This is a genomic window from Butyrivibrio sp. XBB1001 (genome assembly GCF_000424505.1).
In the GTDB taxonomy this organism is placed as follows: Bacteria; Bacillota; Clostridia; order Lachnospirales; family Lachnospiraceae; genus Butyrivibrio.
Map to the genome: position 1 here is coordinate 1 of NZ_KE384201.1, position 45,420 is coordinate 45,420.

The following is a 45,420-nucleotide window of genomic DNA, read 5'->3' on the forward strand; positions in this document are numbered from 1 at the left end:
AACAGAAGAACACAAACGCAAATACATTAAGACAGGGAAATACAAAAAGAAAAGCTAGTGCGATTCATCCCACAACCGATTTCATCGGAAGGGGTTTTCTCGCACGATGTTTATAAATATCTTCTTTGGCAACATTTTATTGTTGTTTCTTTTAACCACCACTAATGTCACGCTCCAAACTTGTCATATGTTATTCTTATTCTTATTTCTCCATTTCCATGTGGAACAATGGCATCTTCTATATAAGCTAATTCCACACAGTCTTCCTTCATAAACAATCTAGTATTGTCGAAACTCGCATTTTCATATGCCCTGTCAAAAACATTATCTTCGTTTATATCCGAAGCAAATTGCAACTGCATTTCTGTGTTCTCAATGTAATAATCATGCGTTGCTTCAGCAATTAAGGCTTTGAAGTCAGATTCTGAGCTTCCATAAAATGCCTCTATTTCAACTTTCTTGCCGCTTTCCAAATCATAAACATACTGACGTTCATCCAGATACGGGTGCGGTGCAGCAAATACTGTTATCTCAGAAGAAACATCTATAGTAAGCAAATTATCTTTAATAATATCGTAGCCAAAAACTCTGGTATTATACTTTGTAGCAAACTCTTCATCATGTATACTACAGTCATCTTCTGAGTTACCGTATATATCCTCGGCAGAAACAGATACTAAATCCTGATAAATCAGGTTATTAATATCATCCGCATACTGACTACATGAATCTGATATAACTATATATTCCTCTTGAGTTTTTAATACTACATTTCCACACTTCTCGCATGAATACTCTTTTTCAGAAGTAATTACTTTTAGGTCTGATACCTCATCTTCGACCATTTCATTGTTATTTATAATGTCAGCTTCTTCATCAATATTCATACCATCTAAAGAAACAGTTATAGTTGAAACGTCACTTTCAGAATCCTTGCTATTTTCTACTGCAATATTTGTACATGCCGTAACCATTATTGTTATAGGAATAAGAATTCCCACAAAAAACTTTCTTCTCATGAAAATACCTATCAGTTATAATAAAATTTAATCTCACTTACTGTAGATCTGCTGTCAAAATTTGATACTATTTTTCCCCAATCAAACTCTTCTTTCTCACCAATTCCATATCCGGCTAAAATAGCATCGTGAACCTTTTTTCTTTTTTTTCAGTTTCCCATGTGAATTCTTTTTCACAGTTCATAAGTGACAAACAGTAAATTCTTCCTTCTCTAAAGAAAAGATCAACCAAATACAGCCGTCCATCGATCACCTGTGCACCATCCAAAGTGATAATCCTAATTTCATCCTGATTAGTATAAAACTCTGTATTCTTAAACTCGTCAAAAGTGTATTCTGGACGAATGACCAATTTATCTGAAATGGTCACATTTCCATTTTTCCAATTATCCATACTTATTTCTCATTCCCAACAAATATGCAAAAGTCATTCCCTAGATATATCAGTTCATTTCCATCTGCTTTTCTTTAGCTTGCTTCAAAAGCACTTCTAGTTCTTCTTTATCAAAATACCCCTGATTTTCGGGCACAGTCAGCAAAAGCACTGGATGTTTTCTGATGAAGTTTTTTGTATTTTCTAGTTCCTCATCTTCACTCAATGGCCACTCACCATTCTTACAGAAAAACAGTACATCATTTGCATCTTTCTCAGATTTTTTCAGTTTTTCAAAATTTTCCTCTGAAATATCATAATAAGCAATTTTTCCTGATAATCCTTCTGCCCAAGATACCTTTAATTGCCCATCTATTTCTAATACTGCAAAACCATTTCCTTGATATATTATATTTTTCATATTTAGTATAAATATGTACCTGATTATCAATCGTACTCACAAACAAATCCAAGCTTCCCAGCATACTCCGGTGACACATTTAATATCCTATCTGGAGCATCAAAGATATAAATCATTCCATCTTCTTCAAAAAACTTGGCAAGGCCTACTTCCTGTTCGCCGCCTTCAAAAGACCACTCATTTTTGGTGTAATCATATCCTGGAGAATGGTAATCCCAGAAGTCATACATGCTTGGCATTACTTCCTGATAGGAGCCATCCTTATTTATCCATCTGAAACTGCAGAAAGTATCTCCTACCCATTCACAGGATCTGTAGCCAACAAAGAACGCCTTATCCGTGTGTCCCTCTTCTTTAATAAGCTCAGATATAACTTTTGCCTCATCTGTGCAAGTCACTGTTGCCAGATATCCACCTTTCTCAAGGCATATCTTTTGAGCATCGTTCCAAGAGCAGTCCTGTACAATTAGTTCATACTTATGGTCTGCAGAATACCACTTTCCATTCTCCAAAAGGTACAAGAACTCATCATATAAATAATAGTTGTTCGGCTGCTTACCCTTATCTACATCGTAGTACTCGGCAACATGAGCATTAAACTCTTCTTCGGTCACAGTTTCATCGCCCCATTCGTAAGTCAATGTATATGGGTAGTTCTCATCTTCTCCCATCTTTTTGAAATCTTCCTCAGAAACATATCTTATACCTGAAGCAATTTCTGTGAACACGCCATTTTCCAGCTTTGTGATACTGATTGGGTAATAATCCATATGTCCTGTATCGGTATAAATCAGGCCACTCTTTTCAATGTACTGGGATCCTATTCTTGAAAGATACTGCTCTACAATCTTGCCATCATAGTAAGTAATAACCATCTGACCACTAGCTTCTATGCCAGTATCAACGAAAAGCTCCGGAATATCATCGTCGTCCAGATAGATCAGAGTATATGAAAGTTCACTCCCACCATCGGCAAAAGAAATATACTCCGCACCAGTTCTTAAATACTCTGCATATGCTTTGCTCCACTCAGGAATATTATCTGGAGTCAATTCATTTGAAGTCTCTTCTGTAACTTTCTCACTCGCCTCGGCGCTGGTATCATCTACCACTGAACTACTCTCTGTAGCAATAGTACTTACTCCCTCTACAGAAGCCAATTCTTCCGTCACTTCATTTGAAGGCTCCTCTGGCGCCTGTCCTGCGCAGGCAGATAGTATTATTGGACATAGCAAAAGTGCCATGCACTGCTTAATTCTTTTCACTAAACCCTCCTCATCATGAACAGCTGTCTTACATGGAATGCTGCCTTATTTCTTCCTCAATACGATTTTTAAGTTCGCCAAGAGCTTCCTCTTCAGAATCAAAAGAAATCTCTCCATAGACTACTCCTCGTTCGCCTGTCTGGTAAACTACCCACATCTTATTAGACTCGTCATAATAACAGCCGAAGATATAGCCTGCATGGGATGGGCCATCTTTATCTATGTTAATGCCATAATACATTTTTCTTTCCCACTGCTGGGAATTCATTTCGCTGATAAATTGGGCTCTCGATAGTTTTCTTTCCCCTCTGTCACCGAAATACAATCTAAACTCCTCGGGCACACTATCGCCAAAAGGCCTTCTTTCTCCGCCAACAACTCCGATCAACCTATAGCAAATATCCAGAAATTTATCTATCTGTATATTAAACATTCGAAATGGGTCTTTTGTCCCACCAAGAATTACCATTGGCCTTTGAACAAAACAATCTTCATATTCTGTAATAGGGTCCGCATACATAACTTCTTCAAAATATTTCTTGTCCAACAGTTTGTCATAGGTTTTATCTGATAATTTATCAAAAAACTCTTCGATTGAATCTGCAATCCTTGAGTACTTGAAATTCTTATACTGAATCAGAGTGACGTGATCATTATCTTCCCACACAACCACGTCTCCAAGATAAGAAATCAATAATGGTATCGCATTGGCCCCATTAAAATAGCTCTTCTCAACTAATTCTCTATAATCGTCAGGATTTATCACCTTAAGAAAGTCTTCATAAAAAGAGCCAAATCCATACTCTTTCCACATTGAAATAACAGAGTTTGGAACAACACTCTTGTACTTTAATAGCAAAGATTCTTCTGCAGAATATTCCTGCTTAAAATCATTTAGTAATGTTTTGTTTATTTCAGCCATACTCGAAAGTTCCTGTTACATTTTACTTATTTCACAATGTCCTATTTTTCCACGAAAATCTTATTTGTGATACATGTTTTTATAAAATCATCATAAGATGAATACAATTCGAATATTGCCAATTCCTTTGATTCCATTGCCCTTTCTGAACTCCAATAAATAATTGAAATATTATGATTTTTGTAGTTTAAGCATAAGTAATCATCATCTAAAAAAGCAAACGGAATAATATTGTAATCAAATAAATCTTTCTGCTCTTTGTACGCTTCCAACATTTCATCTGGCGAAAGGACTATAAAATTATTCATCTCGCCATCTACTATAATGTCCATTTTCCTATTTGTTTCAATGATTTTCTTTATTCCTTCTGGTATATTTACATTCAATAATTTTTCAATTGTATATTTCATATTAATTACCTTTAAACAATGGAAATTGACTCACTGTCAGTATTTACAACTAGTAATAATATAGCGCTTAAATTCAGAGTAGCTACCAAAACGGTTTTTGTCATACACATCCTGAGCTGCCTGGTCAAATCTATAGTCTTCAAAAAGATTTTCCTTCCCCAGCTGCAAAGCACATGCATAAACAATATCCCTTTTGTTAAACGGTCCTATTATGTAGTTAAATGTCATATAGCCAACCGGGTCTTTTTCATAAATAAAAAACGATTCATTCTTTTGAAAATATCCTCTTATACCTATTTTTGACCTATCACCCAAAATTCCAAAAGCGTACTCCTTATCATATTCATTCCCCATCCTGTCTCTAAGCAACTTTCCAATCATATATGTGCTATAATAATCGTTTTTGACATATCTGATCATGGCATCGGAAACTTGAATTTCCTTAACAAATCCATCTCTTCCATCTTGAATGAATCCCTTTGTTTCAAATGATGGATCCTGGGTGAAAATTCTAATAGTATCACCATCTTTCCCGACTATTGGAAAAGTTTGTCCCATATAGTCACAGACTTCCTTTATGTTATAAAATTCACTCAGTTCTTCGATATCAACAACCTTTTTATAACATAGATACTTACCGAAACCATATTTCTCAAATCCATCTTCTTCAACAGGCTCTTTTGAATAAATCTCAACTAGCTTCTCGTCTTGAAAAGTAACTCTATCACTTTTAACAAAACAAGCCTCATATTTTTTTCCATTAAATACTGCATAAGTGCCAGTAATTACCTTTTTATCCTCTTCCGAATCAAAAAACTTCTCCATGCTTTACTACCATTCGTCTTACAATTTTGCTTTTCTCTTCTGTACTATAAGTTCTGCTTCTTTCTCAGATATTTCCTCGTAGTCACAATCTCCACCTATAAATTTCCTTAGAAGGCTTGATTTTTCAACCCAATTTCCTGCCTCATCAAGAAGATACACATACGCAGATTCTCTTTTTGCAACAGCATCACAATCATCAAATTTGTAGTATTTATACATTGTCTTCGCCATCCTATAGGTTAATGCTTTGTGCTAATCTCAACTTCATAATCTTCCCAAAATATCTGTTTGATTCGTGCAATCCAATTATCTAACTGTGGATTATCATTCTTTAATATTTCATATTTCTCATCAATTAGATTTGAAAATTTTGTATTTATTTCTTCTATGTTCAAATCTATTTTTGCTTCACCTTTCTGCTCTTTTTTATTCATGTACGAAATGATACGCTCAAGCCTCTCTAAAGATGGAAACCCATTTACTACTTCCATCAATTTATAAATGGCTTCCTTAAAGGCCACAGCTACTTGAGGATCATTATCTTCATCATATTTTTCATAAATGGCATCTATCACAAAATCAAAATGATGCCCTGCTCCAGGAAACGCCTCAATTCCATAGGTGTCCATTCCAGCAATAACAGCAGGGTAAATCATATGATTTCCGTTCAGATATGCTCTATGTGCCATATTAACTTTCGCTTTGGCTGCTGCCTTTAATATTTTAATATCCATCTACTACACCTATGAAATCCATATTAGATTCATGTGTTTTTTCACCATCATATTCGTACCTATACAATAGAATAATGCTGTTATACATTTTAATATCTCTGTCCTTCAGCATTTCTTTGAAAGCAGGTATAATTTCTTCATCTGCAGAAAAGCCTTCCAATAGTTCTTCAACATTGTCCGCCCCTTCATCAATCCAATCTGTTTCTATTGCATCCATGTCATATTTCTTTATCTCAAAAGTTTCCTGGAATTTAGATGGTATCTGATTACCATCCTCATCATATGCAACATTTATAAAAGCATTGAATTCAGCAGCGCTCTCAAAACTTCCTAGCCATAATGATACTTTATGTTCCCTAATCATCAAAAATCACATCCCATTTGAAGTTATTCCGTCTTTATACTCTGTGTGTTAAGATTAGCGTGATCAGTTCTTCCCTGGATAACTCGGCTTTCTGCGTTACGGGTTCAGAACAAACTACACCATCCTTCTTACTATATTCATATTCAACGCTAAAACTGCTGCAATCAGACAATTGTATGATTTTGTAACTTTCATCTCTCCCATTAGTTTCCCAACCGTTACCACTGACAGCACCAAAAGTCCCAATACAAGCCTCGCCATCCTCAATCCTATAAGGTCTTGATGAGGGGAATCCATCTCCTACTTCCCAAATATCATTATTTTCAACAAGGCAATCTTTGTATCCTACGTAAAATTTCACATTATAAACATCTGATATCTCTGTATCATCAATGTTTACTGTCTTTTGGAAAACATCACCTTTTTCCTCAAAAGTATAATCAACAAGCTGACCCTTTCTTGCCAAAACTATGGTTTTTCCACGAAAATGCTGATACCAATATAAGTTGTTATTAATTACTGCGTACATATCTTTTCCTTTTCTCAGTTTCTCCCTTTTTATAAACGGCATATGATTTGGGCCATACTGGAACTCATTTATAGCTTATAATTTCATATCTACATAGTAATTATCATCACTAATTAGTTTTAATAAGAAATCGCTTAAATTTTCAGCTATCTCAACATCATAGTAATATATTTTCCCATTATTATCCGGGCCGATTCCAATAGAAATATACGCGCTCTCATTAGCTTCAAAGAAAATAAGCTTGTCTTTTTCATATATTTCATATATATCCACATCAGGAATATACTCAAAATCACCTTCTTTAGCTCTGAAATCTCTTACAGAAACTGGATCCATAATACGATTGATATTACCTTTTTTTGAACTCAAAAAGCCATAACCAATCTTAGACCAAAATACCTTCAGTTCCCTTGGAAATGATAAATTCATTTCATTTTCACTCGCTATAATTTCATCTTCTGTAACATCGTAAAAGACATTGTCTTTTATTAATACAAAATCGTATTCCATATTTATTCTCAAATATTCTTTACTCTGTGTAGTTTTATAAGCCCAACAAATTCTTCTTTTCTAGATTTTCCTCGTAAGAAGCCTGCCTGTTGGGAGGCTTTGTTGGGATGTCTATACTTGTCTTCCAATTGCAAGATCAGCTTCTCTTTGAAGTTTTATCGTAACAGGACCCATATATTTCTTTGCAGTTTCTAAAATATTTTTTTCATTTCCTAATAGTTCTAACGCTGTTATTGAAAAAACATTATTTAAATAATCATCAGAATTAATACATACATCTTCAAAATAATCAAATATTTCTTTAAGTTTTTTCTCGTCATTATTTTTTTTCAAAAGATCAATGACTTCTGGCATAATTATTTCTTCAATAACAATTGTATCCAAGCGTTCTTCATACTCAGATATGTGTTTTGCTAGCCCTTCCCTAGTTTTAGGAAAAAAACTTATCATTTTCTCTAAAAAATTTTCTATTGTCACTTCTTTTCTCATCTATTTAAATAATCCTATCGCATATTCCAAATCGTCTCTAATGGCTTCTGCTATATCTAAATCATTTAGTCCTAGATTACCAGAATCTATAATCTTGGTTTTTATCGCTGTAATATACTTTTTACATAACTCTCGACAATTAAACAGCATTATATCTACTAAGCTTTACCAATCTGACAAATTCTTCTTTACTTACCGCGCATCTTTGCGTGATTTGCTTATCAAAAATCTCTCCTTCTCTTTTTTCATAGATATAATCTACAAAAAAGGCTGAACAGTCAGATAAACTTATTATTTTATAGCTATCTTCTCTTCCAAGCGATTTCCAGCCACCTTCATCGCAACTTCCGAAGACATTTAGGCATATCTCGTCTTTATCTATACTGTAAGGCCTATCTGATCGATTATCCTCATATATATACCATTCTTTGGTATCCTTAATATAAGAATCCGTATATTCAACATAATATTTTAGTCTGTAAACATCTGTAATTGTGCTATCACTCAAGGTTACATTCTTTTTAAAGGAACCATGCTTGGACGGTTCGAAGCCATCACATGCCTTATTATAATCAAATGTAAGTAGATACACTTCTCCTCTAAACTCTTCATATCTGTAAATTTCACCATCCACTAATGCAAACATTTTGATACCCCTTTTCTTCTAATCGTCAATATCTTAGAAGAAGAATAATTAGTACTACGAATCCCCAAATGTGTCATGTTTATTCCAATGGAATCTGCTAACTTTTTTACATCTTTATACCATTCATGTTTTCATTTTTTCCTTTAAAGAATTTCTTTGACTTTTTAATTCAGTCTGTGAAGCTGGCATATAGTTAATGATTTCCTCGTTCAATGCTGTCCCATCAAGATTCATAGCATGTCCGCAGTCATTACACTCAAGCACTATTTTCCCTTTGGGATTATTTATCTTTATATAACGCATATCTCCATTATTCCGAGATTAGACTTTATAAAATCACTTCCTCTTGAACCATACTCCCATATTTATCTATCTCTGCCTGCCATCCTCTTAGCATAGCATCAGTAAGCTTGTCCCCATGCCCATTGGCAATCAGTCTTGCTTTTCTCTCTTCAATAGTACTAACATGACCAATTTTCTGACTTTTACACTTACCAATAAAAGATTCAAAATCATTCGCCATCATTATATTTTTTTCTGAATCATGGTATTTAAAATAGATTGTCCCATCAGCAAGTTTTATACAGATATAGTCTCCCAAACTATTTTCTGCTATAGCTAACATGCCTTGCTCCAAAATTTCTTGAAAAAAATCTTCTTCTAAATTTTTATCAAAATCCCAATGATCTTCACATATCTTGTAACCAAAAAAACCTCTGACATCAGTTCTCCCTTTACCATTCCATTTCGTGTCAGGTGTTTCTCCACCATTATATTTTATTAAAAAAATCTTGTATGCCTCCGGTAGCTCATGCCCTATTATATTCACAAATTCATTAACATTAACTTCAACATTTTCTTTATTAAACTTAGATATAAGCATCTAATGCAGTCCCTCCGCCATCTGCCAAAACATCTAAACCATGTCTTATCCCGATCAAGAATCAATAATTTCCATCACTATCCCAGGCTAATTCAAACTTAAATCCAGATAATCCACTTTCCATCACTTTTCTTCTAAACTCACCCTTTGTTAATCTCTTTCAGATAATCCGCTATCTCGGTGCGCCCGTACTGCCTAGCATATTCGTACGCATCACAACTATCCAAATCACCAATTGCATATGAAACCTTTGTATCAATACCTTTCTCTACTAGAAATATGACAATATCATAATGACCATTATATATAGCTGCAAACAATGGATTTCTGTCAAAATCACTTACATCTAATTGAGCTCCGTTATCATACAACAATTCACAAATATCCATATAACCTTTAAACGCAGCTATTGTCATAGCTGAACTGTCTCTAATCCCGCCTTTTATATTTACATCCATACCGTTTTCCAGTAAAAACTTTACGACATCATACATTCCAGAAGATGTAGCCATATGTAAAAATGTTCCTAACGGAGTCACTGTATTTATAACCCCCTCATTATCATGAATCAATTTTCTTATAGCCTCTAAATCATTTTCTTTTATAGCTTGTCTCATAGTTTTAATTAACTCTTTATCCATCTTTTCTACCTTTTTATCATTCTCTCTTACTTGCTATCTAGCCTAAATCATTGATGTTTTACTATATATTAAGTTTTTCTAATTCAATATTCAGGTGAATAAATGTATCTTCTGACACCATTTCTATAGGCTCAGGAAAATATATTTGACCCGCTAATTCATATGCATAGCGACTTGAAATAGCAATTGAATCTATCGCACAATTAAATGCGGCAACCCTTTTTTCACTTTCCTCCTGCTCCTGCAAAATAACTAGACCATAATCATCGTTATCCAGTAGATCATACAATTTCTCAGCACAATCTACACATATCGTTTCGCCTTCAAACTGCAATAATTTTTTTACTAATTCTATACCTCTCAAAATAACTTCTTTTTCTTGCCCAACAAAAAGTTCTTTTATTTTTGTCAATACTTCTAATTGTCTCTTCACCTGCTCTTTTGTTATATCCATAGCTAAAATACTTCTCTCTTATTAAAAAACCTTAAACTTCCCACTAGGATATCTTCCTTTCCATCCACATGGAATATGACCTGACTCATGTCAAAGTGTAATAAATAAATCTTTTTTCATTTGCCCTTTTTCTATAGTATCTAAACAAGATAATATTCTATTCTGAATCAATGAAATCTCCTCCTCCGTAATAAACGAAGTTTCAACTGCACTTTCCGCCAATACTAATAAGCTTTCCTCTCTTATACCTTCCAATGCTTGTGGTAAATATCTTGTTTTTTCCTTTTTATACTCCATCCACGCTATGTAAGATACTATATCAACAAGCAAACACCATAATTTAGCTAAATATATCATTAACACCTGCTTTAGCAATAATCGCTATATTATTCTGTTCAGCAAATTCCTTAATATCCATTCTTCTTCCTAAAATCCAGGATTAATCCAGATTGTTTTCTATCTCATTTAAAACCCGTTTCTTAACTTCTCCCAATGCCTCTTCTTCTGTATCAAAGGCTTTTTCAAATCCGCACATTCCCCTATCAAGCATTTCATAAGCTATCCACTTACCTGTTGCTCTGTCGCAGAAACATCCAAGCACATACTCTGCTCCAGTTTTTTCCTGACTACTTATATCAATGCTATAATGCATCTTATAATTCCACTGTTCAGTTTCCATCTCCTGAATAAACTGTGCTCTGGATATTTTAAGAGTACTTGGATCAATATAGTAACTTTTGTAATCCTCAGAAAGAGGAAATTGCAGCTCCTTTTGTTCCTTTCCTACCACTCCAAGTAATTCCTGAATCACATCAAATAGCCTTGGAATCTTCACCTGGAATAAACTCTCTTCTTTTTTTCCCCCAGAAAAATAACTGAGTGGCATGGAAATAAGGCATTTTTCATAAGCAATGCTGCGACCGCCCGATATGAACTCATGGTAAATATCCATATCAAATATCTTGTCGTATCGGTGGCACAGAAGATCATCACACAAGTTTTCAAAAGAATCCGCTAACTTCTCTGTTCGAAAGTCCTTAAACAGAATCAGGTTGAAAAAGGAATTCCCTTCCCAAACAATCGCATCCCCAAAACATGTGATAAAAACTGGAATTGCTTTTTCCCCATTAACGTACATTCTGGCTATCTGCTCTTTATACTCATCCGGATCGACCATCTTAAGATAGCCCTCATAAAATACGCCAAAACCGTACGTTTTCCACAGATCTAATATCTGCGTTGGCAATCTGCCCCCATATTTCTCTATAAGTGATGCTCCTGCTTCAGTATGGAATTCATAATCGTTGAATAATTCTCTTATTGCGTCCGTCATTATTGCAATACCTTTTCCCTCATCACATATCACTTTTAGGTTTTTTTGCTTTTCTATCTTTCATAATAGTTTCAGCTTCTTCGGGTGTTATTTCTACATAATCACAATCACCACCAATAAACTTCCCAATCAATGACATATCTACTACCCATTCATTATTCCTATTAACATACTCTATAGAAACACCGTTTCTTCGCATCATGCCATTACCAACTCTAAATTTGTAGTACTGATACTCATTGTCCCCGTTTTTAATCAAATCGGAATAATTCCTTTGTAGCACATCACTGACTAGTTGATTCTTCTCATCATCCGTAAGTCGATTCCACTTCTCATGGCTAATCTCTTGAACTTCCTCATCAGTGAATTCTTCTTGCTCAGCCATAACATCTTCAAAATCTGTAGAATTACAATTTGTGCAATGTCTTTTTACGTTGTTAAACACAACCTTCTGATTATCTATCTCGTCACATGTTATTCCAAACGTTTCTTTTAAAATCTGATTGCACTTATTATCTGATACATATTTTCCTTCTTTTCTAAAACTAAGAGAAATTCGCTTTGAAAACTCTTCATAAGTTTTATCTGTAATCAGATTCACAAATGCATACTTATCGTTTCCTAGATATATAAGTTTTTTTCCGTATTCATAATCTGATAGATATCTAAATTCGTTTACACATCCGCAAGTTTTACAACGAACATATTCTTTGCGTACTCTAATATTCATTAAATACTCCTTTTATCCTATAGGTGTCACTATCCTAGGAGAAACAATCTCATCAAAATTGTCAAAAATAACATAATTTTTTCCAGGGCCACGGTAAGATTTAAATATAATAGCATCATAGTGTTGCTCTCTAGCTAATTTACCTATCTCTTGGCATTTCTCTGTTGATGTAAGTCCTGATTTATAATTCCATTGTTCTGCCACCTTAGAATGTTTTCGCCTTCAATATTGGAAATAAAAATGTGTTCTTGTTCATCTAGCAACTTAGCAAGCTTATAAATCTGAATCTTCGTTAATGGCGCAGAAAATGCAATGTTTCCGGTCTTATATCTCCCAGTAGTTATATCTGTGTAAAGCTTTTTCATAAAAACAGACCATTCTGAGCACTCGTGATTATCTGCTTTTTCTGTAATATATGTATACCCATTTGCCAAATAAAAAATCATGAGAGCAGTAGCCAGTTCACAGAACCCATTTTCTAGTAAGGCCCTTGGTATTTCAAAACCATCATCCCAGTTGTAGTTGTATGCAAATATATGAAGAATATTAGGATTACGTTCTTTAGATATAGCACTCAATACATGTTCTTTATTTGATTCATAAAGTAATAATTTGACTGTAGTAATAATACTATCATCAATATTCATTATTTTATCCTCTCCATACTTCTAATCCATAGATCAATACTAGCCCCTTGACTCTCAAATATTCTTTACTCTGTGTTGTTTTATAAGCCCAACAAATTCTTCTTTACTTACCTCGCATCTTTGCGTGATCTGCTTATCAAGAATCTCTCCTTCTTTTTTTTCATAGACATAATCTACAAAAAAGGCTGAACAATCAGATAAACTAATTATTTTATAACTATCTTCTCTTCCAAGCGATTTCCAGCCACCTTCATCGCAACTTCCGAAGACATTTAGGCATATCTCGTCTTTATCTATGCTGTAAGGCCTATCTGATCGATTATCCTCCAATATATACCACATTTTTTCATCTCTGATATAAGCGTCTTCATAGCTTACTAAAAAATCTATATCATAGATATCAGTAAGCGAGCTGTCCTTAGACGTGATTTCTTTTACATAGCATCCATTGCTATTCAAGCTAAAGCTGTCATCCACCTTACTATTATCGAATGTAAAAAGTTTAGCATTTCCCATAAATTCATTGTATCTATACAACAGTTCATTCATTACAGCAAACATATTAGTTACCCTTTCATTCTCAAAAATTTAATGTAACTTCGAGTTTATTCTATCTGTCATCTTATTAATATCTAATTTAAAAGAATGACTATCATCTTTTTCTAGATTTTCCTCGTAAGAAATGATATTCTTCATTAGCGTTATTTCATACTCTGTATCTGCCTGCTCTACTGCTTCCAACAAGCATTTAGCGTAATTCACATCAATCTGGCAATTACGGTCATTACTATACAGATTATGAATCACCTCGAGTATTACAGGATAACAATGGCCAGCTCCATCAAACATCTCTACAAAGCCTTCTTCTCTACCCAGCAGAAGTTTTATAAAGTTACCCTTGTCTCCTTCTGAATATCTTTGATTTGCAGATTTTACTTTTACTTCTATCACTCCTATAAAGAACTCAATCTGTGAAGTTGCTTTCTGATAGTTTTCATATAGCTTTTCTATCACGTCATCACTAAGTAAATCGAAATCCAAACCTCCGCCAACATACTTACGAAGAATCTGTCTTGGATTTTCCTGTTTTACATGAGAGCGAAGAATCTCTATTCCATACTTATCTCTGGCGTAGCTTATCTTTCTTTCTAACCAGAGATCAAATCCCAAATCTTCTCTTTTGTATGCGTCATAATTATCTGTAATAAGGTTATTAAGTTTATCCAAAACCTCATCAAGGCCTATGCAAAAACTATTGGTGCCTTCTTTTTCTTTCTTAGCTTCATATATGATGACATTCATCAAAATACCTAAACCTTGCTTAGCTTTAGAAACCTGTAGCATCTTATTTAATGCCTCTTTAAATCTGATGTCCAGTTCCAAAGAACTGTCTTCTTTATGCAGCTCATGCATTGCATCTATAATCAAATTGTACATATGATTCCCACCTGGAAAGTGTTCTAGTTTCCAAGAATTAATACCACTTAACAATGCAATAAACACCATATCGTTTCCTCGTGCATAAGCATCTAACGCATCCTCCACATATGCCTTTGCGAACATCTTCGTAAATTCTATATCTGGCATAATTCCTCTCTATTCTCCTTATTACTACTCTATTATTAAAGTTGGTATATTACATATTCAGTTCCTTCTATGAGTGATTTGAATATAAGTACCAGTCACCGCGAACTAAAAAAGAGCCAGCCCTCCAGCATCAGTAGAAGGAAGCTCTTTAAGATTTTATTAATCTGTTTTCTCTACCACATTTATCCCAAGTGCTGATGCATCATTCCAGACCGTGCTATTAGGTGTAGCCATAACCGTAATCTTTCCATAGCCATACCTTTTCTCTTTAACATTATCAAAATAATGCTGGCCTTCATCCATAAACATTAAGGTAATATAGTTCTCAACATGACTCAATTCAAGCTCAGAAAACTGATAGCTTGCTGGATATACTATCACTTTAGCACCGATAGACTCCGTATTTCCACCAACAGTCCCTTCTGGAATATTCACAGGATCGTCAGTGCCATTATAGGCATATAAAACTCTGCCTACCATAGCGTAATCTCCGCATTTACGAAGCCATTTGGTTTGTTCAAATGCATCACTTTCTACATATTTAACTGATGGCTCACCATTAATCTGAACTTCTCCCAGATTATGACACTGAAAAAAAGCATTTCCTTCAATTCGCTCTACAGTGGACGGTACTGTTATATCATATAACGACATGCAATCAGCAAAAGATGCTCCACCAATCTCTACGAGTCCTTCTGGAAGATGGACATCTTCAAGCTTCTCGCAATTCATAAAAGCTCTTGTACCTATCTCAGTAGCTTTACCGCCATCTTCAAAATACACCTCTTTTAGTGAACTGCATTTATAAAAAGCTTCCATACCTACTTCTGTCACAGTATTTGGAACGTAGAGCGTTTCTATTTCATCGTTACCTTCGAATGTTCTGTCATGTATCTTAGTTATCTTCCACCATAGTATCCTGCGAGGAATCTTAATGTCTTTCTTGGAGCCCATATACCTTACAATAGTGCCTTCATCGAAATTAAAGGCCATAACCCTATAATCCCCAATTTCGATGGTATTCCCATTAGCACTCATGGTTTCAACCACGTACAAAAAGAAACCTAAATATATGACAGCTACAATAATAATGGCAAAAAGTATTCGTTTAGCAGTTTTCTTAAATCGATCCATGTAAAGGCCTCTATCATATTTCTAATAACTGAAACTTCACAATTATTCTACCAGTTAAGATATCCCATTCCTTCTAGCATAATCTATTACAGCGCTTTCTTGAGGAGCTATCAGTATTATGTTTTTTTTCACATAAGCAAAACTAAACACATCAAACTCATATTGTATTATTCTCTTCATTCCTTAATTATTTCCCAAATATATTTACCATACTCATCACTTATTTTGTAAATTTCATCGTTACTTACCATAATATAGTAACCATATTTTTTTCCTTCCGTGACATGATAAAGATAATAAGGTCCTATAATTTCGTCGTCTTCACTAATAGTATAAAAAGAAAGATCAACGCATAATAATGGGAATCTACTCGTTCTTATATCGCAACGTTTTGCACTAGATAACATTTTCATTATTTCTGAAATTTTATCTTGATCCACAAGTTCGACTTTCCTTTGTTCCCCAAATAGGCCTAATTCCATCTTATTAACACTACTTGCTTTTGGTAAGTCCAATCTAACATATGAGTTGTATTTAATTATTCCACCAAATGCTCCAATCATCATAATAACTATACATATAATAAATACCGTTGTTTTATGCGCTTTTTGTACCTTCATACTGCCCTATCCTAACTTTCTTATTTTCACAATAATTTCTATAAGATTTGGATTATTCTCCCCAAGAATGCCGTCTTCCACCATTTTCACGGTAGCAAGCACTATAGAAAATGAAATAATCCTCGGATAAGGCCTTTTCAAGATCTTTTTTAGAATTCACTTCCGTTAGATAATCTGCTCTTAGCTCATAGAAGCCCTGTGGAACAATTGGATTACTATCTATGTCTTGGTTTAAGTCATACTCGTAATTCACATTATTAAATTGAACATCTGAAACCTCTTCATCATTTATATAGTATTTAACAGTTTCTAGATTATTTGCTTCATATGATGACCATATCGATAAAAGCGCTTTGTCTAAATATATTGTCCTGTTACTTATTGAAAATATATTTTTGGTAAAATACACATCTTCATCCTTAATTGTACGACACGCCTCAAAAAAACAATTCTTTCCTTCCAAATAAGCAAATGTCCTACCTGGGCTATCATAGAAATCATATCCGTCTATGCCCAGCTCTATGACTTGATCATTGGCATACTCATACATAGTTATTCCATATTTATCACCATCTTTACGAAGAAGTGCCATCTCATATATATCATCTTCATCAAGGCGAATAAGAGCTACTTTATAGCCTTTCTTCTGATTTGACAAAAACTCCTTATATGCATTTACTTCTGCCTTATCAATTGACTGATAATTATTATTTTTTTCTCTATCAGTGCATCCCATTAAAAATACTGCAAACAGCAAAACCAGCGATAGCAACTTTACTTTTCTCATATTATTATGACTCCCCTTTTTCAACTAATAGCAATCAATCTTCTTTCATTTGAACCTTCTTATGTCTTCAAAACGCAATATCTAATTTACAAATTTAGGTTCCCCAGGGGTGTGGTTGTCCTTCATTTTTATGATAGGCACTGCTGTAGAAATAAAAGTAATCTTTAGATAATGCTTTTTCCAAATCCTGTGTTGAATCTACTTCAGTCAAGTAATCTGCCCTAATCTCGTAGAAACCTTCGGGGTGACTTAAATTTCGATCAAGATCTAAATTTAAATTATATTTTTTGTTATTAAGCTCTTTATATTCTTCTCTTGTTATTTCTTCACTATCAAAATAATAGCTTGCAGTATCCGGATCTTGAGTTTCATATGACGGCCATAAATAAGAAATAGTATGTTCCAAATAAGGCTGCCCATTTTCCATAGAAAAAATATCTTTAGTATAAAGGGAATCATCCCCTTCGATTCTAAGTCGTGAATAATAAAAACAGTTTTGTCCTTCGAGATACGCAAAAGTCCTGCCAGGGCCATCAGTGAATGATACTTCATCCACATTAAGTTCTACAACTTGCCCGCCTTGATACCCATACAAAGTTAATGGGTACTCCGCATCATTCTTAGAAAGCAAAGCCATTTCATATACATCATCTTCATCAAGGCGAATTAGTGCTACTTTAAAACCTGTTTCTCTGTTTTTTTGTGGATTCTCTAATTTTTCTGTCAAGAAAAGCTTATATGCGTCTACTTCAGGCTTTGATATAGAATAATGCTGATAATTGTTGTCTTCTTTTTTGACAGAACACCCCATCACTAGTATTACTAGTAATGAAATAAACATTATTTGTTTTACTATTTTTATCACGCATTTCGTTTTGTAATCACAAATCATTTCTTTATTAGTACTACTCGTTCGCCTTTTCATCTTCTAGCTTGTCCTTTATCTTATATTGTTCTTTTCTGAAAGTGACGTGTCTGTCATTGTATACTTTCCTTACTTGATTCCATATGCATTTTTCAGTTCTTCACTAACCTCTATACCCTCAAGGATTTTGCCGGCTTTGGCCAGTAAATCTTCTACCGAATAATGCTTAAAGAAGCCTACTCTGTAATCTCTATTGTCGTCAAGGCTACAGCACAGGAAGGTATCTGTGTCCTGATGATAGCCGATACTGCTGTTAATCTGTGCCAGCCTCAAATAATTTTCCAGACTGACCATGTACAACGAATATTGACTACTTATGATCATGAGTTCCTGGTCATAGTCATATACAAATTTCAAGTTCTTATCCGAAATAGATCTTGTAGATTCTGTAAGCGCAGTCTTTCCAATAAGCTCCCCATTGCTATAGTTGTATCTAAAGAGTTGTCCATTATCATAAAGTACCATGAACATTTTGGGAGCATCAGAATTATCAGGTGCATAAATGCTGATTCCAACTGGCTTAACATCAGGACAGGCAATGGTAAAGAGAGTTTCGCCATCAAGACTATATACCTGTATCATATTCTTATCAGTCATGGCAACAATCTGGTTTTCAGGATCATATACAATCTTATCTGTCAGTTCCCAGCTCTCAGGATGTGTATAAGAAGTAACTTTTGAAGTTTTAAGATCCAGCACTTCGTCACCATTATAATTACTCATGAAGATAAGATCAGATTTACTATAAAACTCCAGCCCAAGGCTTGAACTTGCCCGATACTGTGTTGCCACAACTTCCTGGTTTTTTTTTCTGTCAATGTCGTACATTTTTATGATCTTTTTATCTTCGTCACTGGCAGATTCATAAACAAACTTGCCTGCACTGTAGGATATTCCACAGTATATACTGCCACAATATTCTTCTAGTAGTGTTGTGCAAGAGTCATTAACGCAATCTGCCTCAATAATAGATATTACCTTGTCATTGCCTCGTGTCAGGTATACCTTTCCATCATAAATTCCCTGCAGATCAAAATCGCGCTCTGAAAGCTCCTCACTTGAAATGACTGTCTTCCCGATATATTTTTTACCCGCAGCGTCGTAGAGTTGGACTACCAGGTCATCTCCCTCTTTGTCCAATACCGCCGCATAATCACCATCCAGTATAGTTGAGCAGCTGTTCTTATCTTCAATAACAGCATCTTCGATAAAAGAAATATCTTTATCAAAAACTCCATCCTCATAGCCTATTATGGTATTGCTACCCTGCTTGTGCGCCCAAAGGCCTCTTCCGGTAATTACCTTATCAAGCTCGTCAGTAAAGAAATAAGAAAGGTTCAAGGCATCGTTACCTTTTGCCTGATCAGCACTGGCCCAGCCGCCTCTCCACGTAATGCAGATAAACTTTCCATTTCCGCTGTCTATAACTTTGATAACAGGCTCAGTTACATCAAGATCGTACGTAAGCTCCCCAGTATCAAGGTTCCATGCTCTGCACATATTGGCGCAGCCGTAGGCTACCTGCCCTCCATCATCGAACAGTTCAAACATGCTCTTATGAATTACTCCGCTATATTCAAAGTCGTAGTTCCACTTAACTGTCATGTCTTTACTGCTGATGCAGTAAATATACCTATGATCTTTGGATAAGTAGCTCTGATTCCACAAACTGCTATTGCTATTAGAACTGTCATCTATAGCAAATATGACAGTTTCTGAGTTCAGCCAGGTAATGTCATAGACGTTTTCGCTACTTACATCGTATCCTTCTATCAATTCAGTTATGCTTATATGTCTAAGCTCTCCAGTTTCAAGGTTATAAAAAGACAAATATTCCCCATGTCCCAAATTGTTATAATCAATAGCCACAAGTTCTTTTCCATCAGGAGAAAGTTTCATGCCAGCGAAGCTTCTAAGATCATTTCTTGCCTCCTTATCTGCCTGAACTTCATATATTTCCTGAGTCTTGCCATCTTTGACCGATATCTTATACAGGCCATTTTCATATGATGAAACATACAGATAATCACCAGACACAGCGCAATCGCCGCCTGATATGATTCCTCCCTCAAATGGCTTCTGCTCCCAGACAGTTTTTCCACTCTTAGTATCAACTGCCTTTAAGAAATCACTTCCTGCAAAAAGAACTGTGTCATCGTTGAGATATTTAAAAAAGTCTATAGTATCCTCGTCAGCTTCGTTGTGAAAGACTTCTTCATGGGTCTCAGTGTTCCAGACCTTAAAATTTTTAGAAATATCTTCTGCACAGATTGTAGTCTTGTCTGGAGACAGATTGTAATCAACAATCATATCTGGCATTGTAAAAGTCCATGTGGCTGCAATACTAGTGCTAGTCATTTTAGTTCTATATGCATAAGTAGCATTAGTAAGAGCACTTACTGCTTCAGGAACAATCGGCCTTTCAGGGTTGTCCTCATCTGGAAGAGCTGCAACTGCCAGCTGAAGAGCCTCAATCCTCTCCTCATTATCTAAACGCTGAGATGACTCTGTGGCCAGAAACCTAGACTGATTTCTAAGGGACTCAAGATAATTGTCATGGATCTTTTTATTGCTGTAGATCATGTATGCGCCAAATCCTACAGCCACTGCCATAAACATAGCAAAAAAAGCAGTGAGCCGTTTCATTTTAAACTGCCGCTGCCTGTTAATTAGTTCATCATAAGGGCATCCAATAAGAGCTGCCACCATCCTCGGGACTTCTGCACTCTTTATTTCTCTTCTGGGAATACGATAGTCACATGATAGTGGTTCAACACTCTGCATGATAGTCTCTGTCGTACCGTCCTCTTTCGTTCTCTCAGCTTCTACTTCCTGCAAGATCCTGGGAATCACATCTTGAGGTTCCCCCTCTGCCAGTACCGTCAGAACATTTTCTCTTGGATGATTCTGCAAAAAGAGCTTTATCTCCCTCTCTACCCAGGTGGATAAACAGGTACTCTTTGAGCACAGCACAATAAGATATTCCGAGTTCAAAAGAGCTTCCTCAATTGTGCCAGATAGATTACTGGTAATCGGAAGCTCATCCTTATCTCTAAATATACGTTCAATCCTCTTGTACCCTGTCTTTTTCTGAACTTTTCTCGGAATATGGTAATGTTCCAAATCCTTTTCTATCTGAGCTGCTATCTTGTTGTCCAGCTCAGCATGTTTATAAGAAATGAATGCGTTATAATGTTGCCCCATTGGTTCCCCTTATATTGTTGTCTTCTTGAAAAGAGCTTCCTTCTGCTCTGCAAATATCAACAGAAGGAAGCTCTTACTTGGTTCATCCGTTTTTCTAGTAGTGCTGTCGATTGACAATATCAATCGTAATGTTCTTGTCTACTGTGATTGTTACATTGCCATTTTTCTACTCTGTTTTCTCTACCACATTTATCCCAAGTGCTGATGCATCATTCCAGACCGTGCTATTAGGTGTAGCCATAACCGTAATCTTTCCATAACCATACTTTTTCTCCTTAACATTATCAAAATAATGCTGGCCTTCATCCATAAACACTAAGGTAATATAGTTCTCAACATGACTCAATTCAAGCTCAGAAAACTGATAGCTTGCTGGATATACTATCACTTTAGCATCGATAGACTCCGTATTTCCACCAACAGTCCCTTCTGGAATATTCACAGGATCGTCAGTGCCATTATAGGCATATAAAACTCTGCCTACCATAGCGTAATCTCCGCATTTACGCAGCCATTTGGTTTGTTCAAATGCATCACTTTCTACATATTTAACTGATGGCTCACCATTAATCTGAACTTCTCCCAGATTATGACACTGAAAAAAAGCACTTCCTTCAATTCGCTCTACAGTGGACGGTATTGTTATATCATTTAACGACATGCAATCAGCAAAGGATGCTCCACCAATCTCTACGAGTCCTTCTGGAAGATGGACATCTTCAAGCTTCTCGCAATTCATAAAAGCTCTTGTACCTATCTCAGTAGCTTTACCGCCATCTTCAAAATACACCTCTTTAAGTGAACTACATTTATAAAAAGCCTCCATGCCTACTTCTGTCACAGAATTCGGGACAAAGATTGTTTCTATTTCATCATTACCTTCGAATGTTCTGTCATGTATCTTAGTTATCTTCCACCATAGTATCCTGCGAGGGATTTTAACGTCATTCTTGTTCCCCATATACCTTACAATTGTGCCTTCATCGAAATTAAAGGCCATAACCTTATAATCCCCTATTTCGATGGTATTCCCATTAGCTCTCATGGTTTCAACCACGTACCAAAAGAAACCTAAATATATGGCAGCAACAATAATAATGGCAAAAAGTATTCGTTTAGCAGTTTTCTTAAATCGTTCCATGTAAAGGCCTCTATCATATTTTTTATAATATATGTATATACATAGTTCACACAGCGATGTATTTATACATCACTATGTAAATTAAAAGGAACATAAAAGATGGCATTCTCTCGAGTACCTCATTACTCCCCAGCTTTTCTATTCGCCGATGCGGCCGCTCCAAACTGATCATCGACAGGATCCTGTTTATAAACTTCCTCATTAAGCTCTAATACACAAGCATTCATCAGATCCAACGGAATATCATTTATACTCTTATAAGATGCATTATCCGCAATACCATTCGAGCCATTTATTATGACATTCATAGCATCAGATACTTGCTCCTGAGTATAATAATTATAATTAGTAGTAAGGAATGCTGACTGATTGGAATTCTCATATGATGGGTCTACATATTGCATTATCTCCGTATATGTTTCCTCACTAACCAGATTACTATTGTTTGAATCAAACAACTCATCTCTTATCATCTGGCTATCATCTTGCCCAACTATCGCCTCTAATCCTTCTTGATTCCACTGATACATAGTATATATTTTTGCGTAATCACAAATAGAAATAGAATCTGTACCTTCATTATAAGAGCAGTAAAGATCTACATTTTGATAATCACCTATTCTATCTGAAAACTTCTGTAAGTCATTACTTATTGATTGAAGTTTACCTATGCCTCCCATAATATCTCCAACAGTGGTCACAGAATTTGAAAACATTTTATTATCTACGCCGGCATACGTCTTTAGCAAAGTATTTCCTTCTTTTGCTCCGTCCGATGTCCAAGTCCAAACCGAAGCGCTATTATACACATCACCAACGCCTTTCATTACTGTTCCTGCTACTGGGCAAAACTTTCCAACCACAGATGCAACTGTATCATAAGCAACCTTATTGGCGGCATCTACACTCTTTTTATAGAATTCTAATTCATCCGTCTTCATAACAAGTCCATCGTCGTTATTTATAGATGCATTATATTCCGTATTACTTGCAAATACACTCTTGCCATCCACCTTATCCGAGAAGACTTCAACTTTGAAATCCATTCCATTTCCTTCTAATAACTTGCTATAATCTGCATCTAATATTTTTAAAGCAGTAGAATCCTTGAAGGAATTAGAATGGAACCATCCACCTTCATCATATTCAGCACACGCGTGTGAAATTCCTCCCCAGAAATTCATTACATTACTAACACTGGTAAGAGATGATTCCATATCTTTGTCGTAAATACCACCACTTGCAACTATCTGCTCATAGGCTTTACCTGCAAATGTCTGTTGCAATACGCCATAGCCTTCAGCAAGTTTATCAGCATACCCCTTAATATACTTACCATGCTCATCTGTACCTTCAGTATTTAGAACTTCATTAACAAAAGTTGAAAACTCTCCAGTATTTTTACTATCCAAAAGTCCATATGAATAAGTTGCTAATACTGTCGCGCACTGTTTTGTCAACTTACTAGGATCTGTGTCAAAGACTCCATTATATCCATCATCGGCATTAACCAAAGATTCCAAAACTGCCATATCGTAAGTGTTTTCAGCTGATGTTAATAATGTTGCCAATGAATCAACATCATATCCCAAATCATTTCTCAAGTGATCAGCATATGAAGAATCCTGATCCATCATAAGATTTATATAGCCTGTCGATCTCTCCTGTGATGTGTAGTAAATAGCATCAAATGTTTCGCCATCGCCAATCACGTCATCGCCGACAACAGCATCACTATTATAGTTGTGAATAGTAAAACGAATTCCTGCTTTATCAAATGAAATATCGCATAAAGTTCTTGCTGCTGGCTCAGAATACATTTTGCCATCTGGGATATATTCACTATTGCTTAACTCAACAAGTATGCTGCTTGCCTCACTCTTGGGATCAAGATTATCGTAAAATTCATTCATCCTATTCTTATTGAAATCCATGGAATAATAAATGTTTCCACTTGAATCTTTACATGTGTTAAACACTATAAAGCTTGCGGTTATTGTTTCCATTGCTGAAATATATGGCTCAGCTTTTCCCTCATCATAAGATTCTGTTACATAATCTGCAGATATGTCATAAACAGCTATAACAATCTTCTTGTCTTCATCAGACAAGTTATCCCAATTATCCATTGCATTTTGAAGGTTTTGCTTGCCATTATCATCCAAAATATAAATGGTAGCAGCATCATAATTATTCTTTAGTTTTTGGCGAATTGTCTCGCTATCTGCAACGCCTTCAGGATATGGATATTTTGTACTGACTGTAGTATCAATGATATCATTAAAATTTGTTTCAGCATATTCTTCCAATTCACAACTAATTGAGCCGTATTTATCCAGAGAATCCCTAAAATTAGCGATAGAATCCTGTTTTTCAATACAGGTTGTCATGGAATCCGTCAATCCTGATATTGGACTAGGACATAATTCTTTTACATCTGCATCATCTTCAAGGATAGATACTGCTTTTTTTACACTCGTCAATTCATCTTCATCAACGGTAATGCAAGAATTGCAAGCGGCTTTTATAGTTAGAAGAAGATCATCAAAGAATACATGGGATCCTTCTTCTTTTCCTTCAGAGTATGCGGCAGTGTACCCACCAACTGTCAAGGTATCTGCAAAATGATTGCATCGATCAATCAATTGAGAGGTGCAATCACGTATTACTTCCATATGCTCATTATATTTTTCCAACTGTTTTTCCATGCTAGGAAAAACACCTGCATCAGTATCCATGAATTCATTGTAACGCGCTCTGAATGTTTCAGCTGTTGTACCTTGAAACATAGTTAGATTATCTTTTGCAGTCTTTAAGCGTTCTCTATAATCCGCAAAATTTTCTTTTAGAACGGCATTTTCATCAATAGCATCTATAATATGCTCAAGTTTATTACTTATAATAAGTGACATATATTCAATGGCCTCCTGTCTGAAGATATGTTATTGATTCTTCAGCTTTCTGCTGATCATGATATCTTGTGTCTTCATCGCGAAGCTCCCATAACTTAACATCAATGTCAGATATCTTTTCATCCAAAAGAGTCATCGCATTTTCTATTAACTCCTTGCCTTCTGTAGTAAGATCAGGCATTACAGTTAATAAATCAAGCGCTTCTGCAATATCAAATGTCGCAGCACAATCTTCTAAAATAGTTGTATACTTCCTATCTAATGTTTCAGCATGTATCTGCGCATAACGTAATTGAGTCTTTGAATCCTTGTATGCTTGTTTTACGTTTTCATATCTTGTAATTAGCCCACATTGACACGCCATATATTTATCCCTCTCCGTTTCCACCTTCACTAGTTACCATACTGCCTGCCCTATCCGCCGCAGCAGAATCTGTTTCGTTAAAGGTTCCGTTTATTTTAATTAACTCTATCCCTGTTGTTGCTAGCTTATTTCCACATGTCTTCACATAATCATATAGAGTTTGAGCAGCACCATACCATTTCTCTGCTGAAGGCCCTCCCCAACATGGAAGAATCGCTTTGTTAACTGTATCTATATTTTTGCAGTCAGTCACCTGATCAACAGCAACAGCTTGCATATCCTGTGTTGATTTATATGCCTCTTCTTCTTTAATAGTAATTTTCGATCCTGGAGTTCCAGTAATAAACCCATATGGATCATCAATAGTTATTGACATTTATATAATCTCCTCCTTCTCCAACTAATAGCAATCAATCTTCAATAATGTATTCTATGCCATTATCCTGTGCATACTTAATTACGCCACTGTCTGATGGCGCAATAAATATAAAATTAGGTACTAATCCTTCATTCCGTTGCATAATAGCAATATCATTTGAATTTGAAAAATACACTTTGACTTTTCCATGTTTATTTATATACTCTTTGGAAATACTTAAATTAAAATAGCTTAATGTATCAGGCATATGAATGCTTTCAATTTCACAATCATAAAAAGCCTCAGGACTTACACCGATAATTCCATCTTCAAGGTATACATCTTTCTCATTTCCTTTGTAGGCCACTAACACGTTTCCTAACATTACGTATTCATTTGGATAATCTAACAACCATTGCGTACCTTCAAACGCATTGCTTCCTACCTTAGTAAGGCCTTTTCCACCATTAACTTTTTCAAGCCTCGTACATTCATTAAATGCATTATCATCAATAGACTGGACATTATCTGGAATTGTGATTTCTTTCAAAGCTTCACACCTTCCAAACGCTGCACCATCTATGTAAGTTAATGAATCAGGAAACTCTATTTGCTCTAGCGAAATACACCCAAGAAAAGCCTTGATGCCAATAGTAGTTGTGTTTTTTCCCAATTGAACTTGTTTAAGATTAACACACTCCTTAAAAGTTCTATCTGTAACATATTCTACTGTATCTGGAATAACCACACTCTCTAACCAGTAATTTTCGGATGATTCATCCCTAAAAATATTTGCTCCAATATACCTTACTTTCCAAAGTAAAATACGCGAAGGCAAGACCACATTTTCATCATAACCATTATATTTCTTTAAGGAAATAGAAAACTCTGGTTCATTAAAAGCAAGACCATTTTCAAAGCAGCACTCATAGTCTCCAAACTTAAAATCTTTCTCAGATATCCAAAAATACAAAAATATACCAACAAAAATCACTAAAACAGATATTAAAGGAATAATAACTATTTTTCTCTTCATACCATTCACTCTCCTGCAATATAATTAATTACTCAGAATCACTTTTATCGCTTTGCATTCTTCCCTTTAATTGATCTGAAAATCCATTATTCTCTTCATCTATGTTTAATTCGGAATTATCTAAGGCATTCATGCATGCAACACACAAATCTGGGGGAACATCACGAACTGAGCCCCATTCCTCTGATTTTTCTGGTACGACTTGCTTACCATCTAGCACTATAGTAAACGCTCTAACAATCTGATCTTCAGAATAATTTGTTTTTTTCACGATTTGATCCAATACTTGATTATACCTGTGCTCATCCCAGGCTTTTATATTCTCACCCCCATTAACAATGATTCCATAACTTACACCAAGCTGTTTAACAACTTCATAACTCAATTTATCCGAATTAGAATCAGGAAACACGATCTCTCTATAATGTTCTGGTTCACTTACAAAATATCCACATCCATACTGATCCCATTGTTTTACAAAGTCTATCGATTCAGGATTGCTTAGCTTAATCGTGCCACTTCCATTATTGTATGAATAAATTGTATCTGTACTCATCAATGTTTTTACCAACTCGGATGCATCTTTTAATTTATTTTCCTCTATCGCATAATCTGTTACATAATCACTAACTACTGATCCTAGACTAAATACAATCTTGCCTTCATCAATCAGCCTATTGATTGTGTCCATATCATATCCATTCGCTTCCAATTCATTAATAACAAATGGATCATCTATGAATTTTCCAATCATATCTTCACTTAATCCCTCGCCTTTTTTTAACATTGAAGCAAAATCGGATTCTGCCATTGTTTTTGCTATTTCAAGAGCCTTACCCATTTCCGGACTAAATGTAGATACCATATCTATCGCACTATCTATGGTTAAATTTCGCTCAGCTTCTTCGACGTCTTTCATTATCTTAGTCATATAATTTGTGCCCCATTTACGTTGCGCTTCATCCCCCGTAAATGCACCAACTATAGCAGGATCTCCCTTAATAAAATATCCTCCATTTGAATTAAAACTAGTGACTTGTAAATTACTTGAATCAACACTCCCTATAATCGTTTGGTCTACACAGAAACCAAAATTACCTGTTATATCTGAATATAATTTCTGGACATTTCCATCTTCATCGATAATTGGGGTAATAGATAACTGAATATGATTTTGACCATTAGAAAAAACTGACATTTCATGATCCTGTAGATATTCATAATATCCACCTAAATATGCCCAATAATTGTACATACCATTAGATAAATTCAGATCATCTTTCAATGTCTCATACGTACCTTCACCGCAATAGTACCCCCTAATACATGCATCGTTATAAACTCCCGCTCTCGTAGATAGTAATTTCAATAAATCTTCTGTTTTAGCTACTCCATATGAATCGTATGAAGCATTTAAGACTGCACATGTAAATTTTGTAAGTTCCTCTTCACTTCTTGGAATCCCATCATTATTACTCATCAAACTGAATGCAAAGCCATTCAAATCATCTCCACATTCGTTACTCAACTGTGAAACATCTGTTTTAAATGTATTTGAATAATCTCCATTGGAATTAACAAGATTATCAAGTTGTTCCATATCATAATGATTTTGAGCATCTGTAAGGTATTTTGCCAATTGTTCTTTACTATATCCTAAATCATTCATAAGATGGTCAGCATAGGAAGGATCAAGTTTCTGTTTATAATCTATATAGTCCTCAGATCTTTCCTGACTCGTGTAAAATATAGCAACATATTCCTTTTTAAACACCCCTTTTCCATTGCTTTGCACTTCAACTTTCGCAGTGATGCCTGCTTTATCAAAAGAATATGTTACATTACTTATTTTTCCATCAAAAGCATCTATATCACAATTTCTCAACTCCTGAATAATAGCTTTGGCTGTAGTATTATCCCCCGAAATATTTGAATCGAGTACATCTAGCTTGCTTGAATCTGTTTCAATATGTCCTTTACCATTTGGTGTCGTCATAGCCCAAGCTGTTATTATTCCTAATCCATCCAGACTCCTCTGTGCTTGACTTTGTTCAAAACAACCATTCGTCTGACTAGCACAGTATCCAAACATAGTAGCTATCTTCTTCCCAATACGTTCCTTCTCAGCATCATCTGCAGAATTATATTTATCACAATCTTCTTGAAGCTTGGCCAATCCTTCTTCACCCTGAAGATATGCGCTATAGAGCTTAACATCCTCATAATTGCTCCTAAGCTTTTCCTTGATGGAATCAGTTGCCCCCATTCCACTAGGCTTAGGAAAGTTCTGGAAGTCAGAATCACTCATAGCAGTAAATTTTTCTTTTACATAGTCACTAAGAGCTTTACTAAATAATGCATAAGCATTAATAGAAAACTTAAAGTTTTCTATTCGATCCTGCTCTTCTATATATGTACTCATGGTATCTTTTATTCCATCTATAGGATTAGAATATCCGTCAGGAAATGTTTCACCCGAAAGCCAGGAATCCGCTTTCTTTACATGTTCAAGCTCATCTGCATCGTACTCCAAACATTTATCACAATCTGATTTGATCGTATCAATATATTCATCATAAAATACATGATGTCCATATTTTAAACCATCAGAATAATCGGTTTTGTGATTATCATCTAATAATGTCTGTCCAAAATAGCGGCATCTATCAACTAATTTAGATGTATCTTTTGTCAGCTCTTCCATTATCGTATTATATGATTCTAGCTTATATAAATATCTCGGTATTTTTCCAGCATCCCCAGTAGTTCCTACAAATACATCACAGTTTTCTCTATATTTTTCTGCGGTACTACCAGAGAACTTTGTCAAACTATTCTTTATTCCTATTATTTCTTCCTTGTATACATCCATATTATCTTTTAAAACCTTATCAGCCTCCAAAATACTGACCAGATTTTCAAGCATATTACAAATAATCAAAGACATATCTTCTCACCATCCGTAATTTTTTCTTTATCTTTTAACCATGTTTCGCATGATATTCAGTGTCTATTTTTTCAAGTTCCTCTATATCATCTTTTAAAGAAGAAATCGTTTTATCCAATCTATCTATTGCTCCATCAAGTTCTTCATTTCCTTTATCATTTAGTTGCTTCATCGCAGCATATAAATCTGCAGCCTCAGTCATGTCAAAAGTTTCTGAACAGTTATTAAGTATTCTTTCATATTTCATTTCCATTAAATTGCTTGTTGTCTTAGCTGTTTTTAAGTCATTTTTCGAAAATTGGCAAAGCATCTTTATCCTAGAATACTCTTTTATTTTCTCACATTTACATCCACTACCAAATTTTCCCATTATCACCCTTCTCCACTTTCAGTACTAATCATATTATCTGCTCTATCCGATGCTGCATCATCTGTATCCACGAAATCATTACTTATTTTTCCCAATTCGTCAATTGTAGTACGAAGAGAGCTACAAATTGTTCCAAGATATCCACTTACCGTCATAGTTGCATCGTACCAGCTCTGTGCAGATTCACCTTCATATGTAGGTGCCACAGCTATTCTTAACTTTTTAAATGCACTCTGATCTGCCTCAACATCTGTTTTAACAGTTTCCATTCTAGTGTTTGCTGAATCTACTTCCTCTTTACTTATTGTTACCCTTTCAGAACTTCCACTTGAATCAGCAACATTTATAGTCTCATACCCCATATTTTTTCCCTTCCTTTTTATTTATGAGTTAAGACAATGGCTGTGACACCATTGTCTCAAAAAAAAAATTAAACCAGATCAATAGATACATCACCAGCAAGGGAATCATCCTCATTGAGATGTCTATCTGCAGCATCAACAAGAGCCTGTCCAACATTACGGAGTTTTTCAATATAGTCATCCAACTCGTCCTCTGCTGTCTCAAAGCTGCTAGCAAGTTGTGGGCTAGTATTTCCACCTGTACTCTTGACTAAAAGCTCAATTGCACTGCGCAAAGAAGCAATATTTCTCTCAAGCTGATCTCCCGCGGATGAAAAGCTTTCTCCCTGTGTTCTCAATTTGTCTACTTTTGATGTAATCATACCTGCCATTTTACAATTCCTCCTTACTTAGAACATCATTGCACTTTGATCTGCATTATCAACGCCACTCCACCCCTCAAGATTTGCCATTGCAAAATCCTGATACTGTTTAGCTGCATTGATGAATGCCTCCATCTTCTGAGAAAGCACGTTATATGAACTCTCAAACTGCTCAGAACCACCACCATACCAGTCAGCGATTACCTGATCCTTAAGTGCCCATAAATCTTCATGCCATGTGCTAAATGCTGTATAGCAATCTCCTAAATCTTCCTGTGCCTGTGTTACCCCGTTAGTGTCGATTCCATAGGTTCCTTCTTCCATTTTTGTTCTCCTTTTCTTTTTTATATATTGAACAGGGATTCCCCTAATCAATCGTTGTCACTGAATTCACCAATAAATGGTGTCTTCATCTTCATTAGTGCAGCACTATTGAAATAATAAGCTTCACCCGGTAATAGTTTCTTCTTGAATTTTCTTGCCACTGTAGGTGGTATTTCAAATATTTTCTGAGTATTGATATCCTCAAATACCATATAATGTTTTGACTCTTTACCAGCCTTGATCACTTCAGGCAAGCCAACAAAGCTCAATAGATTTGAAGCATCAGTAAATAACATAAATGCTTTTAATACCTTGTATTTTGTAAGAATCAGCTTATAGATGTTTAGAACTTCCTTGTTTGCATTAATCATCTCGTAATAATCATTTGAGTTTAGCATGATGATAAGCATTGGCCTGTTATCAAGCTCTTCACTCTTGCCTTCAGCCAGAAGCTTATATCTTTCATCAAGTTCTTTCCCTATAGCTGTAATCTCAGCATTAAAATCATCTGCTATCGTAGTGTACTTTTTAACTACAGGTAATGAAGATGCATATTCAAACCGTCGCTCCACATTGTCCATAATGTACATTTGGAACAGTTCAGCCTCTGCTCTGGCGTTAAATACACGAATCAGATACTGCAAAAAGTTGTATTTACCAGAATGCTTAGGACCTGTTACAAATAAGCAATTCTTCTCAATCATATTACTTATAACAGGCTTAACATTTGAGAAATTAAGTCCAAGAAGTAACTCATACCTCACAAGTTCTCTTGCAAGTATCTTCATAGCAAACTCAAGTCTAAATTCTTTAGGAATCTCTAAAATCTTATCATCAACATAATCTGAATACTTCTCATTTATTGCTGCAATAAATTCCTTAATTTCGCTAATCTTGTCAATTTCTCTTTCTGCATCGAAAGATAAATATTGTTGACATTCATAGTACGCCTTTTCAATTTTAATGATGCATCTGCCTGCATATTCATCAGGCTTCAGTCTGCATCTATCGAAAACATATCCATAATCAGTTGACTCATTACAAGTAAATGCCAGTCTTCTGTCTATGTAAGATAAAATCTTTTGTCCAATTCCAGATCCTTGTGTAGATGTAATGATAAAACACACTCCCATTGATGGACCTTCTCGGATAATTTCCTGCATTGCATCCATGAAGTCCGGGAAAAGCGCTTTAAAGGAAATAAAGTTGTCCATCATAACTACAATCTGAGGATATTCTGTCTGTCCTGATTCTCTATAGGCAGAATAGGAACTTAGTCCCATCTCTGAGAATACTTTTTTCCTTTTTGCTATTTCTTCACTAAGTATTCTCATTACATTCTTAAGTCTTTCATCATCTGTTGCTGTCACAACTGCACTGACATGCTTCAAATCCTTGAAATTCTTCAAAATTGTAGATGCAAAATCCAAGATATAAATCTTGACGTCATTAGGAGTATACATCTCCGCAAGGCTTCTTATGATGAGCTGCAGGAAATTAGTTTTTCCTGTTTGCGTAGAACCAATAGCAATTGTATTCCCATCTGTAACACTCATCGAATACAGATTCTGCTGCTGTCTTTCTGGATTATCATATATACCCAGAGGGACAACAACATCTGTACTTCCATTTACAAATCCTTCAAGAGTATACGGAAGCTTCTCTGGCAAAGGTGGAAGACATATATCTGGGAGCTTTTCGATATGATTCTTTTCACAATACTCATGAATGTAATGAACCAGAGCATCCATCTGTGTTTCGTTCTCTGTCTGCTCATCCTTCTTTTGCTCGTATATAACCTGTCTTGAACCAGATAAACCAACCTTAGATATTTTGAATGCCTTGCCTTCATCCACACCGGCAACCAGAGCCGGAGCGCCACTGTAAGCTGACTGGAACAACTCAAATATCTCGTTATTACCAACCTGCAAATATGCTCTTCCTGGCTCCTTGATCTCAGCTGCAAGAGGAGACTTAATTACCTCGTTAGAATCTGACTTATCTTGTACTTTCAAGCAGAGTTTGAATCTGGAGTTACTCCAAATCTGATCATTTACGACACCAGATGGCTTCTGAGTTGCCAGAATCAGATGTACTCCAAGGCTTCGACCAATTCGAGCTGTACTGATAAGTTCTTTCATAAACTCTGGCTGATCAGTCTTAAGTTCGGCAAACTCATCGACTATCAGTATCAGATGTGGCAAGTAAACTTTTGTCTTTCCTTCTCGCTGAAGCTTGATGTAATCATCAATTCTGTTAACACCAAACTCGGCAAACAATTCCTGTCTCTTAAGGAGCTCTGCTCTTATTGACATAAGTGATCTATCAATCTGCTTACCATCAATATTGGTAATCGCGCCGTTAAGATGTGGAAGGTCTCTGAACTGATTGGCCATACCACCACCCTTAAAGTCAATAAGCACAAAGGCAACTTCATGTGGGTTGAACCTGGTAGCTAGTGAAAGGATAAATGTCTGCAGGAGTTCACTCTTACCAGAACCAGTAGTACCTGCGACAAGTCCGTGTGGGCCATGGGCTGTTTCATGAATATCAAGTGACAAAGTCTCTCCACTACCCAATACGCCGATAGGAGCTGCCATGCTCTTCCATACCTGTGCCTCCGACCATCTCTGATTTAAGTCAAGGTCATAGGCTGTCATGATACCAAATAGTTCGTACAAGGATATGTTCTTTGTCAAGGTACTCTCAAGACTAATCTCGTCCACATAAACGCAGGCAAGCTTGAGTGCTGCTTTAGAAACATCCTGACTACTCACATGTGGATAATAGAATTCCTGTGTCTTCTCGCCATCGTTTATGTCACGGATAACGCCTTTGTTCTCCTCTGCTTCAAGATAGACCATTTGATCAACCGCATGGTGAATCTTTTCCACATGTTCATCAAAGAAGACAAATGTAAAGCCAAGGTTTCTGGCTTCTTCCACAAAGTTAGTAACTGGATGACCGCCTAAAACGTCGGTTCTATATACAAATACAACGTAGTGAGTACGATTGTTGCCTTTTTCAACAGTTTTTCTGTTATTTAACTCTGAATAAAGGAACTGTAGGCCTCTCTTTTTAGATTCATCATCATAAATAAAGTATCTAGAAGAAAAGCTATCATCAACGGCATTTTGAAACCATCTTGCCCATCCAAACCAATTAACATCTTCTTCATTCAGCATCAGAAAAATCTTTACATCCTGATAGAAGTGCTGTCCTGCGATGGTAACGATCATATTTTTAAGGAACTGATATAATTTATTCCTATCTCCAACAACACCAATGGCATTAACATGTGCGAGATGAAGAACGATTGGCATGTTTTCAAGATATTTGTACTTATCATGCATCTGTTCTGGATAATTCATCAGAACATCTTCAGTCTCTACATACTCTTGCTTGGTGAACTCAATCTGGCAATTGGCTTCTACAGTACCAGTTCCAACCCAAACATCCAAGAAATCCTTATGATCTTTTTCTTTCTCAAATAGTCTTGCATCGAAATTTTCAATAAGATTAAGAGTCTCCTGTACTGAAACATTCATCTTATCAGCAACGAACTTCTCTTCATCTCTTATATGCTGTACTTCTTCCTCTTTAAGGTCGATGTATTTGTCATAGTTAATGATTCTAAGCTTCGCCTGTTTCTTGCGTTCCTTCTTGCCTCTAAAATAATTGACTATGGACATTATGACGCTCATACCCATTGAAACGCCAAAGTATATCATGTACATACCATTACTGCCCATCATGCTACGAACTGCAATCATAACGGACATTGTAACAATCATAGGAAGAATTGTGATCAAAAGATCATTCTTTTCTTCCTGAGGCGCAGCCTTTGGAGGAAGCACTGGTATCTTTTCATTGGGCATGACAAATTGCTGTCTCGGATTTCTTACAAAGCATGGATATTTAAAGCTGTTATTCTGAAGTTTGATTTGCTCCGAATTAAAACTTGTAATTACACTTCCATCATCTGATGTATACAGATAACCCTGCTCATAGTAGAAAATCTGTCCATAGATCGACAAAAACTGATTTTCCAATAATCTTACCTGGCCAGATCTAATGAGAAAGCCATTAACGCTTACTCCGTATCTGGCATTGGAGGTATCAACCAAAAGTCCATTTCCATCAACAAAAGCAGTAACATAATCGCCGTTCATGTTTTTGCCATTAATCTGAATATGGCAGCCAGAATTATCTCCAATGGTAAACTGGTATCCTACAGGAATCTGTATCTTGTAATTGTAATTGTCTTGAATATTTCCAAAGTCAATAGAGAAGTCCAGGTAAAAGAAAGTAGCATCAGTCTCTCCATGGCAAACTGCGACCTGATCACCCACTTCCAGGAAATGTGTTCTCTCACCAATAGAATCTTTGGTTTTAAAATATATATTGCTATCACAGAACATGATGTACTTGTCATCTCTATGCTCAATATCAATCCTAAAGAGTGTAGCAAAATGATCTTTAGCAAATCTAAGCTGACATTCCTTGTCTGTGCCTATCGACAATGTTTTTAGATTGTCTGCAATATGCACTTCTTTATACATGTTTGTTCCGTATAGGGTTAATCTATAATTCATCTCTTATATTCCCTTTGGTCTGTCAAAAATAATTGTAGTTCCCCCATGAAGGTGGAAATCCTCTATGAGGTCGTCTCCTCTTAGTAAGGCTATAGGATTAATGCTGCGGAGATAAGCGTCTGCCGGGTTATCCATATTAATCCCAAGTCCCAGGCCTTTATTCAGACCATATATCAGTTCATTAGCAGTGATATCTGTAGGAACTTCAATATCAAATGTTTCATTCGTATCTGCTCTATGAAAAATCATGATTATCTTGTCATTCATCTATTTCACCTTCTTACAGCATAGCTTCTGCACACTGTGTAAAGATTCCATCATCAATAAGTTTTTCTAATGATAGTTCGCTTAATTCTGGTACATACTCGCAAATAGGATACTTAGAGCTAGCCAGTGATTTATTAACATAGTTAGGCTTGGTGTTATCATATCTTCCACACAGGATTGTGCATTGTCCCTTAAGACCCTTGAGTTGTCCAATAAATCGATCGGTTCTCCTGATAGATATCTCATCCTGTTTGGTGATTATCACCATTCTCTCACTGTGAGAAAGCCATTTGAGCATCTCAGAGCTCAGACTATTACCATGTTCTACAACTATATAGTCATAAACATATTTCTTGGATATATTCTCAACTATCTCATGATAAGCAGACTCTAGCACTTTCATGTCAGTCGTGATCTGCTCCATCTGTGGAACATAGTCAAAACCTACATGTCCCATCTCAGAGAGCATCATGTCCGTAGTGGATTCAGTAATATAAGACATTTGTCTCACTAGCGCATCTGATAGTACTTTCTTTTCACCATCTATATATGGCAAGTAATCCTGCAGAGCCTGAGTGTTGACATATAGAACTTTTCTGCCCATCAGTGATAATCTCTTTGCAAGTCCTAAAGAGGCAATTGTCTTGCCACATCCTCCGCACACAGATACCACATCAATTATTCTTGCATCTCTGTCTATCACTTCACCTTCATGCTTGAGAAGCTTGTGACTAATGACTCTCAGGACTGCCTGTATTCCTGCGTATTTACTGATGTGTCCTTCAGGAAGATCAGAAGTATTATCATCTAATATAAATACTTCTTTGGCTTTTATACTGGTACCAAGAACCTGTAAAAACTTAGGCTCTATCAATATAGTGCTCACTTCATTAGGCTGTGAAGCTACTTTTTTAAGATTCTCCTCGTCAGTAATGATATGCAGAATCACGTCGCTGTGAAATTGCATAGATAACTGGGCTTCTATGTTATTGTTGTATTCTTCATCAGAACATATAAGAAGTACTGTCTTCATAATTCTCTCAATTCTTACATTTCAACCGTAAATTCCATATCTGCGATCTTCACAATGTCGCGTTCATGGAGTATGTATTTTGTTCCAGACTCACATCTGCTACCATTTAGGAATGTTCCATTACTACTTCCTAAATCTTCAATATATCCCTTACCTTCAATGGTATGGATTACAGCATGTTTCCTGCTCACCGCAGGATTAAAGCTTAGCACTCCATCCATATCCTGATTCTTACCAATATAAAAATCAGCTTTCATAATGTAGAATGCAAATTCTCCAAGGGATCCTCTATATCGAAGAGCAAAATTATTGGATACTGATGTATTGTCACCTGTCCTTACACTACTGGTTCTACTCTCCTTAGGGAAGATTTCAATCAATACATCTACTACTTTTTTCTTGGCATTGATAAGTTCCAAAACATTATCGTCTGGCAAATTTCTAATATCATCAATAGCATTGCTTAGTTTGGCCAAACTTCCCTTGATCAGATTTTCTCTACCATACAATAAAGTGGCAACTGTTCCTACAACTTGCGAACTCCAATCCTTGATAGATGCACCATCTGCGTTAGTATAAGGCAGGATTATGAATCTTGGACTAGAGTCATTCCTGTCAATGTACAGATAATCTATATCCATGAGAATAAACTCTCTCTCTAGAAAGGCCTTACTACTAACAAGCTCGAACACCTCAGCAAAGGCTTTGAGAATATCGATGATCTTAGAATCGCTTAAGCCCTTATATACCGAAGTTAACGGTTCTTTGTCCGTGATATCCACTATAAGTCTATCCTTGCAATTATGCTTGATATGGAGCGTTTTTAAAATATACTCAGACTCTAGATTCTGAGCACTTTTTAATCCCAGACTTGATAGTGTTTCTTTTTCATTTAAAGTAAAATCAATGTGATCCTGTAAATATAAAATGTTCATAACAAATTATCACTTTTCATCATTTATGCATAAATAGCAGGCACTGCGAATATTCTTCACAGTACCTGCTACCATAATAGACTATTTCCTGTAAACAAATTCTTCATTGGCCAGCTTTATGGAATCACCATTCTTCAAGCCCCTTATCTGGCCCTTAGCCAATCTTATTCCATTTACAAATGTTCCATTAGTAGAAGAATTATCTTCTATAACAACCTCTCCGTTGATCTTTTTGATAAGAGCATGTCTCCTACTGATAGCACTATTATCAGTGATTCTGAAATCAATATTCATGCTATCTTTTCCAATAGAGAAGTTATCTTTATTGACAACAATATTGTCTCCATTCTTTTTCCTGATAAGTGTACCCAGGAATTCTGAACTTACAGCTCTTCCAGCAAGTGTTGTTGTTCCTGCATCTACAGTTACTGCATTGAGAACTGTAGTTTCACCATTACCCATAGCATTACCCATAGGATTTCCTGGTGCGAAGTTATTTACAGCAGGGTTCTGCATAACAGCAGGAGTCTGCTCTGGCTTAGCATCAAATCTTCCTATTTTCTGAGCCTCTTCCTCTTTCTTCTCTTCTTCCTTTTTATCCTTAACTTTTTTAACTATAAGCACTATTCCAAATGCAATTGCGCCAATTGCAACAAGACCCAAGACACACAGTCCAACGATCATAATAATCTTCTTCCAATCTATGGTTGGAGGAGTTATTACAACTGGAGGTGTTGGCTCATCAGGTAATTCCGGTGGATTTACCAGCTGATCAAATTCAGAGGTTGTGATCTTACTATATTCAATCCCAAGTCCATCAAGGATAGATGTTATCTCTGAAGCATCCAATGTATAGTAGTTGCTTCCATCTGTCATCAGTTCATTCATACCCAATACAAAACCGTATTCATTAACTAATGGGCCGCCACAGTTACTATTATCAATCTTGGCATCGTGCTGAATGAGCTGAATGTTATCTACTGTAGTAGTATTAGCTATTGAGCCAGATGTCATTGAAACTTTATCATTTGAATAATATGCAGGTGTCTCATATGTAATACCCGTTGGATAACCTAAAGTATATACGCTTTCAGGAACTGCATAAGGTTTGTCACTTGTCTTAGTCTCAGATGCAAGGATAACAAGAGGAGTTCTGGTATAGATTGGCTGCTCTAATTCAAGAACTACCATATCCATTGACTCACTGGCCTTTACAACTGAAGCCTCAAGGACTACATCCCCTTCTACTACTACCTGGGCAGTGAGATTGATCTTATCCCAGCCACTTTCCTTATCCTTGGGTACATTGAGAGCTTTGAAGGCAGCATCTCTATATTCCTTACTTGGTGAGATGATATGGTTGTTAGTAATAACATATTCACTACCATCTTTTGATCCAATAAGAAATCCTGATCCACCAGCAATGATAGCGGTATTTCCCAGGTCATCTGTATAAATACAATTGACCTGTAAAACACCATTCCTTGCCTCTGTAACAGTGGAAAGAGAAATGGGAGCTTCCTCTCCATCCGAAGTTTCTCCTGTGCTCATACTAATATCAGTATTTGACACTGTATTTGCATCTATATCTTCTATAATTGATGCATTTTCAGAAGAAGCATCTGTTGCAATGTCTGTTGCCCCCACACTAAGAGGGTTCATCATCATAGCTGCCATCAATATAGCAACAGTATTTTTAAGTCTTATCCTCATTTCTCTTTCCCCTTCCAAAGGATTTTAATATTCTAGTTATTTCTTTTTCCTGTAAAGAACTACTCCTGAGCCGCCTGCTATTGCAACAGCTCCAAGTCCTACGATAACCCAGATAACAGCACTTATTGGATTAGTTGTATTGTCATCATCGTCAGTTTCATTATCAGTGTCGTCATCTGTAGTCCTGTTCGCTCCAAGTACATTAGGAACAGCATTAGTTACAATTACATTGCTGTATACAAGAGTTTCCTTATTACCAGCAAGGTCCTCAGCTTCAATTGTGATGGTACGCTGTGAACTACCATCTTCAGAGCCCTTAAGAGTGATTACTTTTGTATCTGTATTATTTAATAACTGATCCTGGTCATATGATGCAATTGCTTCCTTGTCGTCATATACTACAAGGCTCTTGAGCATCATGTTATCAGTAACATCAAGATTGAAATCATAAGATTCTGTCTCATATTTTTTGAGGTTATTCTCAATGCCTGATGTAACGATACTTGGCTTTGTTGAGTCAATCGCAAAGTTAACTTCTGCATCTCTTGACTTGTTGTCCTGAACGTTTGTAGCTCTGTCCTCTGTATAAACAGTTACTGAGTAAACACCATCCTTTTTGAAGTTATCCTTAGAAATTGTATAAGTATATGTCTTCCAGGATGTGTCTGATCCCTGCTTAGCAACGCTATAATCCTTGTCTTTGCTAAGGTTTGTGATATCACCATCTCTGTTGATAGAAACATCTCTGTAGGTAAGTGTATCTACGTTGATCTCTGTGATCACGATATCCTGAGCCTGGTTTGTGTAGTACTTCTCGTTAAGTGCCTTTGTGCCCTCTCCAAGTACAAAGACTGAACCATAACGGTTAACTGAAAATACAAGTTCACCCTTAGTCTCGTTACCTGCAAGGTCTACTACTGTAGCTTCAAATGTGTAAAGGTCATCAACAGACTTATCATGAGCAAAGTCGCTATAGCTTACAACAAAGCCATTTTCAATCTGAGCTGTTGTGCTTCCAAGAGAAACTGCTCCGTTGTTAGAACCTGTCATCTTGACTGTTGTTGCCTGCATATCCATGTACTTATCTGAATATGTAACTACTGGAGCTACTACTCCGTTATTAGCTGAGAAGTTCTCAACTCCAGAGAATGTAACCTCTGGCACTGTTGTGTCGATAACAAATACATCTGAGATGTATGATGAGCATGAGTTTCCAGCAAGGTCTGTGCAGTTGATCACATAACCATACTTACCATCCTTGTCAAAGGTAACACTTGCAGTGTTGATATCCTCTGATGAACTGAAGTTTCCAAGTACTGGAAGTGCTGCAGCCTCAGCAAGTTCCTGTGTCTTATACTCAACGCTGTTTGCGTCAAATGACATCTCATCAATCTGGATAGTAGCTGTTCTTGCATCCTTGTAGTACATCTCGTTCTTGGCTGTACCACCTGTGTAAGAAACTGTGATCTTAGGTTCTGTTTTGTCAATTACGAACTCAGTAACAGATTCTTCTCCTGAAACATTACCTGCTTTATCAGTACACTTAAAGGAGAAGCTATATCTACCATCCTGATCAAAAGTAACCTGCTTGGAATAGATATTTCTGGAATTTGTATTCCAACCACTTTCAGAAGCCTTACCTCTTACTTCGTCAAGCTTAAGATCTGTAGCATTCGCGTCAAATGTGAAATCATCAACTGTGATAGTTGCTACTCTCTTGGCATTGTAGTACTTACTATTTTTTACATCATTGTTATCAAATGATATTGTTACCTTAGGTGCTGTACCATCATAGGTAAATCCTTCAGATGCTACGTTGTGATGTGTCTCATTGCCTGCATAGTCTATAGCATCTACATAAGGTTCATATGATCCATCCTGGCTTACAGAATATGTTGCAGTATAAACTCCGCCATTGTGAGTCCATCCAGAACCCTCTTCTTCTGTCTCAGTTCCATCAACGTGTGTAACCTTTACCTTCAGCTTTGAATTAGTTGTATCAAGCCAGTCCTCTGTAACTGTTGCAGTAATTGTTATGTCTTTTGCATTTGTATATGTGGAATCTTTTCCTGCTGGTGTTCCAAAGGAAGCACTTATAGCAACGTCTGGTGCCTTGTTATCAAAAACTACCTTCTGGCTCACCTTAGGCTCTTTCATCTTGTTTCCAGCCTTGTCCTGAACCTGAGCATAAATTGTATATTCACCATACTCTTCGATGTTGAACAGGTAATCCATCCTAGTGATTCTTGTAGAGGAAGTCTTTCCATCAATGCTAAATCCATAGGTTTCCTTGCCCATCTCTTCAGAAAGAGTAAATGTAGGCACATTTCCTGTTGCAGAATAATTAACCAATGCGTAGATATTATTATTCTCAGCTTTATCAGCATTAACTACTATTTTTTCTGGATCAAGGTTATCATCTGTAACTTCTACCTTTCCAGCTATCTTAGACTTAAAGAAAATTCTGTTTACATCATCATCACAAGTAACTGCTGTATAAGTATCTACCTTGGCACCATTTGCGTAATACTCAACTTTTGGTGCAGATTTGTCAATTCCGACATTACAGCTCTTACTAATGCTTGCAGTATTGCCGGCAACATCAGTAAGCTTAACACTTGTATTGCCATAAATAGCAGATTCATCATCTTTAGTAGTAAGCTGGTGAGTTAGTACGTAATATTTCACTCCATCAATTTCAATCTTTTTCGTAGACGGGCATATAACTACTGGTGTTGCATACTCAGTCGTAACACTTCCAAAGAAAGATGACTTTGCAAACTCTGCATCGATTTGACTTATTCCACTTCCTGCATCGCAATCAACTGGAACAAGTACCTCCACTTCGTAATCTTTATTAAACCAATTTAAGACGTTAATATAATCCCAAAATGTGTGTGTACCTTGTATTTCTTGAATTCTTAATTTTACTCCGTTAGGTTCTGGAGCAGAACTATCAACCTTCACTTCGCAATTTTTATTGCCATCATAGGTTTTCTCTGTAACCTTCTCATTACCAGTCTTGAAAGTAAGCTCGACAGGGCACTCTACAGTTCCGTCCTTAATATTCTTGGCAGCTTCTTCACTCTTTTTTACTGTAATTTTTGCAGTAAAGTTTATTAAATAGTGTTTACCATCCCATTTCTTACCATTGCTGATTTCAGCGCTAATGTTACCTGCGTCAACACCTGCAATAGCAACAGTTGCTGTTTCCACTTCAACAGATGAAGTACCTGTATATGTTAATACAAGATCACCATTGTTTGTTGAGTACCAATCATTAACTTTTTTCTCAAAAGTAAATCCATCAAGCTTTGTATCACCAGCAATTTTTGCACCGTGCTTACAGAATAATACTTCATATGGAATGAATGTTGTTCCAGACTCTGTTTTTTTATTGGTCTTATCCTCGTATTTGTATGATACCGAAATGCCATCTACAGGATAGTAGCCAATACTTGCTGGAGTCCAGGTTATCTTATTATTTTCAACAGTAGCACTCTCATCACAAATATTAGCATCAGTGATTGTAATGTTCTCTAGCTTAGCCTTATCAAAAGAAACTGTAAGTTTTGGATCTGTTCCAGCATAAACGCTCTCATAAGTTGTTGTAGCTGGTGTAGTATTAAAACTTGCAGCAGCACGAATTTTCCGCTCAACTTCACTAAGATTATCAAGCGTTTTACTAAGCTTCACAGTTAAAAGTGAAGTTTCAAGATATTCCCCTGCAAAATTCTCAGTATCAATATCTGCTGTAAGTATTCCATCTACAAGATCAAGTTCCTCACCATCGAGTGTAATACTCTCAATCTCATAGAATGATTCATCAATGTCATATCCAAATGATACTGTAGCTGTTTCATCTTCCTTAGTAACAACTTCAACAGTTTCATCAACAACATTGCCTTCTGTTACTGTCTCAGAAACAGTTGTCTCTTCGGTTTTCTCAGTTTCAGCGTCAGTTTCTGATTTCTCTGCAGTTGCTTCTTCTGAAGTATTGTTCTCTGAAGCCTCCTCTGTTTCTCCCTCATCCTCACTCTCTGCAACACTGTCATCGGACTCATCATCAAGTGTGACATTGGTTTTCTCTGTTGATACCTCAACTGTCTGTGTAGTTACAACTTCCACGCCATCGACCTTGACATCTACTGGCTCACCTTCTGAAAGCTGCTGCTGAGTTCCATCCTCTGAAACTGCGTAGACTTCTACCTTGCTCTCTTCTACAGCGCCCTCTATCACGAGTTCTACTGGGAAAGTGAAGTCTGCAACAGAAACAACGACTTTATTCTCTGTTTCTGTCTTATCTTTCTTTGACTCTTTAGACTTCTTAAGATCTTCCTCTGTGTCTTTAGAAGTCTCTTTTGCTGCATCATCAGATGCCTCATCTGACGCTTCATCGGATGCCTCTAAAGAAGCCTCTTTGGATGCCTCTGACTCCTGAGTTTCCTCCTCAGATGATTCATATTCAGTTTTATTATTCTCTGGATCAACCTGCTGATTCTCTGTAGTATCATCACTAGAAGTTTCTGTTGCCTGATCTGTTTCTCCCTGTTCTTCTACAGGCTGCTCTTCTGTGACTGTTGTCTCTTCTACTACAGGTTCTTCTGAAACAGACTCCTGTGGCTGTTCTGACTCTACTGCATCAACAATAGATTCCTGGCCATCCGCAAGGGCCTGAATAGAAATAAAATTGCTGCCAAGCAGAGTTGGCACAATAAGTAGCGGAATAAGCCTCTTAGAAAATAGAGACTTTACATCAACTTTCTTCATAAATTCCTCCGTTTACTACCACATTAAGAGCCCCCTCATCCCCAATGAGGTGTTACATAAAAAAATTCTTTATACAACGAGATAAAGTATAAAATAATTCTAAAGTGGTAGCAATAAATTTTTAACAAAATACATTTTAACGAAATAAAATATCGTCAGTACAATCCCAGTATTCATGCGCATTTTGCGTGTCGCATGTGTCACTTTTGGATACGGATTATCATTTTTATTACATATTTTCTTTCGAATATGATGGGTTTTATGATTGCTACTTAACAATTGGCTTTCCCCAATCCATTTTTATCACCCCCTCATATCTTTTTTACACATTAGTTCGAATTATTGTTGCAGGAACCGGAAAGACTTAAAAAATTTTTTTCAAAAAGAAAAGCCCATGCTACTTTTTCAAGTAACATGAGCTCGTAAGCCATTTATTCTTTATTGTCTGCTTGCTGGAACAATTCATCAATTACATCTGT

Annotated in this window: 45 protein-coding genes; all 45 read right to left on the bottom strand. The window is 36.1% G+C overall.

Annotated elements, in window-relative coordinates:
* Positions 1-167: 167 nt before the first annotated feature.
* Positions 168-1,019: a hypothetical protein gene (locus tag G631_RS0116025; RefSeq protein ID WP_026490295.1), complete on the bottom strand. Its 852-nt coding sequence runs from the start codon at positions 1,017-1,019 to the stop codon at positions 168-170.
* Between the two features lie 115 nt (positions 1,020-1,134).
* Positions 1,135-1,413, bottom strand: coding sequence for a hypothetical protein (locus tag G631_RS19565; RefSeq protein ID WP_051197327.1), 279 nt, complete (start codon positions 1,411-1,413; stop codon positions 1,135-1,137).
* Between the two features lie 49 nt (positions 1,414-1,462).
* On the bottom strand, positions 1,463-1,813 hold the full coding sequence (locus tag G631_RS0116035) for a hypothetical protein (protein WP_035789986.1): 351 nt from the start codon (positions 1,811-1,813) through the stop codon (positions 1,463-1,465).
* A 26-nt stretch (positions 1,814-1,839) separates the two neighbouring features.
* The gene (locus G631_RS0116040; protein WP_026490297.1) at positions 1,840-3,078 is read right to left on the bottom strand and encodes a C-type lectin domain-containing protein; all 1,239 of its coding nucleotides are present in this window, start codon (positions 3,076-3,078) and stop codon (positions 1,840-1,842) included.
* A 28-nt stretch (positions 3,079-3,106) separates the two neighbouring features.
* Positions 3,107-4,000, bottom strand: coding sequence for a GAD-like domain-containing protein (locus G631_RS0116045; protein ID WP_026490298.1), 894 nt, complete (start codon positions 3,998-4,000; stop codon positions 3,107-3,109).
* Positions 4,001-4,041: 41 nt separating this feature from the next.
* On the bottom strand, positions 4,042-4,410 hold the full coding sequence (locus G631_RS0116050) for an SMI1/KNR4 family protein (RefSeq protein WP_026490299.1): 369 nt from the start codon (positions 4,408-4,410) through the stop codon (positions 4,042-4,044).
* Between the two features lie 36 nt (positions 4,411-4,446).
* A complete protein-coding gene (locus G631_RS0116055) occupies positions 4,447-5,235 on the bottom strand; it encodes a hypothetical protein (protein WP_026490300.1) in 789 nt (262 codons plus the stop codon).
* A gap of 18 nt (positions 5,236-5,253) precedes the next feature.
* Positions 5,254-5,454: a hypothetical protein gene (locus tag G631_RS0116060; RefSeq protein ID WP_026490301.1), complete on the bottom strand. Its 201-nt coding sequence runs from the start codon at positions 5,452-5,454 to the stop codon at positions 5,254-5,256.
* Between the two features lie 20 nt (positions 5,455-5,474).
* Positions 5,475-5,969, bottom strand: a complete 495-nt coding sequence (locus G631_RS0116065; RefSeq protein WP_026490302.1) for a hypothetical protein — start codon at positions 5,967-5,969, stop codon at positions 5,475-5,477.
* Entirely contained in the window at positions 5,959-6,333 is a 375-nt protein-coding gene (locus G631_RS0116070; RefSeq protein ID WP_026490303.1) for an immunity 22 family protein, read from the bottom strand. The genes G631_RS0116065 and G631_RS0116070 overlap by 11 nt, the downstream gene beginning before the upstream one ends.
* 34 nt (positions 6,334-6,367) lie before the next feature.
* On the bottom strand, positions 6,368-6,862 hold the full coding sequence (locus tag G631_RS0116075; protein WP_026490304.1) for a hypothetical protein: 495 nt from the start codon (positions 6,860-6,862) through the stop codon (positions 6,368-6,370).
* 75 nt (positions 6,863-6,937) lie between these two features.
* Positions 6,938-7,372, bottom strand: a complete 435-nt coding sequence (locus G631_RS0116080; protein WP_026490305.1) for an SMI1/KNR4 family protein — start codon at positions 7,370-7,372, stop codon at positions 6,938-6,940.
* Positions 7,373-7,483: 111 nt separating this feature from the next.
* Positions 7,484-7,861, bottom strand: coding sequence for a DUF7674 family protein (locus G631_RS0116085; protein ID WP_026490306.1), 378 nt, complete (start codon positions 7,859-7,861; stop codon positions 7,484-7,486).
* Between the two features lie 139 nt (positions 7,862-8,000).
* A complete protein-coding gene (locus G631_RS0116095; RefSeq protein ID WP_026490307.1) occupies positions 8,001-8,507 on the bottom strand; it encodes a hypothetical protein in 507 nt (168 codons plus the stop codon).
* Between the two features lie 328 nt (positions 8,508-8,835).
* Positions 8,836-9,390, bottom strand: a complete 555-nt coding sequence (locus G631_RS0116105; protein WP_026490309.1) for an SMI1/KNR4 family protein — start codon at positions 9,388-9,390, stop codon at positions 8,836-8,838.
* A gap of 140 nt (positions 9,391-9,530) precedes the next feature.
* On the bottom strand, positions 9,531-10,031 hold the full coding sequence (locus G631_RS0116110) for an ankyrin repeat domain-containing protein (RefSeq protein WP_026490310.1): 501 nt from the start codon (positions 10,029-10,031) through the stop codon (positions 9,531-9,533).
* Positions 10,032-10,092: 61 nt separating this feature from the next.
* Positions 10,093-10,485, bottom strand: coding sequence for an Imm6 family immunity protein (locus G631_RS20450; RefSeq protein ID WP_026490311.1), 393 nt, complete (start codon positions 10,483-10,485; stop codon positions 10,093-10,095).
* A gap of 90 nt (positions 10,486-10,575) precedes the next feature.
* Positions 10,576-10,842 (bottom strand): Imm6 family immunity protein, encoded by a 267-nt coding sequence (locus G631_RS19575; protein ID WP_051197329.1) that lies wholly within the window; start codon positions 10,840-10,842, stop codon positions 10,576-10,578.
* A gap of 82 nt (positions 10,843-10,924) precedes the next feature.
* Positions 10,925-11,818: a GAD-like domain-containing protein gene (locus tag G631_RS0116125; protein WP_026490312.1), complete on the bottom strand. Its 894-nt coding sequence runs from the start codon at positions 11,816-11,818 to the stop codon at positions 10,925-10,927.
* A 22-nt stretch (positions 11,819-11,840) separates the two neighbouring features.
* Positions 11,841-12,548 (bottom strand): hypothetical protein, encoded by a 708-nt coding sequence (locus tag G631_RS0116130; RefSeq protein WP_026490313.1) that lies wholly within the window; start codon positions 12,546-12,548, stop codon positions 11,841-11,843.
* Positions 12,549-12,560: 12 nt separating this feature from the next.
* Entirely contained in the window at positions 12,561-12,752 is a 192-nt protein-coding gene (locus G631_RS21670) for an RES domain-containing protein (RefSeq protein WP_442855818.1), read from the bottom strand.
* Positions 12,692-13,195: a DUF4274 domain-containing protein gene (locus G631_RS19580; RefSeq protein WP_051197330.1), complete on the bottom strand. Its 504-nt coding sequence runs from the start codon at positions 13,193-13,195 to the stop codon at positions 12,692-12,694. Before G631_RS19580 ends, G631_RS21670 begins: the two co-directional genes overlap by 61 nt.
* Positions 13,196-13,249: 54 nt before the next feature.
* A complete protein-coding gene (locus G631_RS0116140; RefSeq protein ID WP_026490314.1) occupies positions 13,250-13,756 on the bottom strand; it encodes a hypothetical protein in 507 nt (168 codons plus the stop codon).
* A 27-nt stretch (positions 13,757-13,783) separates the two neighbouring features.
* On the bottom strand, positions 13,784-14,782 hold the full coding sequence (locus tag G631_RS0116145; RefSeq protein ID WP_026490315.1) for a hypothetical protein: 999 nt from the start codon (positions 14,780-14,782) through the stop codon (positions 13,784-13,786).
* A 159-nt stretch (positions 14,783-14,941) separates the two neighbouring features.
* Complete coding sequence (locus tag G631_RS0116150; RefSeq protein ID WP_026490316.1) at positions 14,942-15,916, bottom strand: leucine-rich repeat domain-containing protein; 975 nt, start codon at positions 15,914-15,916, stop codon at positions 14,942-14,944.
* Positions 15,917-16,092: 176 nt separating this feature from the next.
* Positions 16,093-16,536 (bottom strand): hypothetical protein, encoded by a 444-nt coding sequence (locus G631_RS0116160; RefSeq protein ID WP_026490317.1) that lies wholly within the window; start codon positions 16,534-16,536, stop codon positions 16,093-16,095.
* A gap of 52 nt (positions 16,537-16,588) precedes the next feature.
* On the bottom strand, positions 16,589-17,323 hold the full coding sequence (locus G631_RS0116165) for a hypothetical protein (RefSeq protein ID WP_026490318.1): 735 nt from the start codon (positions 17,321-17,323) through the stop codon (positions 16,589-16,591).
* A gap of 94 nt (positions 17,324-17,417) precedes the next feature.
* Positions 17,418-18,248: a hypothetical protein gene (locus G631_RS0116170; protein ID WP_026490319.1), complete on the bottom strand. Its 831-nt coding sequence runs from the start codon at positions 18,246-18,248 to the stop codon at positions 17,418-17,420.
* A gap of 69 nt (positions 18,249-18,317) precedes the next feature.
* Positions 18,318-21,452, bottom strand: coding sequence for an outer membrane protein assembly factor BamB family protein (locus G631_RS0116175; RefSeq protein WP_026490320.1), 3,135 nt, complete (start codon positions 21,450-21,452; stop codon positions 18,318-18,320).
* Positions 21,453-21,618: 166 nt separating this feature from the next.
* Complete coding sequence (locus G631_RS20455) at positions 21,619-22,593, bottom strand: leucine-rich repeat domain-containing protein (protein ID WP_026490321.1); 975 nt, start codon at positions 22,591-22,593, stop codon at positions 21,619-21,621.
* 122 nt (positions 22,594-22,715) lie between these two features.
* Positions 22,716-25,505, bottom strand: a complete 2,790-nt coding sequence (locus G631_RS0116185) for a hypothetical protein (protein WP_026490322.1) — start codon at positions 25,503-25,505, stop codon at positions 22,716-22,718.
* A gap of 4 nt (positions 25,506-25,509) precedes the next feature.
* Positions 25,510-25,869, bottom strand: a complete 360-nt coding sequence (locus G631_RS0116190) for a hypothetical protein (RefSeq protein WP_026490323.1) — start codon at positions 25,867-25,869, stop codon at positions 25,510-25,512.
* A 4-nt stretch (positions 25,870-25,873) separates the two neighbouring features.
* Complete coding sequence (locus tag G631_RS0116195; protein WP_026490324.1) at positions 25,874-26,245, bottom strand: hypothetical protein; 372 nt, start codon at positions 26,243-26,245, stop codon at positions 25,874-25,876.
* 34 nt (positions 26,246-26,279) lie between these two features.
* Positions 26,280-27,263, bottom strand: coding sequence for a leucine-rich repeat domain-containing protein (locus G631_RS0116200; RefSeq protein ID WP_026490325.1), 984 nt, complete (start codon positions 27,261-27,263; stop codon positions 26,280-26,282).
* Positions 27,264-27,291: 28 nt separating this feature from the next.
* Complete coding sequence (locus tag G631_RS0116205; protein ID WP_026490326.1) at positions 27,292-30,210, bottom strand: hypothetical protein; 2,919 nt, start codon at positions 30,208-30,210, stop codon at positions 27,292-27,294.
* A gap of 34 nt (positions 30,211-30,244) precedes the next feature.
* Positions 30,245-30,580 (bottom strand): hypothetical protein, encoded by a 336-nt coding sequence (locus tag G631_RS0116210; protein WP_026490327.1) that lies wholly within the window; start codon positions 30,578-30,580, stop codon positions 30,245-30,247.
* A gap of 2 nt (positions 30,581-30,582) precedes the next feature.
* Positions 30,583-30,942, bottom strand: a complete 360-nt coding sequence (locus tag G631_RS0116215; protein WP_026490328.1) for a hypothetical protein — start codon at positions 30,940-30,942, stop codon at positions 30,583-30,585.
* 68 nt (positions 30,943-31,010) lie between these two features.
* Positions 31,011-31,313 (bottom strand): WXG100 family type VII secretion target, encoded by a 303-nt coding sequence (locus G631_RS0116220; protein WP_026490329.1) that lies wholly within the window; start codon positions 31,311-31,313, stop codon positions 31,011-31,013.
* A gap of 18 nt (positions 31,314-31,331) precedes the next feature.
* Positions 31,332-31,628: a WXG100 family type VII secretion target gene (locus G631_RS0116225; protein WP_026490330.1), complete on the bottom strand. Its 297-nt coding sequence runs from the start codon at positions 31,626-31,628 to the stop codon at positions 31,332-31,334.
* A 47-nt stretch (positions 31,629-31,675) separates the two neighbouring features.
* Positions 31,676-36,223: a type VII secretion protein EssC gene (essC, locus tag G631_RS0116230; protein WP_081671388.1), complete on the bottom strand. Its 4,548-nt coding sequence runs from the start codon at positions 36,221-36,223 to the stop codon at positions 31,676-31,678.
* A 3-nt stretch (positions 36,224-36,226) separates the two neighbouring features.
* Positions 36,227-36,490, bottom strand: coding sequence for a hypothetical protein (locus G631_RS0116235; protein WP_026490332.1), 264 nt, complete (start codon positions 36,488-36,490; stop codon positions 36,227-36,229).
* Positions 36,491-36,503: 13 nt separating this feature from the next.
* Positions 36,504-37,523, bottom strand: coding sequence for an AAA family ATPase (locus tag G631_RS0116240; protein WP_026490333.1), 1,020 nt, complete (start codon positions 37,521-37,523; stop codon positions 36,504-36,506).
* Between the two features lie 14 nt (positions 37,524-37,537).
* Positions 37,538-38,458, bottom strand: coding sequence for an FHA domain-containing protein (locus tag G631_RS0116245; RefSeq protein ID WP_026490334.1), 921 nt, complete (start codon positions 38,456-38,458; stop codon positions 37,538-37,540).
* Positions 38,459-38,539: 81 nt separating this feature from the next.
* Positions 38,540-40,171, bottom strand: coding sequence for a trypsin-like peptidase domain-containing protein (locus G631_RS0116250; protein WP_026490335.1), 1,632 nt, complete (start codon positions 40,169-40,171; stop codon positions 38,540-38,542).
* A 36-nt stretch (positions 40,172-40,207) separates the two neighbouring features.
* Complete coding sequence (locus G631_RS0116255) at positions 40,208-44,941, bottom strand: Ig-like domain repeat protein (RefSeq protein ID WP_026490336.1); 4,734 nt, start codon at positions 44,939-44,941, stop codon at positions 40,208-40,210.
* Between the last annotated feature and the right edge of the window lie 479 nt (positions 44,942-45,420).

Excerpts from the sequence above, each read along its gene's own strand:
- G631_RS0116140 (WP_026490314.1), bottom strand. The coding sequence starts at position 13,756 with ATGTTTGCTGTAATGAATGAACTGTTGTATAGATACAATGAATTTATG.
- G631_RS0116240 (WP_026490333.1), bottom strand. The coding sequence starts at position 37,523 with ATGAAGACAGTACTTCTTATATGTTCTGATGAAGAATACAACAATAAC.
- G631_RS0116220 (WP_026490329.1), bottom strand. The coding sequence starts at position 31,313 with ATGGCAGGTATGATTACATCAAAAGTAGACAAATTGAGAACACAGGGA.
- G631_RS0116060 (WP_026490301.1), bottom strand. The coding sequence starts at position 5,454 with ATGTATAAATACTACAAATTTGATGATTGTGATGCTGTTGCAAAAAGA.
- G631_RS19580 (WP_051197330.1), bottom strand. The coding sequence starts at position 13,195 with ATGAATATTGATGATAGTATTATTACTACAGTCAAATTATTACTTTAT.
- G631_RS0116245 (WP_026490334.1), bottom strand. The coding sequence starts at position 38,458 with ATGAACATTTTATATTTACAGGATCACATTGATTTTACTTTAAATGAA.
- G631_RS0116185 (WP_026490322.1), bottom strand. The coding sequence starts at position 25,505 with ATGTCACTTATTATAAGTAATAAACTTGAGCATATTATAGATGCTATT.
- G631_RS0116110 (WP_026490310.1), bottom strand. The coding sequence starts at position 10,031 with ATGGATAAAGAGTTAATTAAAACTATGAGACAAGCTATAAAAGAAAAT.
- G631_RS0116225 (WP_026490330.1), bottom strand. The coding sequence starts at position 31,628 with ATGGAAGAAGGAACCTATGGAATCGACACTAACGGGGTAACACAGGCA.
- G631_RS0116200 (WP_026490325.1), bottom strand. The coding sequence starts at position 27,263 with ATGAAGAGAAAAATAGTTATTATTCCTTTAATATCTGTTTTAGTGATT.
- G631_RS19575 (WP_051197329.1), bottom strand. The coding sequence starts at position 10,842 with ATGATATATTTAGCTAAATTATGGTGTTTGCTTGTTGATATAGTATCT.
- G631_RS0116095 (WP_026490307.1), bottom strand. The coding sequence starts at position 8,507 with ATGTTTGCATTAGTGGATGGTGAAATTTACAGATATGAAGAGTTTAGA.
- G631_RS0116170 (WP_026490319.1), bottom strand. The coding sequence starts at position 18,248 with ATGAAAAGGCGAACGAGTAGTACTAATAAAGAAATGATTTGTGATTAC.
- G631_RS0116025 (WP_026490295.1), bottom strand. The coding sequence starts at position 1,019 with ATGAGAAGAAAGTTTTTTGTGGGAATTCTTATTCCTATAACAATAATG.
- G631_RS19565 (WP_051197327.1), bottom strand. The coding sequence starts at position 1,413 with ATGGATAATTGGAAAAATGGAAATGTGACCATTTCAGATAAATTGGTC.
- G631_RS0116190 (WP_026490323.1), bottom strand. The coding sequence starts at position 25,869 with ATGGCGTGTCAATGTGGGCTAATTACAAGATATGAAAACGTAAAACAA.
- G631_RS0116250 (WP_026490335.1), bottom strand. The coding sequence starts at position 40,171 with ATGAGGATAAGACTTAAAAATACTGTTGCTATATTGATGGCAGCTATG.
- G631_RS0116065 (WP_026490302.1), bottom strand. The coding sequence starts at position 5,969 with ATGGATATTAAAATATTAAAGGCAGCAGCCAAAGCGAAAGTTAATATG.
- G631_RS0116050 (WP_026490299.1), bottom strand. The coding sequence starts at position 4,410 with ATGAAATATACAATTGAAAAATTATTGAATGTAAATATACCAGAAGGA.
- G631_RS20455 (WP_026490321.1), bottom strand. The coding sequence starts at position 22,593 with ATGGAACGATTTAAGAAAACTGCTAAACGAATACTTTTTGCCATTATT.
- G631_RS0116210 (WP_026490327.1), bottom strand. The coding sequence starts at position 30,580 with ATGGGAAAATTTGGTAGTGGATGTAAATGTGAGAAAATAAAAGAGTAT.
- G631_RS0116195 (WP_026490324.1), bottom strand. The coding sequence starts at position 26,245 with ATGTCAATAACTATTGATGATCCATATGGGTTTATTACTGGAACTCCA.
- G631_RS0116070 (WP_026490303.1), bottom strand. The coding sequence starts at position 6,333 with ATGATTAGGGAACATAAAGTATCATTATGGCTAGGAAGTTTTGAGAGC.
- G631_RS0116035 (WP_035789986.1), bottom strand. The coding sequence starts at position 1,813 with ATGAAAAATATAATATATCAAGGAAATGGTTTTGCAGTATTAGAAATA.
- G631_RS0116255 (WP_026490336.1), bottom strand. The coding sequence starts at position 44,941 with ATGAAGAAAGTTGATGTAAAGTCTCTATTTTCTAAGAGGCTTATTCCG.
- essC (WP_081671388.1), bottom strand. The coding sequence starts at position 36,223 with ATGAATTATAGATTAACCCTATACGGAACAAACATGTATAAAGAAGTG.
- G631_RS0116085 (WP_026490306.1), bottom strand. The coding sequence starts at position 7,861 with ATGAGAAAAGAAGTGACAATAGAAAATTTTTTAGAGAAAATGATAAGT.
- G631_RS0116130 (WP_026490313.1), bottom strand. The coding sequence starts at position 12,548 with ATGAATATTAGAGTACGCAAAGAATATGTTCGTTGTAAAACTTGCGGA.
- G631_RS0116160 (WP_026490317.1), bottom strand. The coding sequence starts at position 16,536 with ATGAAGGTACAAAAAGCGCATAAAACAACGGTATTTATTATATGTATA.
- G631_RS0116045 (WP_026490298.1), bottom strand. The coding sequence starts at position 4,000 with ATGGCTGAAATAAACAAAACATTACTAAATGATTTTAAGCAGGAATAT.
- G631_RS0116055 (WP_026490300.1), bottom strand. The coding sequence starts at position 5,235 with ATGGAGAAGTTTTTTGATTCGGAAGAGGATAAAAAGGTAATTACTGGC.
- G631_RS0116075 (WP_026490304.1), bottom strand. The coding sequence starts at position 6,862 with ATGTACGCAGTAATTAATAACAACTTATATTGGTATCAGCATTTTCGT.
- G631_RS20450 (WP_026490311.1), bottom strand. The coding sequence starts at position 10,485 with ATGGATATAACAAAAGAGCAGGTGAAGAGACAATTAGAAGTATTGACA.
- G631_RS0116175 (WP_026490320.1), bottom strand. The coding sequence starts at position 21,452 with ATGGGGCAACATTATAACGCATTCATTTCTTATAAACATGCTGAGCTG.
- G631_RS0116205 (WP_026490326.1), bottom strand. The coding sequence starts at position 30,210 with ATGTCTTTGATTATTTGTAATATGCTTGAAAATCTGGTCAGTATTTTG.
- G631_RS0116235 (WP_026490332.1), bottom strand. The coding sequence starts at position 36,490 with ATGAATGACAAGATAATCATGATTTTTCATAGAGCAGATACGAATGAA.
- G631_RS0116080 (WP_026490305.1), bottom strand. The coding sequence starts at position 7,372 with ATGGAATACGATTTTGTATTAATAAAAGACAATGTCTTTTACGATGTT.
- G631_RS0116165 (WP_026490318.1), bottom strand. The coding sequence starts at position 17,323 with ATGAGAAAAGTAAAGTTGCTATCGCTGGTTTTGCTGTTTGCAGTATTT.
- G631_RS0116105 (WP_026490309.1), bottom strand. The coding sequence starts at position 9,390 with ATGCTTATATCTAAGTTTAATAAAGAAAATGTTGAAGTTAATGTTAAT.
- G631_RS0116145 (WP_026490315.1), bottom strand. The coding sequence starts at position 14,782 with ATGCCAGATATAGAATTTACGAAGATGTTCGCAAAGGCATATGTGGAG.
- G631_RS0116125 (WP_026490312.1), bottom strand. The coding sequence starts at position 11,818 with ATGACGGACGCAATAAGAGAATTATTCAACGATTATGAATTCCATACT.
- G631_RS0116215 (WP_026490328.1), bottom strand. The coding sequence starts at position 30,942 with ATGGGGTATGAGACTATAAATGTTGCTGATTCAAGTGGAAGTTCTGAA.
- G631_RS0116150 (WP_026490316.1), bottom strand. The coding sequence starts at position 15,916 with ATGGATCGATTTAAGAAAACTGCTAAACGAATACTTTTTGCCATTATT.